Origin of the sequence: Rhodococcus sp. O3 (assembly GCF_048897285.1) — a bacterium.
Classification (GTDB): Bacteria; Actinomycetota; Actinomycetes; order Mycobacteriales; family Mycobacteriaceae; genus Rhodococcus.
In genome coordinates this window covers 1-45,669 of record NZ_JBMBTE010000040.1, presented here as the reverse complement: position 1 = coordinate 45,669, position 45,669 = coordinate 1, and the positions used below count along the sequence as shown (strand labels likewise).

The 45,669-nt window shown below is 64.6% G+C and carries 35 protein-coding genes and 1 pseudogene; 19 read left to right on the top strand and 17 right to left on the bottom strand.

Going from position 1 to position 45,669, the window contains the following annotated elements; all coding sequences use genetic code 11:
- The 7 genes from ACN675_RS13690 to ACN675_RS13660 form a co-directional block, all read right to left on the bottom strand.
- Positions 1-857: alcohol dehydrogenase catalytic domain-containing protein (locus ACN675_RS13690; RefSeq protein WP_420751359.1), on the bottom strand; the 857-nt coding region annotated here is incomplete at its 3' end.
- 37 nt (positions 858-894) lie between these two features.
- Positions 895-2,394 carry an aldehyde dehydrogenase family protein gene (locus tag ACN675_RS13685; RefSeq protein ID WP_420751358.1) on the bottom strand — a complete coding sequence of 500 codons (1,500 nt, stop codon included), beginning with the start codon at positions 2,392-2,394 and terminating at the stop codon, positions 895-897.
- Positions 2,395-2,491: 97 nt separating this feature from the next.
- Positions 2,492-4,129 carry a sigma-54-dependent Fis family transcriptional regulator gene (locus ACN675_RS13680; protein ID WP_420751357.1) on the bottom strand — a complete coding sequence of 546 codons (1,638 nt, stop codon included), beginning with the start codon at positions 4,127-4,129 and terminating at the stop codon, positions 2,492-2,494.
- The gene (locus tag ACN675_RS13675) at positions 4,129-4,332 is read right to left on the bottom strand and encodes a hypothetical protein (RefSeq protein ID WP_420751356.1); all 204 of its coding nucleotides are present in this window, start codon (positions 4,330-4,332) and stop codon (positions 4,129-4,131) included. Before ACN675_RS13675 ends, ACN675_RS13680 begins: the two co-directional genes overlap by 1 nt.
- Before the next feature lie 837 nt (positions 4,333-5,169).
- The gene (locus ACN675_RS13670; RefSeq protein WP_420751355.1) at positions 5,170-6,108 is read right to left on the bottom strand and encodes a LysR family transcriptional regulator; all 939 of its coding nucleotides are present in this window, start codon (positions 6,106-6,108) and stop codon (positions 5,170-5,172) included.
- Between the two features lie 145 nt (positions 6,109-6,253).
- Positions 6,254-6,895 (bottom strand): polysaccharide deacetylase family protein, encoded by a 642-nt coding sequence (locus ACN675_RS13665; RefSeq protein WP_420751354.1) that lies wholly within the window; start codon positions 6,893-6,895, stop codon positions 6,254-6,256.
- Between the two features lie 593 nt (positions 6,896-7,488).
- On the bottom strand, positions 7,489-7,953 hold the full coding sequence (locus ACN675_RS13660; RefSeq protein ID WP_420751353.1) for an RDD family protein: 465 nt from the start codon (positions 7,951-7,953) through the stop codon (positions 7,489-7,491).
- Positions 7,954-10,276: 2,323 nt separating this feature from the next.
- Here ACN675_RS13660 and ACN675_RS13655 point away from each other — a divergent pair.
- From ACN675_RS13655 to ACN675_RS13640, 4 genes are all read left to right on the top strand, one after another.
- Positions 10,277-11,275, top strand: a complete 999-nt coding sequence (locus ACN675_RS13655) for a polysaccharide deacetylase (protein ID WP_420751352.1) — start codon at positions 10,277-10,279, stop codon at positions 11,273-11,275.
- A 375-nt stretch (positions 11,276-11,650) separates the two neighbouring features.
- Complete coding sequence (locus ACN675_RS13650) at positions 11,651-12,247, top strand: polysaccharide deacetylase family protein (RefSeq protein WP_420751351.1); 597 nt, start codon at positions 11,651-11,653, stop codon at positions 12,245-12,247.
- Between the two features lie 65 nt (positions 12,248-12,312).
- Complete coding sequence (locus ACN675_RS13645; protein ID WP_420751350.1) at positions 12,313-12,507, top strand: WhiB family transcriptional regulator; 195 nt, start codon at positions 12,313-12,315, stop codon at positions 12,505-12,507.
- Between the two features lie 331 nt (positions 12,508-12,838).
- A complete protein-coding gene (locus ACN675_RS13640; protein ID WP_420751349.1) occupies positions 12,839-13,555 on the top strand; it encodes a hypothetical protein in 717 nt (238 codons plus the stop codon).
- An 81-nt stretch (positions 13,556-13,636) separates the two neighbouring features.
- Here ACN675_RS13640 and ACN675_RS13635 read toward each other — a convergent pair whose 3' ends face one another.
- A complete protein-coding gene (locus ACN675_RS13635; RefSeq protein ID WP_420751348.1) occupies positions 13,637-14,959 on the bottom strand; it encodes a cation:proton antiporter in 1,323 nt (440 codons plus the stop codon).
- 337 nt (positions 14,960-15,296) lie between these two features.
- Here ACN675_RS13635 and ACN675_RS13630 point away from each other — a divergent pair, with 337 nt between their 5' ends.
- Positions 15,297-16,064: an alpha/beta hydrolase family protein gene (locus ACN675_RS13630; protein WP_420751347.1), complete on the top strand. Its 768-nt coding sequence runs from the start codon at positions 15,297-15,299 to the stop codon at positions 16,062-16,064.
- 596 nt (positions 16,065-16,660) lie between these two features.
- Positions 16,661-17,782 (top strand): alkane 1-monooxygenase, encoded by a 1,122-nt coding sequence (locus ACN675_RS13625; RefSeq protein WP_420751346.1) that lies wholly within the window; start codon positions 16,661-16,663, stop codon positions 17,780-17,782.
- 679 nt (positions 17,783-18,461) lie between these two features.
- Here ACN675_RS13625 and ACN675_RS13620 read toward each other — a convergent pair.
- Positions 18,462-19,745 carry a benzoate/H(+) symporter BenE family transporter gene (locus ACN675_RS13620; RefSeq protein WP_420751345.1) on the bottom strand — a complete coding sequence of 428 codons (1,284 nt, stop codon included), beginning with the start codon at positions 19,743-19,745 and terminating at the stop codon, positions 18,462-18,464.
- 69 nt (positions 19,746-19,814) lie between these two features.
- Between ACN675_RS13620 and ACN675_RS13615 the strand changes: the two genes are divergently transcribed.
- Positions 19,815-21,200 carry a PLP-dependent aminotransferase family protein gene (locus ACN675_RS13615; protein WP_420751344.1) on the top strand — a complete coding sequence of 462 codons (1,386 nt, stop codon included), beginning with the start codon at positions 19,815-19,817 and terminating at the stop codon, positions 21,198-21,200.
- Between the two features lie 520 nt (positions 21,201-21,720).
- On the opposite strand, the gene glyA is transcribed toward ACN675_RS13615, so the two are convergent.
- The 4 genes from glyA to ACN675_RS13595 form a co-directional block, all read right to left on the bottom strand.
- The gene (glyA, locus tag ACN675_RS13610) at positions 21,721-22,992 is read right to left on the bottom strand and encodes a serine hydroxymethyltransferase (RefSeq protein WP_420751343.1); all 1,272 of its coding nucleotides are present in this window, start codon (positions 22,990-22,992) and stop codon (positions 21,721-21,723) included.
- 652 nt (positions 22,993-23,644) lie between these two features.
- Positions 23,645-24,985, bottom strand: a complete 1,341-nt coding sequence (gabT, locus tag ACN675_RS13605) for a 4-aminobutyrate--2-oxoglutarate transaminase (protein ID WP_420751342.1) — start codon at positions 24,983-24,985, stop codon at positions 23,645-23,647.
- 37 nt (positions 24,986-25,022) lie between these two features.
- Positions 25,023-26,288, bottom strand: a complete 1,266-nt coding sequence (locus ACN675_RS13600) for a pyridoxal phosphate-dependent aminotransferase (protein ID WP_420751341.1) — start codon at positions 26,286-26,288, stop codon at positions 25,023-25,025.
- A complete protein-coding gene (locus ACN675_RS13595; RefSeq protein WP_420751340.1) occupies positions 26,285-27,607 on the bottom strand; it encodes an aminotransferase class I/II-fold pyridoxal phosphate-dependent enzyme in 1,323 nt (440 codons plus the stop codon). The genes ACN675_RS13600 and ACN675_RS13595 overlap by 4 nt, the downstream gene beginning before the upstream one ends.
- A 61-nt stretch (positions 27,608-27,668) precedes the next feature.
- Between ACN675_RS13595 and ACN675_RS13590 the strand changes: the two genes are divergently transcribed.
- From ACN675_RS13590 to ACN675_RS13580, 3 genes and pseudogenes are all read left to right on the top strand, one after another.
- Positions 27,669-28,451, top strand: coding sequence for a YggS family pyridoxal phosphate-dependent enzyme (locus tag ACN675_RS13590; RefSeq protein ID WP_420751339.1), 783 nt, complete (start codon positions 27,669-27,671; stop codon positions 28,449-28,451).
- Between the two features lie 1,410 nt (positions 28,452-29,861).
- Positions 29,862-30,482, top strand: coding sequence for a helix-turn-helix domain-containing protein (locus ACN675_RS13585; RefSeq protein ID WP_420751338.1), 621 nt, complete (start codon positions 29,862-29,864; stop codon positions 30,480-30,482).
- A 132-nt stretch (positions 30,483-30,614) separates the two neighbouring features.
- Positions 30,615-31,415: pseudogene (locus tag ACN675_RS13580) on the top strand (serine hydrolase domain-containing protein).
- A 472-nt stretch (positions 31,416-31,887) separates the two neighbouring features.
- Here the strand turns inward: ACN675_RS13580 and ACN675_RS13575 are convergent.
- Positions 31,888-32,832 carry a 3-carboxyethylcatechol 2,3-dioxygenase gene (locus ACN675_RS13575; protein ID WP_420751337.1) on the bottom strand — a complete coding sequence of 315 codons (945 nt, stop codon included), beginning with the start codon at positions 32,830-32,832 and terminating at the stop codon, positions 31,888-31,890.
- An 11-nt stretch (positions 32,833-32,843) separates the two neighbouring features.
- Positions 32,844-33,827 carry a zinc-binding dehydrogenase gene (locus ACN675_RS13570; protein WP_420751336.1) on the bottom strand — a complete coding sequence of 328 codons (984 nt, stop codon included), beginning with the start codon at positions 33,825-33,827 and terminating at the stop codon, positions 32,844-32,846.
- Between the two features lie 351 nt (positions 33,828-34,178).
- Here ACN675_RS13570 and ACN675_RS13565 point away from each other — a divergent pair, with 351 nt between their 5' ends.
- The 8 genes from ACN675_RS13565 to ACN675_RS13530 are packed head-to-tail and all read left to right on the top strand — an operon-like array spanning position 34,179 to position 41,365.
- Positions 34,179-35,351, top strand: a complete 1,173-nt coding sequence (locus tag ACN675_RS13565; RefSeq protein WP_420751361.1) for an aromatic ring-hydroxylating dioxygenase subunit alpha — start codon at positions 34,179-34,181, stop codon at positions 35,349-35,351.
- Positions 35,348-35,683: a non-heme iron oxygenase ferredoxin subunit gene (locus ACN675_RS13560; RefSeq protein ID WP_420751335.1), complete on the top strand. Its 336-nt coding sequence runs from the start codon at positions 35,348-35,350 to the stop codon at positions 35,681-35,683. The genes ACN675_RS13565 and ACN675_RS13560 overlap by 4 nt, the downstream gene beginning before the upstream one ends.
- Entirely contained in the window at positions 35,683-36,906 is a 1,224-nt protein-coding gene (locus ACN675_RS13555; protein WP_420751334.1) for an NAD(P)/FAD-dependent oxidoreductase, read from the top strand. Before ACN675_RS13560 ends, ACN675_RS13555 begins: the two co-directional genes overlap by 1 nt.
- 47 nt (positions 36,907-36,953) lie before the next feature.
- Entirely contained in the window at positions 36,954-37,535 is a 582-nt protein-coding gene (locus tag ACN675_RS13550) for a 3-phenylpropionate/cinnamic acid dioxygenase subunit beta (RefSeq protein WP_420751333.1), read from the top strand.
- Positions 37,536-37,573: 38 nt separating this feature from the next.
- Positions 37,574-38,455 (top strand): alpha/beta fold hydrolase, encoded by an 882-nt coding sequence (locus ACN675_RS13545; protein WP_420751360.1) that lies wholly within the window; start codon positions 37,574-37,576, stop codon positions 38,453-38,455.
- On the top strand, positions 38,452-39,285 hold the full coding sequence (locus tag ACN675_RS13540) for an SDR family NAD(P)-dependent oxidoreductase (protein WP_420751332.1): 834 nt from the start codon (positions 38,452-38,454) through the stop codon (positions 39,283-39,285). The genes ACN675_RS13545 and ACN675_RS13540 overlap by 4 nt, the downstream gene beginning before the upstream one ends.
- A 14-nt stretch (positions 39,286-39,299) precedes the next feature.
- The gene (locus tag ACN675_RS13535) at positions 39,300-40,889 is read left to right on the top strand and encodes a long-chain-fatty-acid--CoA ligase (RefSeq protein ID WP_420751331.1); all 1,590 of its coding nucleotides are present in this window, start codon (positions 39,300-39,302) and stop codon (positions 40,887-40,889) included.
- Positions 40,886-41,365 carry a hypothetical protein gene (locus ACN675_RS13530; RefSeq protein ID WP_420751330.1) on the top strand — a complete coding sequence of 160 codons (480 nt, stop codon included), beginning with the start codon at positions 40,886-40,888 and terminating at the stop codon, positions 41,363-41,365. The genes ACN675_RS13535 and ACN675_RS13530 overlap by 4 nt, the downstream gene beginning before the upstream one ends.
- Before the next feature lie 16 nt (positions 41,366-41,381).
- Here the strand turns inward: ACN675_RS13530 and ACN675_RS13525 are convergent, their stop codons facing one another.
- On the bottom strand, positions 41,382-42,194 hold the full coding sequence (locus tag ACN675_RS13525; RefSeq protein WP_420751329.1) for an IclR family transcriptional regulator: 813 nt from the start codon (positions 42,192-42,194) through the stop codon (positions 41,382-41,384).
- Positions 42,195-42,341: 147 nt separating this feature from the next.
- Between ACN675_RS13525 and ACN675_RS13520 the strand changes: the two genes are divergently transcribed.
- Positions 42,342-42,923, top strand: coding sequence for a helix-turn-helix domain-containing protein (locus ACN675_RS13520; protein WP_420751328.1), 582 nt, complete (start codon positions 42,342-42,344; stop codon positions 42,921-42,923).
- Positions 42,924-42,980: 57 nt separating this feature from the next.
- On the opposite strand, the gene ACN675_RS13515 is transcribed toward ACN675_RS13520, so the two are convergent.
- Complete coding sequence (locus ACN675_RS13515) at positions 42,981-44,354, bottom strand: MFS transporter (RefSeq protein ID WP_420751327.1); 1,374 nt, start codon at positions 44,352-44,354, stop codon at positions 42,981-42,983.
- Positions 44,355-45,669 lie beyond the last annotated feature (1,315 nt).

Sequence of the window (45,669 nt, the reverse complement as noted above, 5' to 3'; positions counted from 1 at the left end):
AAACCCGTGATGACGACGGTGCCACCCTTACCGATCACGGCAGTCGCCGCTGCGATCACCTCCTCGTCGACCGTGCCGACCAGGACCAGCGCCTGATCCGCGCCCTGACCCCAGCTCAACTCATTGACCTTCACCGCCGCTTCTTCCGCAGTCGCGAAGGCGTGTGTGGCTCCGAACTTCAATGCTGTCTCCCGCTTGAAGGCAAGCGGATCGACCACGACCACGTACCGTGCCCCGGCCTGCACCGCGCCCTGCACGGCGTTGATGCCGAGGCCGCCGATGCCGTAGACGACGACGATGTCACCGGCCCGGACGCCGCCGGCGTACACCGCGGTTCCCCATCCCGAAGGAACACCGCAGCCGACGAGCACCGCGGTCTCGAGGGGCAGCCAGTCGTCCACCTTGACAACCGAGTGCTGCGAGATCGTCGCCCGTTCGGAGAACGTACCCAGCATGCACATGGCTCCGAATTCTGTTCCGCCGGAACGGAACCGGAAACTGCCATCAGGCATCGATCCTTCGAGGATCGTCGCGCCCATGTCGCACAGGTTCTGTCGGCCGGTGGCACAGTAGCGACAGGTTCCGCAGTTGGGTATGAAGCTGCACACGACGTGATCGCCGGGTTTGACCTTGGTGACCCCGGGCCCGACCTCCTCGATGATGCCCGAGCCTTCGTGTCCGCCGACGATGGGATAGCGAGGCGGGAGGTCACCGTCGGTCAGATGTAGGTCGGAGTGGCACAGTCCCGCCGCGGTGTACTTGATGAGCACCTCGCCGGGGCCGGGGCCATCCAGATCGAGTTCCATGATCTCGAACGGCTTTCCGGCTTCGAGTAGAACAGCAGCCTTGGTCTTCATGTGTCCTCCTGATGAGTTCGGGGTGAGGCCGGAGACGTCAGAGTGCGACGTTGACAGCCTTGGTCTGGGTGTAGAGGTCGATGGCGGCGGCGCCGAGTTCGCGGCCCCACCCGGACTGCTTGTAGCCACCGAACGGCATGGCCGTATCGAAGCCGTTGTACTGGTTGATCCAGACCGATCCGGCCTTCAGCAGGCGTGCGGTGCGGTGCGCCTTCGAGATGTCACGGGTCCAGATGCCGGCAGCCAGTCCGTAGATCGAGTCGTTGGCGGCGGTGACGATGCCGTCGTCGGCATCGAACGGAATCGCGGCGACGACCGGACCGAAGATTTCCTCCCGCACGACGCTGAAGTCCGGCTCCACGTCGACCAACACAGTCGGCTCGACGAAGTATCCAGTCTCACCCCAGCGCTTACCACCTGTCAGAGCGCGCGCGCCGTCCGCGAGTCCGTCGCGGAGATAGCCGGTGACCCGGTCGAGCTGCTCCTGCGAGACGAGCGGACCCAGCTCGGTCGTGGGGTCGAGCCCGGGACCGATCTTGACCCTGCTCGCGGCCTCTGCGACCGCCTCGGTGAAGCGCTCGAAGATGCTGTTCTCGACGTACAGGCGTGTGCCGGCGACACAGCACTGACCGTGGTTGAAGAGCCACGCATTGAGCGAACCTTGAACGGCCGCATCGAAATCGGCGTCGGCGAACACGATGTTGGGACTCTTGCCGCCGAGCTCGAGGGTGACCTTCTTGAGGTTGCCCTTGGCTGCGTCGACGATCTTCTTTCCGACCTCGGTGGAACCGGTGAAGGCGATCTTGTCGACGTCGTCGTGTGCTGACAACGCGGCACCTGCGTCACCGAAACCGGGTACGACATTGACCACGCCGGGCGGGAAGCCGGCCTCCTCGAAGATCTCGGCGAGCAGCAGTGCGGTGAGCGGCGTCTGCTCGGCCGGCTTGAGAATTACCGTGTTGCCGGCTGCGAGAGCGGGTGCGAGCTTCCACGATGCCATGAGCAGTGGGAAGTTCCACGGCACGATCAGCCCGCAGACTCCGACCGGCTCCCTCAGTGTGTACGCGTGGAACTGACCGCCCGGCGCGAACGGCATCGAGACATTGACTGTGCTGCCCTCGATCTTGGTGGCCCAGCCTGCGTAGTACCGGAAGACGTCGGCTGCCCAGGCTGTGTCGACGGCCGACGCGATCGCGGCGGACTTGCCGTTGTCGAGAGCTTCGAGTTGACCGAACTCGGCGGCCCGCTCGGTGAGCAGGTCGCCGACCCGCCAGATGAGACGCTCACGCTCGTTCGGCTTCATCGAGGCCCACGGCCCCTCGTCGAACGCACGACGCGCGGCCCGGACGGCCCGGTCGATGTCGGCGGCCTCACCGTGTGCCACGTCGGTGAGGCGCTCGCCGGTGGCAGGGTCGTATGTGACGAACGTGCGGCCGGATGCTGCATCGACGAACTCACCGTCGATGTACAGCAGCTTGGTGCCGGCGAGGAACTCGCGCACGCGCGGTGAAACCGACTGCTCGGCAACGACAGTCATGCCACAACCTCCTGGATACGATGCATATGATGCGGAACACGTTCATCGTGCTGCGTGGGAGAGTGACGGAACTGTTCAAGCTTTGGACAGCGATCGGTCACACGGTGATGTCGAGCGCCCGGATCCGGCTGTACAACGTCGTGCGGCTGATACCGAGCCGGGCAGCTGCGTGCACCTTGTTTCCGCAACTTTCCTGCAATGCCTCGATGATCGCTTCCCGCTCGGCGCGTTCGCGGCCGCCGAGGCGGGCCACCCGAGCGGGTGCACGGTAGGCCTCGGGCAGGTCCTCGATCCGGATCGGGATGCCGCCCTTGTCGGGAAGTCCCGCGAGGACCGCACGCAGCTCGACGAGATTGCCGGGCCATGTGTGTTCCGACAGCGCAGCCAAGGCGCTGGGGCCCAAACGGATATCCGAACGGCCGAGCTCGATGGCAAGCGCGGTGACGAGCGCCGGCAGTTCACGGGTTCGCTGCCGTAGGGCGGGCACTGCCACCTGTGCGCCGCAGCGGGCAAGCAGGTCCCGCACCGCAGGTCGGACAGTGTCGACGGGATCGGCGGTGAACACGAGTCTCGGTCCGTCGGCGCGCGTGGCGAGCGATCCAAGCAGCGCGAGTACCGAGTTCGGGCTGAGGTGGACGTGTTCGATCAGGACGTGCGCGGGTCCGGTCTCGACGTGCCTGAGTAGTCCGGCGGACCAGGTGCGTTCGCCCTCGGCTATCACGTGTGCGGCATCCACGGCCACGATCGGTCCCGCTGCATACTCTCGCGCGGCCCAACTCCGACCGCTGCCGACCTCGCCGATGATGGCGATTGCGCCAGTGCTGGAACGTAATTCGGCCATACGGGCGCGTATCCGGGAGGCCGCGTCCTGAGGCGTAGCCCGCCGACGCACGGGCGGGCGGCTCTCATCGACATCGAGCAGGAACAGCGCACCGCTCTCGGTGCCGGACACGCGGTTGATGTGAAGCTCGGTGTGCCCGCCCCCGGAGAGGGCAAAGTCGAGCGTCCGAGTCTCGCCGGGCGGCACGTCATCCACGAGCGCGCGCAACGCCACGTGATCACTTGGTTCGAGCAGTTCGACGGCGGCTTTGTTGGTGAGCATGACGTCCTGCCCCATTGCAGCCACGGCCACGCCACGCTGGCGGACCGCGAGCTGGAACGCGTCCATCACGCGGCGATCCGATTCGCGTGCCCCCTCGAGCAGTCGCGCCTCGATATCGCGGACTGCCCGTGCGAGGAATGGCACGAACAGGGGATTGGCCGTCTTCTCGGTCGCGGTGATGTCGAGGATGCCTTCGATTCTGCGCGTGACCGGATGCACAATCGGGTGACCGTAACAACTGAACTGCCGGAACGACTCGAGGAAATGCTCGTCGCCGTGAACAACGAGACCCTGACGCACCTCGAGGGGGGTCCCGAGCGCGTTCGTCCCGTACGTCTCCTCGGATAGCGCGACACCGGGCAGCACCCCGACATCTTCCATCGCGGACCTCATCGCGTCCGAGTCGAACACCCGCGAGACGACGCAGCAGTTGCGATCGACGAGCAGGATCCCACATTCCGTGCCTGCCAGCTGCACCCGTAAGTCATCGAGCACAGGTCGGGCGGCCTGCAGCAACCGTTCTGCCGAGTCCGCCGGGGCGAGCAGGGTCGGTTCGGGGACCTGTGCCGGATCGATGCCACTGAGCTGCGAGCGCTTCCAGGACAGTTCGATCTCCGGCCGTAAGGCGTGCATCACCGTTCCCCTTCCAGTCGTATCCGGCGATCAGCGGGAAGCGACAGCGCCCACGTCACGACCCTGCTGGTTGCGGCCGCCGGGATCTCACCGATCGGGCACGCGGACCTGGAGATCTTGTAGTCGGCGAAACGCTCGGTGCGGCACTCGCGCGTCTCGCCGCGATCGATGGGCTGTGCTTCTTCGTGCTTTCGGATCCACACGATGAGGTCCTCACCGTACTCGCTAGCGTGGGCTCACGGACCGGGGCATCGGTGACGTCCAGATGGGTGTAGAGCAACTTCTCGATCTCGCATGGGCGATGATTGTCTCGCGGATCATCTTATCTACGATGCATCCTGTCTTTGATGCGTCCAGGGTTGCGACGCAGCCGATTCGTCATCGCGACTCCTTTCCCGGCACAGGCCACGGCGCCCACGACAGGCCCCTGTCGGCGCCGACCGGCAAACGTACTCACACGAGTGTGTTCCAGGTAATATTCGCCCATCCCAGACTCGGTAACTGTTCAGATTCTGAACACCGAGAACCGCCGATGTGGGTAACGCGGCAACGGTCACAGTAGTACGACGCGAGTTCGGTGGAGCCGCGACCGCGATCGGACTGGAGGGCACCAACACCAGATGTAGGTGGGGGTGCACGGCGACGCGAGTCCGCTCAGTCGCAGGTGTGGCCTCGGCGTTGACGGTGTGGGTCGACGAGGGCTGGTGGGCAGCGCGTTCAACTGGGTCGCCACTGGCCTTGTGCGGGCTGCCGGCTCGGCCTGGCAGCCGTACATCGGTGCGGCAGAGTTAATCCTCCGCCGTCGGTGAGGATAGGCCGCAGGGCTAGCGAGAGGACTCCGGTCATGCCGCTGTCGGGGCCGCGGTATCGATGCGTCCGATCCTCGTGTGGAGGGAGTTGTCCTGTAGGTGAAAGGGGGAGGAGTGGACCGCTAACAACGCTCGGCCACGTCAGCCTTTGACACGCCCAGCCAAGCGCCGAGATGTTCGCAAACAGAGTAGTGGTCGTCGGCGACACTTTGGACCGCCGCTGTCTTTCATCTACACCTTGTCTGGACGCGTCGGGCATGCGTTTCGCCCTTCCCCGACATGCACTTCGCTGTCGAGCAATGGGTGTAGTAGCGGCGGTGTCGTGTGGCGTAGCCAAAGCGCCTGGACCGGGGCCATAGGGGGGTCCTGGATCGGTATCACCACCGCTTGGCCGTGGTGATACACCCCCGGTTCGGCAGTCACGAACGCGAAGTGGTCGTTTCCGATCACCGCAGTGGTCGGGGCGGTTCCCTGGATGTGGTTGACCACACTCTTCGGCTCGAAACCGGCGCGGCGGCACACCGCCATGAGGAAGTCTGAGTAAAAAGATTCGCCGGGTGGACCCCACAGGATCAGACTCTCACCAGCAAGATCGTGCATGGTGACCAACTCCTTCGCTGCGAGCGGATGCGCAGCAGAGACGGCTATGTTCAGTACCGTGTACGCCACGACCGCGGCAGCCACATTGCGTGGTGTGGTGGTGCCTCGCCGCAGTCCGACGGTGGCTGCCCCCTCGCGGATGGCAGGTACCAGTTCGTCGGGAAAGCACTGGCGGGCGGTGAGTGAGGCCTGGGGAAAGGCGCGCCGTATGGGCTCGGAGATGTCGAAGACTTCATCCGAGCTGATGGCAGGGGTGTGAGCGATGATGAGATGGTCGCGTTCGCATGCGGCCGCGGCGCGTGTGGCTCGTGCGAGTGCCTCTGTGGCGTCGAGGATCGGCAGGCCGCCGTCGCGAAGTACCTTGCCGGCGGGTGTCAGTGCGATCGAGCGACCATTGCGTGAAAGCAACGGCACTCGGAGGTCTCGTTCGAGTGTCTTGATCGTGCTGCTGACGGCTTGCTGTGTGAGCTGCAGTTGTTCCGCGGCCCTTGTAATGTTCAGGTGCTCGGCAACGGCCATGAACTGGCGAAGCCGGTGAGTATCCAGGTAAGCGTCCGACATATTCGTCATCACTGTCTGTCAAGGTTCCTGCTGCTGCTCAAACATCGGAAACGGCGGGCTGGGCATTTCGGTTGACGTCGAAGTCCTCGTCCTGAGAGCGGTGCCTCGACTGTGCGTCGCGGAGGATGCCCCGGGGGTGGGCAGCTTGTCGCTGTCATGGAAAGGTCGGCTGGGGTAGGTGCGTGAATCGCACTCCTTGTTCTCGTAAGCGTGGTATCGCTGTTCTGAGTCCTGCGCCGGTGCCCCCGAAAGGACGATCCATGTGCAGCAGCACGATGGCTCCGTCGGGTGCATCGGCCAACGCATCGGCGACCTGGCGGGGAGTGGCTGTAGCTCCACGGTCTGCGTTGACGGTGCACCCGGCGAGTGCAAACCCCAATTCCGTTGCGATCTCGACAGCAACGTCGTCGTAGTATCCGGTACCCGGGCGGAACCACCGTGGCTGTGTCCCGGCCAGGTCGGCAAGTGTCTGCTGGTTGTCCAGGATTTCCTTCACCACCTCATGTGCGCTTGTCGTTCCCACGACTCCGACGGCCGCACGTCCGGTAACCGACAACGGCACATGGCGAGTGCCGTGATTACCGATCTGGAACAACGGATCGGATGCGAGGATTCGTGTCAACTGTGGGTGGTCTCTGACCCACCGTTCGTTGAGGAACAGCGTCGCGGGAACGCCTTCGCGGCGAAGAGTATCGAGCAGTGCGACGTCGGCGAGAGACGCGTTCGCATCACCGCAGGCGTCGAACGTCAGCGAAATGGTCGGATACTCGTGTCCCGATGGGACGGCGGTGTGCACACCGGGCAGTTGCGTCCCCCATTCGCGCGGCACACGATTCGAAAACCGGGATCCGATTCCCGTATCGTCAACTGTTGCCCTGTTCGGGCTCGTAGCCGTAGGCGCAGCCTGAGATGGTCGGAGCTCGTGCTGGGTGGTATCCGAGCCGTTTCCACTGCAGGCGCTGCTCACCGTTGCTGCAGCAGCCCACAACATCAGATCTCGCCGCGAGAGCTCCGCCCTTGTACGCCTCTTCATGTGTGCCCTAGTGGTCGAAGGTATTTCGTTCCTCGCCAGCGCATTCTTCTGCTTCGATAGGCTGTGGCTGCAAGACGTCCGGGTCGTTGCAGGAGTGTTGTGCTGGCTTGCGGGGCTATTCGCCGGCGCCGCGGTTGGGGCTGGGGTTGGTGCAGATTGTTCCTTCGCAATCGGTGCCGGCGTTGTCGGAGTCCGGTGGGGTGACGCTCGTCGAGGTCGATGCAGTATGGCTGCTCGTCACGGGTGCGACGGTGCTGTCGTCGTTGCAGGCCGCGGTCAACGGCGTGAATGTTGCCACAGCAAATACGGGGGCCGTCCTCCGGATCATGGCCTGCCTTTCGGTGTCGTTCGGAGCGTCAGCGCCCGAAGCGCACCCAGGTGCCGCCGGCCAATCGGTCGTGAATGCCCTGCTTCGAGACATCGCTGTGTACGGTGACGGCAATGATTATCCGAAGAGCCAAGTCGACGACGCCACCGACGTAAGGGATCACGCTGCTGATCATGAACAGGTTGCGGACGGCTGCCTGCGTCATGGTGGGTTTGTCGGAGCTGGGACCGTACACACGGATCCCCAGTAGCATCTTTCCTGGAGTAGCCCCGATGAGCGTTTCACATGCGACGAAGTAGGCGAAACCAGCCAGCGCGGTAGCGGCAATGGTGCCGACGAGATCATTCCCTTTGCCCATGCTCATGAGAACCACGAACAGGACTACTCCGACGATGAGAGCGTCGATAATGCGTGCTGCGAACCGGACACCCAGACCTGCGGGTCGTGTCTCTGGCTCGCGTCGGTGTTGCGCACGCGGTTCCGGCATTGTCATCAGGTACCCCTTGTGTTGACCACTCGAACGGACGAGTTCGAATACGTGTGGCCGAATTACTCTTCCACCGATCCGTCGAACAGATGTGATTGAGCATCAAGATCGACAACGGCGACTGGACAATAGCCGATTACGGACAAATTCGGGTGATGGTAGAGGCGGGTATGTCGCACCTCGGTTTTCCATGCCATGTGGTATGGAATTCGTCTCCAGCTATTTCTGCTGGTAGATCCTGGATGGAAGCGATTCGACAAATCCTACTTGTAGAACCCACGGACTTCGTTGTTGACACCACTTTCAGGAGGACGCTGTGATGGCCTCGGTCACACCTTCGCTCTTGAAGAAGGAATTAACGCCGGTCCGAGATGGAGAAGGCGTCCAGTGGGTCGAAGCCTGCGGTGTTGTACCGACGGGCTGCATTGGGCTGCGCGGTCCGGTGGGCCCGATGTCGTGATCGGTACCGGCGTCCGCGGCCCGATAGGCGATCTTCCGTCTCGTCTCCTGAGCCGCCGCTGCGGGCAGTGCTGCGAAAGGACGCCGGCATCGCATCGATCGGTGGGGCCACACCGACGGTGGGATGGTGCTGGTGGTGTATGATTCGCCCTCCTCGAGGACTCATGGTCACCTGCTGTCGCCGTGGCACTTCCTATCCGATAGGTGTCGGACCCGCGCTCGTCCTGCACCGCAACGTGGTGTTCCATGTCCGGGGTGGGTGATCCGCGACCTTCTCGGATTCGTCGCGGTCAGCCATGGACATCGCCCCGAGCATCGTCCTGCTCACCCGCGGCGTGCGTGTGTTACCCCTGTCCCCGATCCTGTCCGCGATCGGGCTGTGGTCGTGATTGCTTCCGCGTTGGGCATCGACACACCACAATCCAGCAGCCGGCAAAGACCTGTCGACGCGCAGGCGGGTCCAGCCGTCCACGGTCGCCGCGTCACCCAGGGTGTCGCCGACGTAGTCACTGGCAACGGTGATCGCATCGGTGCGCAGCCGGCGCCCCTGCGTCGGAGGGGACGGCGATGGCGTTGGCGGTGGCGCCGTTGCTGCCGGTGACGAGGCCGCAGTCGATGTCGCGCAGCGGTGCCCGGGCAGGGAGGGCAGGGTAGGACGGGCTCGGGGCAGGGAGCGGAGCGGGGCTGGGACCAACGAGGTTGACCACAGGGGTGACCGGTGGCGTGATCGTGTCGGCTGAGGCGCTGGACGAATGCGTGATGGCAGCCGAAGGATGAGCGGTCGTCGAGGGTGCCGCGGTGCAATCGGTGCTGCTGCATCCGGTGGCCACTGTGGCGACGGCAGCGGCGGCGGTGAGGGCTGCTCGCGCACACAGGCGCATTCGGTCTCCTTGTGTTGTGGGTGTGACAGCTGGGAACCGCGTCGTCGCAGGTATCCCGCCGTGGAATCCTGTGGTCGGTCGGTGGGAACTGCGAGCGTGGGACACATGCGGAGGCGGCGACGTGGGCGGTGGACCCGCGCGACGTGTCCGGCCTCGGTGTCGACTCTGCTGCGACAGCAGCGATACTTGTGAGACTTCATCTTGACGGTAATTACCGGTGATGTCCCGTCCGGAACTTCGGTGCCGAAACCTCGGCGTCGTGAACCCGTTTTTCGCTATTCCGATGTCCATTCGCAGCGTGCCGGATTAAATCGTATCGGTCTTCGGGATCTGCTTGTCTCCCATTCGAACTCGAAATCCAGGATGCGGCACGCCTGCCATGCCGACGATCGCGAACTTCCCCATGTCAACTTCACTGAATCTCCTGCACAAGAAACTCCGTGCCCTCGACAAGTGAAATTTGTAGCAGCGTGCAAGCCTTCACGCTACCTGCGGGTTTCCGTGTTTCGCGGGCAGATCGCAGGGAGGTGTGGTGTGGAATGTCGCATTGCTCACGCTGTGTCCTGTTCTTGACCGCCCGATTCGTGGGTTAAGTTGCCCTCTGCGACCTGCCGATCCGTCAACGGCCCGCCTCGGCGCCGGCCTCAGCGAACCCCCGATCGCCGCGGATCGGCAGGTCCACCACGGAACCAAGTGCTTTGGCAAAAGTCCGTGCATCGTCCAGATGCACTGGCGCAGGGCATGAGTGTCGGTTGCGAGCGCAGGTCTGGAATCGATGGGAAGGGTATCTGGGGCATGGCAACACGGGGGATTCGAGCGACGATGGCGATTGTGTGGGCTTCCTTTCTCTGTGCCTGCACGATGGTCCGCGATGGCGGCACTGCTGCCGACAAGGATGGAACTACAAATACCCCAATGGATCTGGTACTCGGTCCGGCACAGACCGCGATACCGGAACCGGTGAAGGTGCGTGTCGAGCGAATGTTCCGATGACTCGCCCGACAGAAGGTCAGAGACCACCGCAGTTCGTGTTGTTCTCTTTCGATGGCGTTGGCCTCACGCCGAACTGGGGCATGTTCCTCGACGCCGCTGATCGCGTCGACGCCCGATTCACCGCCTGGATGACCGGTCTGCACTTCCTCACCGATGAAAACGCGCACCACTATCAGGGGCCGGGGCCTGCAGCGGGTAATGCGACGATTGCCTTCGGGGGTGACGAAAATGCGGTGCTCGAACAAATCCGGTATCTCAATCGTACCTGGCAGGCCGGCCACGAGAGGGGAACGCATTACGTCGGCCATTTCTGCAGCGGCAGCGGCTATCACGGTGACCAATGGACAAGCGCAAACTGGGCACACGAGCTCGACCAGTTCTTCTCGTTGATGACCAACGGCATCACCACCGGGCCTGATCTGTCCTTCGTTCCGGACGAGGTGCGCGGCGGCCGCACCCAATGTCTGGAGGGCGAACTCGACCAACTGATCCCGGCATGGCATCAGTACGGTATGAAGTGGGATTCGTCAATGCCCGCGTCCGAGCCCGGCATCGCCTGGCCTCGGATGATCGATGGAATCTGGGAATCCCCAATCCCCTATGTGTATTCTCCGCCGCTGGGCAAGAACCAGACCGCCCTCGACTACAATTTCTGGTACACCCTTACCGGCGCGAAGGAACAGCCACACACCGCCGAGCGGGCAGCCGAGATCACCATGGGAACCTATCGGCACACGTTCGAGGAACAGTACAACGGCAACAGGGCATCGTTGGTCATCGCGAATCACTTCAACGACTGGAACGGTAGCGCGTTCAACCCGGCTACCGCCGACTTCATGGCCGAGGTGTGCGGGCTTGTCGATACCTACTCGCCACCTACTCCGACGTCGTGGCGTGGATGGAAATCCAAGACCCGCACCTACTCGCCGCCTGGCAGAATCTGCCGGTCGGCGCCGCCGCGGCTCCGAGCATCTGAGTTCGGAGCAGTCGGATGAAGGTACTCCTATGAGCGACAGCACTCCCGCCGCGTTCCCTGCTTCCGCGCTGGACCCGTCCTGGAGAGCACACAGGGTCTCTGACCGCGCCAACATGGCGCGGCGCCGCGTACTCGCCCTCGGTGCTCTTGCCATCCCCGCTGTGGTCGCGGCCTGTGGTCACCGCAGCGCTACGGTAGCCGGCCATCCCGAACCCGCCTCCGCTGCAGACCGACCACCTGCCGCATTCCTGACCCGACCGAGTGCGGCCACCGCACAATACCGACCGCCGCCGTCGATGCGAGCAGGTACACAGGACGAGTTCCGCAGCAGTGGGGAACGGACCTTCCGGGCATCGAGTCGACACTGCCACGTCCAGCGCGCGGGACTCGAACCATGGCGTTGACCTTTGATGCTTGCAGTGGGGCCCACGGCTCGGCCCTCGACGGAGGGGTCCTTGAAGCGCTTGCTGAGTACGCGATTCCGGCGACGGTGTTTCTCAACGAACGGTGGATCAGGGCCAATCTCGCTGAGGCCGAAAAGCTTGTCGCAAATTCGATACTGCGCGTTGAGAACCACGGCTCTGCTCATGTTCCGCTCTCGGTCACCGGACGGGTCGCGTACGGGATCGCCGGCACGCTGAACGCGGCCGGTGTGATCGAGGAGATCGAATCCAACCGAGAATTCCTGCGTCGCCTCGGCGTCGAGAGCAACTGGTTCCGTGCCGGCACCGCACACTACGAGGATGTCGCCGTGTCCATCGCGCACGATCTCGGAGTCCGGATCGCCGGCTTCACGGTCAATGCCGACTTCGGTGCCACTGCCTCCGCGACAACGGTCGAGACGCAGGTGCTCACGGCACCGGATGGCGCCATTGTCCTTGCGCACATGAACCAGCCGAAATCTGGTACCGCATCGGGGCTGCGATCCGCGCTCGCCGCGCTCGTCGACAGCGGCGTGAGATTTACACATCTTGATGGGGGCATTCTGTGACTGGGTTACCCAAATCGGAGGGCGGACCATCGTCCGGACCCGATGCGGATTCGGCAGGGCAGCGCATGAGCGCGGTGTGCAGTCACTCGGCTCACTCTGCGTCGCCGACGCTGAAGGCGTTGAACTTCTGCCGACAGTGCCCGGTTGCCGCGCAATGTCTGGAATACGCACTGAGACACGACGACCGTTGGGGGCCTGTGACGGCCATGAATTACCATTGGGCAGAAGGGGATTCGAGCGATCTCGCACCCTGCTCGTGAGAGGGCCGGACACCGAGGGCACATGTGGCAGTGACGGCGCGGACCGGGGACCGGCTGCTGACCCGAACCCGTGTCCGGGACGCAACCGCTGATCGAACGAGCGCAGATGTGAGGAACTGTCATGGCACACACCACTTCGTATGCACCGTGGCCGGGACGATCCGACGTGGCCTGGGCGACCGCAGACGATGTGTTTGCCGCTCCGTGGCCGCAGCTCGGGCAATGCCCCGGCATTCCCGACGTCGACACTCCCGAGGCTTTCCGCCGGCACGTGCGCATCCCGTTTCCGGAGGGATGCCTACTGTGCGCTGTGTTGGGAGGACTCGTCGGAGTGCTGCTGCTCACCGTCGTCTTGCCGACCCCGGTTGAGGTCCAGAATCCGACGTGGGTGATCGCCATCTGGTCGGCTGCTGTACTTGCGCTGGTGATCGCACTCGTCGGGTACGTGCGTGGTGCGTCAGCGCTTCCCTTCGCGTCCCGCCGTGCCTATTCCAGGATGCGGGCTCGGCTACATCTACTCGGACGGGTGTACCCTGCACGGTCGTCCACCGGGACAGAAGCGTTTCGCATAGACGCTGGTGGCGTGTGGCAGGACACCTCAGTCGTCATCGACACCGCTCTCGCTGCCGACGACGCCGCCCGGTTGCTGAGGGCCTTCGACCTCTGGTTCACCGTCCTCGAGAACGACGCCCTCGCTTGTCGCGCCGCCCAGCTCCGCTTCGGTTCCGCCACAATCGTCACGAGCGAGGAGATCTTCGGTCCGGGCGCGGTGGGCGGATACCTTGTACTGGACCAGTACTCCGGCACCATCGGCTGGCGCTTGCTTGTTGCCGGCCGCCCGCTGAATCCTCTGGTCGGCCCGTATCGCGGGGGCGAAATCTTCGCTGTCGCGGATCCCAGGGCTCCGGAGGAACCTCAGTCCTGCTCCATTTCCCACGCCGATGACTCCGGTCATCTCCTTGAACGTGTGGCAACAGCTGTGGCGCTGTCTGCAGCGGTCGGCGGCATGTTGTGGTTCGGCTGGGTGATCACCTCCGGTCCATGGTGAGGCCGTCGTCACAGCATCATCGTGATCTGGCACCTGCCTCCGGATGGATTGCCGGTGCACCGACCACGGTGCGCGGACGCCTCAGGATTGCGGTGTGGCGGAGACCTCTCGAGAGTGGCGTCTTCCGACTCGATCGACTGTGAAGCCGTGGAAGGCGATGCTGCCGAGGACGGTGGCGGCCATGACATAGAGCACAAGCGACGCGTCGTCGATATCGTCGATGCCTCGCCACGCCAGGAGCCCGAATACGATCGACGCAGTGCCTCGCGGCCCGAGCAGCGAGATGGCGCGTCGGTCGGGAGCCGGCAGATCGGACCCGAGGAGCGAGAAGCGAACCGGGATGATCCGGAGGGCCGTCAACGCCACCGCTGCATACACGAACACCTCCCCTCCGGGTACACCCAGCTCGAACAGGTAGGACACGGTGGCCCCGAACAGGAACCACATCGCCATACTGCTCAAGATGGCGAGGTCCTCCGCCAACTCCAACTCGGACTCGTCGAGTGTGCCGCCGCCGATCGTGGTCCGTGTTGCGTGGTAGGCGATACCACTGACGAACGCGGCGATGAATCCGTTCGCCGACAACCCGCTAGCGGCGGCATAGGCCAGAAGCGTCAGAAGTACCACGCCGATGCGGACACACCGCAGTGTGGTGAGGGCACGGCTGGTCGCCGATCGTGCCAGCCAGGCTCCTCCGAATCCGCCGGCAGCACCGACGACACCAGCGGTCATCGACGACTGGAAGCCGTGCACAATCGCTTCACCAGTGCCTTCCCTGGCGTGATTTTCTCCCAGCGTCGCGAGGGCAACCACGAACACCGGCGCGACGATGTCGTCGTTGTAACCGCTCTCGACGTTCAGGGTTCGACGTACTCGCTCCGGCAGTCGACTATCGTGTAGTAGACCCGATGCCGGTGCGAGATCGGTCGGTACGACCACGCATGCGACCACGACGAGCACGGCTATCGAGGTGGACGGCAACAGAACTGTTCCGAGCACCACGGCGCCGAGCAGCGTGAGGGGTAACGCCACAGCCGGCAGTCGCGCGGACACAGCGCGCTCCCCGCCGAAGAGTCCGCCACGAACCTCGGTGGCATCGACGAACAAGAGCAGCGCCAGGATCAGCTCGACCGCATGCTCGGTGGCTGATTCATCCAGGAGGTCGGCCAAGTCTTCGTGCATCAGTCTCGATACGACGATCCCGACCGTGACCATCACCAATGGAGCGGTTAGTCGAATCCGTGCGATCACCCGCGACCCGAGTGCGCACAGTAGACCCACGCACGAGCCCACACGACGAACGCGTCCACCGCATCTCGCTTGAAGCAATTTCGCCGAGTGATCGGACATGTCGATCTTGACGGGCTGCGCCACAATCCGCACGCGTGTGTACCCGATGCTCACATAAATCGATGTACCGGGGATTGTACGAGTCCTCGCATTTTCGACGGAACGGGAAGCCGGTGGAGTCCAATGCGGGGATTTCAACAAATTCCGCTTGTTGTCACCGCGGTTCCGCTTGTTTTTCTCCTCACCTCGGTTGGGCATATTGTGCAGGATTGCAACAGGAACGGCGTCGGTAGATTTCCGCGCTTCGACAACAAAGGTGTGCCGAATGAAGTCGACCCGATCGATAGGTCCGAGAACCGTCGTGCTTCTGACAGCTGCGGTCCTCACTGCCGGCTGCTCGGAGTCGCATAGCGGCGGTGCTGAGGCCGCGCGCGTCATGGCGCCTGAAGTAATGCGTGTCTCTTACGGCGAGGGCGCCGACAACTTCGGGATCCTGCACCTGCCCGGTGGTGAGGGACCGCACCCGGTGGTGGTCATGGTGCACGGTGGGGGCTGGCTCGAAGAACACGATCTGTCGTATTTCGAGCCGCTCTCACAATCGCTCGCAGACGAAGGCGTAGCGGTCTGGAACATCGAGTACCGTCGCGTCGACGGCGCCGGAGGATGGCCTGCGACTCTCGCCGATGTTGACGACGCCACCGAAGCGCTTGCGGTATCGGTGCAGGAGGCGGCCGGCGGCCGCCTCGACCTGGGCCGGGTGCACCTCGCAGGACACTCCGCAGGCGGACATCTCGCTGCTTGGATAGCCGGACGCCATACCCTGCCCCCGGACGCCCCGGGCACGCAACCGCAGATTCGTCCGGTGAGCGCGACCATCATGGCGGGGGTGTTCGACCTGTCGCTCGCAGCCACGGCCGGACACGACAAATTCGTGCGCGGGTTGCTCGGCGGCATGCCCGAGGACCATCCCGACCGCTACGCCATCGCTTCGCCGATCGAGCATCTCCCCGTTGGTCTGGCGGTGACAGCTGTGCACGGGACTGCCGATCGGACAGTGGATCCGGTGCAGTCACGCAAGTACATCGAAGCATCGCAGGCCGCTGGTGATCCGGCCGAACTGCGCCTGCTCGACGGTGTCGGTCATGGCGACTTCGGAAACGTCGACTCGCCTGCGTGGGGTGCCGCGAAGCGGATCATCTTGGACCACGTGGGCGGTTGAGAACGTTCGCGGCCAACCGCTAGTGATCCCGCCGATGGCGCGGGCCATGGACTCCGGGCATCCGACGAAGGCACGATATGAGCAGTGATGAAACAGCCGATGATCCCACGTCATCCAGAACGATGCCGGCGGAACGGAATACAAGGAGATCAGCGGGATCCGCGAGGATCGTGGCGGGCGGGGGTGCTGCAATGGGGAGCACCGGTGGATTCATCCGGCGGCCCCGCTGGCCGCGCCGGTCTACGTGACGCTGGTTGTAACCGGTGTGGTGCCGAATGGGCTGTGGTGTCGTATCTTCACGTCTTCGGTGTGCGGGATGAGTTTCACGCCGAGCCCGCCACGGGATTGCGGTACGAATACCGAGAGTCTTCGGGGGCAGGAGACGGTCCAGGCAGTAATTCCTATCCCTGGCATTCGTTCGAAACGACGTCCCCAATGATGTTGGTTCCAGTTGCGCCATTTCTCGGTGACTGTGGTCAGGGCCTTTTCACCCTCATCGCCGCCGGGGTCCATTCGGATATTCCATGCGGTATCGGGTAGGGTACGAATTATTGGTAGTTTCGTCGGCGGGGGCGTAGAAGAGTTTCGGAAGAAGTGTGCTCGTGCAGTGGAGAGACCCCAATCGATACCTGTGGCTGTGTGCACTGCTCATACCGCTGAGTCCGTTCCTCGCCTGGGTGCTCGTCCGTTGGCTGAATCTTGGATTGTTCTGGGCGGCAGGAGCGCTGGTCATAGCAGTGCTGGTTCCGGTAGTGGACAGACTTGCCGGTGCGGACAAGACCAACTTGCCGGAGGAAGCGTTGCGCGTCCTGGAGCATGATCGCTATTACCGATGGTGCACGTACGCATATCTTCCGTTGCAGTACGCCGGTATGGTGTTCGCGTGCTGGATGTGGACCACTGCGCCGATGGGTCCCCTCGAGCGGTTCGCGCTGGCCGCTACCGTTGGCGTGGTCGGCGGGGTGGGAATCAATGCCGCCCACGAGTTGGGGCATAAACGCACCGATCTCGAACGCAACCTGGCCAAGATCGCTCTTGCGCAGTCCGGTTACGGTCATTTCTTCGTCGAGCACAATCACGGTCATCATCTGCGGGTGGCAACTCCCGATGATCCCGCTTCGGCCAGGTTTGGCGAATCCTACTGGCGCTTTCTACCCCGCTCGGTGCTCGGTGGTCTGCGTTCGGGGTGGCGACATGAACGGGTACGACTGGCTCGCCGCGGCCGATCGTGGTGGAGTGTGCGTCACAACACCCTTCTTCAAGGATGGGCCTTGACGTTGATCCTGTTCATCTCGTTGATAGCTGGGTTCGGCTGGGCGGTCGCTCCGTGGCTCGCCGTTCAAGCGGTGATGGCCGTGATGTTCCTCGAAGCCGCCAACTATCTCGAGCATTACGGATTGCTCCGCGACATCCGCCCCGACGGATCCTTCGAGCGGGTCGCTCCGCGGCACAGCTGGAACAGTGATCACCGGTGCAGCAACGTGTTTCTGTACCATCTGCAACGACACAGCGATCACCATGCCAATCCGCTTCGGCGCTATCAGACTCTGCGTTCGATGAGCGAAGCTCCGCAGTTGCCCGCTGGCTATGCGGTGATGATTTTGTTGGCCCTCGTGCCACCCTTGTGGCGCGCTGTTATGGACAAGCGGTTGCTCGCCCATTACGGCCACGACCTGACTCGTGTACATACACTGCCGGGAAGCTGCCGGAACCGATGATATGAATACGGACAGATGAATCGCGGCAGATGCCGACGCCGGCGACCGATGCCCGGCACCGTCATCTCGGCGTGATCATCGATGCGCTCGGTGCCGAGACCGGTGGAGACGTGTCATTGTCCGACGAAGGCGTTGTCGCGTATGGAGGCGAGAAAGTCTGTGCAGCAGGCGCAAGGACATCGAACTCGTCAGCGATGTAGTCCGAGCGTGCCGGTCGTGTGGAGTCGATACCTGGACAGCATTCCTCGCTGCGTCGTGAGCTTCTCGCCCGGAGCTCCTGTCGTGAAGGGCAGAAGGTCCACGCCAGCGCGACTGTCAACACCGAACACGCACATTGCCGATGGTGCAGTAGGTCTGTGCGGTGACGGAGGCGGGCAGCGTCTGCATCCGCGGCAGGTACCGGTTGATGTCGCGTCGAGCGGGCGACGACGGCGATCGCGGCGACCGATACCGGTACGTGGTCAGCGACAACGCCCTGCCGAGGACCAATAGCAGGAGAGGCGGGGCAGCGGCATCGAGAATCCCCACCCTGTAATCCTGTGTGTGACAGCTCCTACGAACACCAGAACGATGAGGATGAGCTCGAGCATGCTTCACGGTCCCTGCTGTCCGGTGCGGCGACGACCCGTTCGGATCGTCGCCGCACCTTCGGGAACCGGCTGTGCAGCGCGTCGCGCTCTCAGTGGATCCCTTCTCCGGCAAGCGGATCCGGTCGGGTATCGGGGTCCACGGTGCACCTGGTGTTTGCGGTGTGGACGGGATGACGTTTCATCGTGGGCAAGCCCAGAATGGCGTACACGGCACTGCCCGCGAGTAGCCCCCAGAACGCGCTGCCCACGCTGACGAGGACGATGCCTGACATGGTGACCGCGAGTGTTGTGAGGGCCGAAACCCCGGTTCGGGTGTCGCCGCCCGTTGCTCCCTTCAACGCGGTGAGTGTCGATGCGAGGAGTGCAACTGCCGCGAGTGTCGTGATTGTCTCGGACGGTATCGACTGGAAGCCTGCGACGAGGAAGCTTCCGAAGATGCCCACGAGTACGTATGCGGTACCCGCGGAAAGCCCTGCTATGTAACGGCGATTCCGGTCCCGATGCGACTCGGGGCCGACAGCGATCGCCGCTGTGATGGCCGCGATGTTGATGCCGTGATTGCCGGCCGGGGCAAGTAGGGCGGAAACCGTCGAGATGGATCCGACGAGAAGTCGATCGTTGGGGACGTAGCCTTCTGAGCGAAGCAGCGCGAGCCCAGGTGCGTTCTGTGAGGCCATCGTGACGATGAACAGTGGAAGCCCGATGCTGATCAACGCGATGACGCTGAAGGTCGGCATCGTGAAAAGCGGTCCTGTAATCGTCAGCCCGACACTCATCGTCTTGAAGGCGCCGGTGACGGCCGCGGCTGCCACTCCCGCGATCAGCGCCGCCAGCACGGCGTACCGGTCGAAGTACCGCTTGCCGACGAAGTAGGTGACGATCACGCTCCCAGCCAGCACCGGAGCCGCCTGGAACGCGGAACCGGCCGAGATGACGAAGGGCAGGAGGATGCCGGCCAGCAGGGCTTGCAGTACCGGGGTGGGCACGCGATCGAGTAGCCTCCCGAACCACCCCGTGTATCCGACGACCGCCGCCGCGATCGAGGCCACGAGGAACGCGCCGACGGCGTCGGAGAAGCTGAACCCGCCCAGCGACGCGATCAGGAGGGCGGCACCCGGCGTCGACCAAGCCACGATGATCGGCATTCGCGTGAACAGGCTCAATACGATGCTGCAGACGCCGTTGCCGATGGACACGGCCCACACCCAGGAGGCGGTCTGCGCTTCGTTCAATCCGGCTGCGCGGGTTGCTTCCAGCACGATGAGGAAGGGGCCGGAATAGTTCACTAGTGCCGAGATCACCCCGGCGACGAGCGCAGACGCAGAAACGTCCTCGAGTACCGAGCGCAAGCCACTCATGCGACGTTCTTCCATGGGAAGTCCACACCGGACAACGGGGGTAACGTAGTTGACAACGAGACAGTAACGTTATCCAATATCTTCATGGTCAACGATAACAGACCGGCGGAGGTTGCCGCGATCCTCCGGAAGCGGGCGGCTTCGATGCGTGTGGGTGAGAAGCTGCCCCCGGTTCGTCAGCTCTCACGTGAGTTTCAGGCCAGCGCCGCAACGGTTTCCCAGGCGCTCGCACAGCTACAAGCGCTTGGATTGGTCAAAGCGGAACCGGGCCGAGGAACCTTCGTCCTCGGCCGAGATCGGGGTCCGGAACCCGACTATTCGTGGCAATCGCAATCGCTCGGTCACGCACGGGTCGACGCGCGCAGGACCTCCCGGCTCGGAGCTTACGGAACCGCCGACGACATTCAGCTGTCGTGGGGATATCTCGCCCCCGAGTTGCAGCCGCTCGAAGACCTCAGATCCTTGGGTGCTCGCGCAGCGCGAAGCTCGCGGGCGTGGACGATGGCTCCCACCGCCGGCTTTCAGGATCTGCGCAGAGTCTTCTCCGAAGAGTTCCACACCGATCCGAACGATGTTCTGATCGTTCCCGGTGGACAGCAGGCGCTCGTCTACGTGCTGCGCACCCTCACCGGTCCCGGCGCGACGCTGATCACGGAGAGCCCCAGCTATCCTGGCGCGATGGTCGCCGCCCAAGCGGCCGGTCTCGAACTCGTCGCTGTGCCTGCGGACGGCGACGGCATCCGGCCCGACAAACTTGCCGACGCCCTCGAACGCACACACGCTACGGTGATCTATCTCCAACCCTGCTATGCCAATCCGACCGGTGCGGTGCTCAGCGGTCCTCGTCGCGAAGAGGTGCTCCGGCTCGCCGCCCGCCACGGGGCATTCATCGTCGAAGACGACTGGGCCCGGCACTTGGGTATCGACGTCCCTGCGCCTGCGCCGCTGTTCACCCAGGATCCTGACGGGCATGTGGTCTCTATCGCCACCTTGAGCAAATCGGCTGCGCCCGGCCTGCGGGTCGCGGCGATTGCTGCGCGGGGACCGGCCGGTGAACGGCTCCGGGCAGCACGCATCGCCGAGGACATGTGTGTTCCCCCGCTGGTTCAGGAGGTTGCGTTAGGCCTACTCACTTCCACGGCCTGGCCGCGGCACCTCAAGAGAATCCGGTCGCACCTGGCGGAGCGTCGCGACGTGATGCTGGGGGAAATCGCTGCGACGCTCCCGGAGGTGCGAGTTCCGCACACCCCTCGGGGCGGCATCCACCTCTGGGTCAAGCTACCGGAGGGCACCGATACGACGGCGTTGACGGCCGCGGCTCAGGACGCCGCCGTTCTGATCGGGGACGGCAGTCATTTCTACTACGACGAGCCGCCCGCTGCCTATATCCGCCTCTCATATGCCGCCGCCTCGGTCCCGCAGATCAGCGAAGGCATCCGTCGGATCGCGCGGCTCATGGAGAGTTCATGAGCGTGACGTGGCGCGGGCGTGCCGGTCTCATCGATTTGAGTTCCGGGAACGCATCTGACGCGTGTACGACGATCGAGGGCACACGAGCCGGTGATGGTGAGGACACCTCCAGGTCATCGAGGGGTGGACTCGACGCGACGGATCCCGGCGATCGTCTCCGGCATCGCACCGATGGATCGGCGTGCCGATGTTCTGTGCGGCGTCCTGTCCACGAACGTCGCGGACGACGCCGCTCAGATCGCTGCCCGGAACCCGAGAATGTGCCGCGTCACACGTTGCCGGCAGCAGCTGCACCGAGGAGACGCGCGCGGCGCTTCCTTCCGGGGGCACTCGAAGGCCGTTGAGTACCCATCCTCGCGAGCCCGGTCCCTGCGGGTCCGGGGGCGATCCGAACAGTCTCGGTCGACCACGAGTCGGCTACCGAGCTGGGCAGTGGCGGACGTGCCGGCACCCGTTGGATCCGGGCTGTCCGTGGCCTCCCTGCCGGACCGGCAGGGGGCAGGAAGGCCAACTCACGCCACTACCGCAGCAGTCCCGGGTAGAGGGGGTGCTTCTCTGCGAGTGCCCTTGTGCGGGCTTGCAGGGAGGGAATGTCCGGGTTCGGTCTAAGGGCTTGGGCGACGATGTCGGCTGCCTCGATGAAATCGAGTGTTCCGAATCCTCTGGTTGCGAGGGCCGGGGTGCCGAGTCGAACACCCGAGGTTACCAAGGGCGGCCGGGGATCGAAGGGAATGCTGTTGCGGTTGACGGTAATACCGACTTCGTGGAGGACTCGCTCGGCGGTGACGCCATCGATTTCGGAAGTACGAAGATCCACCAGGATGAGGTGGACGTCGGTCCCTCCGGTAAGTACGTCGATACCGCTCGCTCGGACATCCGGGGCAAGGAGTCGATCAGCCACGATACGAGCACCTTCCAAGGTTCGGCGCTGTCTGTCTGCGAAGGGTTCTGTACCGGCGAGCAGGAACGCGGTGGCTTTCGCAGCGACGATATGCATGAGTGGCCCGCCTTGTTGGCCGGGAAAGACATTCCGGTTCAGGATCTTGGCGTAGGTGTCATCCTTGCTGAGGATGAATCCTCCCCGCGGTCCGCCGAGAGTCTTGTGGCTGGTGGAAGAGACGATATCGGCCACGGGCACAGGATTCGGGTGGAGGCCGGCAGCCACCAGCCCAGCGAAGTGGGCCATGTCCACCCACAAGAGCGCACCGATCTCATCAGCGATCTCGCGGAATGCATGGAAGTCGAGATGCCTGGGGTAGGCGGACCATCCGGCGATTATGACCTTCGGTCGGTGTGCGCGAGCAAGATCGCGTACCTGATCCATCTCGATGAGGGACGAGTTTCGACCAAGCCCGTAGGTGACGACGTTGTAGAGCTTACCGGAGAAGTTCAGTGGCATCCCGTGGGTCAGATGTCCGCCGTGATCGAGCCGGAGCCCGAGGATCGTGTCCCCGGGCTGTGCAACGGCGGACAATACAGCGGCGTTGGCGGTCGCGCCCGAGTGGGGTTGAACGTTTGCATACTTCGCTCCGAAGAGCGCCTTTGCACGTTCGATCGCGAGTTCTTCGGCCCTGTCGACAGGCTCGCAGCCGGCGTAGTAGCGGCGGCCCGGGTATCCCTCGGCGTACTTGTTTGTCAGCACGCTACCCGCCGATTCCAGCACCGATACCGGAGCGAAGTTCTCGGAGGCGATCATCTCCAGATACGATCGTTCACGATCGAGCTCGTCGTCGAGAACGGCTCTGATTGCGGGGTCGAGGTGAGCCAACGACGCGTTGAGGTGGTCACTCATATGGTCCTTCTTCCGTTGTTGCACAAGTTGTTCACCCCGAGCCGGGATTGTGTCTGGCGACAGGTCTCGCGCCTTCGTGCTTCGGATCGATGCGTGCTCGGGTATTCAGTGCGCGTTCCGGGCGGAGCCCAGCAGGAACCGCCCTCCGCGACCGGTGAACATCGCGCATCGGTTCGGGAATCAGGATGTCCCCGTCCTCGCGGAGTTCCGTGCAGCACCGGAAAGAGTTTCGCAAAACTCGGGAACGGTAACGATGCCGACGAATCGATAATAACGTTATCTATGGCGCTCACGTATGATGGTAACAGTCAGGGGAGACGCGTTCACGATTGGTCTACTGGGTTCGGGCGAACCCAGCGGCGGAGTCGGGAACTGGTGCCTCCGGGCAGGGCAATCCGCCGATGCAGCGGTGCTCGGCGACGTCGGTTGTATCGCGCGTCGCACGAACGAATGTGCTGTCCACACTCATGTGCGATAGATCTTGTTCAACAACGTATCTGGACGTATGGGTGTCGGCGCCCGTGCATGCGGTGCGGTGCCATATCGAGGTAGGGCAGGATGCGACCCGCATCCGCGGAGTTCGCCGCTACTCGGCTGTTCGGCCACCCACCGTGCTGTGTCGCCTTCTGGACCGGTGGTCCGCGCCGCGCGCTCACGTGTGCAGGCTCAGTGCGTCTTCGATCACGGTGAGTGCGTACTCGAGGAGATCGTCGGTCACATCGAGGGTCGGCAGGAACCTGATGACGTTGCCGTCGCTGCCCGCGGTGATCAGGACCACGCCGCGCCGGGCCGCGTACTCGCTGATTGCAGAGGCGCTGCCGGGCAGTGGGTGAGTCGTCCCCGCCTGGGTCAATTCGAAAGCGATCATCGCACCGTGCCCTCGGATGTCGCCGATGACGGGATGGCGTTCGGCGATCCGACGCAGGCCGTCGGTGAGGGTGGTTCCGATTCGGCGAGCGGCGGCGAACTGCTCCTCGTCTTCCAGGAGGTCGAGGACGGCGTGCGCGGCGGCGATCGACACGGGGTTTCCACCGAATGTGCCGCCGAGGCCGCCAGGCGCCGCGGCATCCATGATCTCCGCGCGTCCTGTGACCCCGGCCAATGGGAGGCCGGCGGCGATCTGTTTGGCGGTGAGCACGACGTCGGGAACGATGCCGAAGAGATCGCTGGCGAACCAGGTGCCGGTCCGTCCAAGCCCGCACTGGATTTCATCGGCGACGAGGATGACGCCGTTTCGGTTGGTCCATTCCTGGAGGGCCGGTAGGTATCCTTCTGCAGGCACGATGAATCCGCCCTCACCCTGGATGGGTTCGACGACGAGAGCCGCGAGGTCCGCGGAGCCGACGCGTTCTTCCAGGTATGTGATCGTCCGATCGGCAGCTTGCTGTCCGGTGAGCCCGTCCCGGAACGGATAGGAGTTCGGCACTCTGTGGATGTCCGGCGCGAACGGCCCGAAGCCGGTCGCGTACGGGACCGCCCGGTGGTTCATCGCGAGAGTCAGATTGGTGCGGCCGTGGAACCCGTGGTCCAAGGACGCAACTGCTCGCCGGCCTGTGTACGCCCGGGCGATTTTCACGGCGTTCTCGACCGCTTCGGCGCCGGAGTTGACGAACATGGTCTTCTTCGCGTGCGATCCGGGGGTCTTTTGGGACAGGCGTTCGGCGAGGCGCACGTATCCCTCGTAGGGCGTGATGCCGAACAGCGTGTGGGTAACCCGGTTCAGTTGCGCAGTTGCCGCAGCGATGATGCTCTGCTGGTGGTGGCCGACCATGTTGACGCCGGCGCCACAACCCAAGTCCAGAAACCTGTTTCCATCGACGTCGATGAGCCATGGACCTTCGGCGTGATCGATGTAGATCGGCAGCGTGCTCCCGATTCCGCGCGGCACTGCCTGGTCTTTTCGGCTGTGGAGCTCTCGGCTTTTCGGCCCTGGAACCTCGGTGACCAGCGCAGGTCCTGTTGAGGTGAATGCGGTCGGAAGAGTCTCGGTCATGCGCGTTCTTTCGTCTCGCTTGGCTTCTTTGGAGTTCTCACATCGCTCGCCGGTGCGGGTGTTGCCGGTAGCCGACGAGGAACCGGGCGAACCGTTCCATGGCGTCGGCGAGTACCGGTGGGCGGGGGAGGAAGGCGATGCGTAGGTGATCTGGGCGTGCCCAGTTGAACGCGCGCCCATGAACGAGGAGGACGTGCTCGGCCTCGAGGAAGTCGAGCACGAGTTGTTCGTCGTCGACGATGTCATGGACGTGGGGGTCGATGCGCGGGAAGGCGTACAGACCGCCTCCGGGCTCGTGGCAGGTCACTCCCGGAATCTCCTGCAGGAGTCGGACAGTCAGCGCGCGTTGTTCGTAGAGTCTTCCTCCCGGAATCCGGAGCGTGGCGATCGTGTCGTCGTGCCGCAACGCCGCGGCGATCGCGTGTTGTGCGGGAACGGAGGCACACATGCGCATCGAGGCCAGTAAGCGAAGTCCTGTGAGGTACCCGTCATCGGGATCGAACCCGGTTGCGACAACCCATCCGGCTCGGTAGCCGGCGACGCGTGAGGTCTTGGACAGTCCCGAGAAGGTGATGCAGGGGTGGGTGGGCGCGACCTGGGCAGTGCTGACGTGGACGTGCCCGGGGTAGACGATCCGGTCGTAGATCTCGTCGGAGAGCAGAAGGAGACCGTGCCGATCCGCGACGGCGGCGATGGCGTCGAGCGTGCGTCGCGAGTACACCGCTCCGGTGGGATTGTTGGGGTTGATGACGACGATCGCCCTGGTGCGGGACGTCACCAAGAGCTCCAGTTCCTCTGTGTCGGGTTCCCATCCGGCGGTTTCGTCGCACCGGTAGTGTCGGGGTACTCCACCGGCGAGCACCGTCGACGCCGTCCACAACGGGTAGTCCGGAGACGGGATGAGCACTTCGTCACCGGGTTCGAGGAGGGCTTGGAGGGTGAGGGTTACCAGTTCCGAGACGCCGTTGCCGATCAGAATATCGTCGATACCCGCAACAGGAAACCCGGGCCGGGCAGCGTAGTGGTCCTGGATCGCTTCTCGGGCGGAGCCGAGCCCTTGTGACTCGGAGTAACCGTGCGCATGTGGAAGAGAGTCCCGGAGCGCCGCGAGCACGACCTCGGGTGCCTCGAACCCGAATGGGGCAGGGTTGCCGATGTTCAGGCGCAGGACCTCCTGTCCCCGCCGTTCCAACTCGGCGGCGCGTTCGTGTACCGGTCCCCGCAGGTCGTAGAGGACTCCGTCCAGCCTCGACGACGAACTCACGGTCAGGGGGCTTGCGGGCGGCGTCTTCTGCGTTGTCACAGTCCTGCTCCTGTCGTATGTGCGGCTGCGGTGGCCTTGGCGAGAGCATCGGCCAGCACTTCGGCGGCGCCCGTGTCGAGTTCGTGGACCGTCAGTCGAAGGCGTTCGGCACCTGACTCGGTACCGAGCGCGAAGCTGTCTCCGGTGCGGACAATCCAGCCGCGACGCATCAGTTGCCCGGCGACGGCGTACGAGTCGGTACCGGCGTTCACCCAGACATTGAGTCCATCTCCGCTGGTGGCGGTGATTTCGCGGTCGCGCAGAAGTTCGACGAAGTGTGTGTTTTTCTGGTGGTAGTGAACGGCGGTGGCGTGGATGCGTTCCTGTACTTCCTCGTCGGTGAGGAGCGCGTGCACGATGCGCTGGAGAAGGTGGCTTACCCACTTCGTTCCGCCACTGATCTGTGTGGCGAACCGCTCCGCGGTACCAGGGTCGCTCGCCACCAGTGCGACACGTAAGTCGGGACCGAGGAATTTCGATACCGACCGCACCAGGGCCCACCGCTGATGGGCGCGCGAGATGATGCTGTGGTAACGGACCTGGGAGAGGAGGGAGAAGTGGTCGTCCTCGATGATCAGCACGTGCGGATGGTCGGCAAGCGCGGCCTGCAATTCTGCCGCGCGTGACGGGGTGAGGCTCACTCCGGTGGGATTGTGCGCGCGGGGTGTGCATACGACGGCGCGGGCGCCGGCCTCCAGCGCCGAATGCAATCCGTCGGCGGTCATCCCCTCGTTGTCGACCGGGACGGGAACAGGCCGGTAGCCCGCCCGCCGCACAGCGTTGATGCTGGTGAGGAAGCAGGGATCCTCCAAAGCGACCGCATCACCCTGGCTGAGTGCCTGGGAGAGCAGCTTCTCGATCGCATCGACAGCGCCGCTGGTGACCGTCAGGCCGAACTCTCGCGGTTGATCGGCGGCGAACTGCGACATTGCCCATGTGCCAAGCCCCGGGTCGATTGTGGGCTCGCCATACAGCACCGGCGGCCGAGATCGCAGGTGCACTGCCGAGGGATCGGGCAGAAGGTTGCGGTCCGGATTCCCGTGGCTGACATCACGCAGAACCGTGTCCGGCGCAAAGCCTTCCTCGACGAACGTCGGGGGCGGAGCGATCGACGTACCCGCGCCCCGATTGGTGATCGCGACACCGGCGATGGCTAGTTGACGATAGGCAGCGACTACGGTGTTGCGATTCACCCCGAGCGACTTCGCTAGCTCGCGAACCGGGGGTAGTCCGTCTCCGGCGCGCAGCGAACCGGTGTCCACCAACAGGCGTATGCTGCCGGCGATCTCGGCTGCTGTTCTGCCTTCGATTCGCTTCACTTCGAATGTCCTTACGTTGCAACGGTCGTCGATATAGTCTAGACCATGTAATATTTGGCCTATGTCAAATGTATCCGATGCATCGAGTGGTCCGGGGTACCCGCGGGCGGAAACGGTCGACGACTTTGCGCGCAACATCGCCTCGGTGCGGGCCCGCATCGAAGCCTCTGCTGCTCGATCGGGTCGCGACGCGTCCGATATCCGTCTGTTGCCGGTGAGCAAGACCGTCGACGAGGACAGGATCCGTCTGGCGGTACAGGCGGGATGCCGTGAACTCGGTGAGAACAAGGTGCAGGAAGCCAAGCGCAAGCATGGGAATCTTGCGGACCTCGATGTTCGATGGTCGGTCATCGGGCATCTGCAAACCAACAAAGCGCGGGATGTCGCCTCGTTCGCGAGCGAATTCCAGGCGTTGGACAGCCTGCGTGTGGCCGAGGTGCTGGACCGCCGTCTCCAGGCGGTAGGGCGTTCCCTCGACGTCTATGTGCAGGTCAACACCTCGGCGGAAGAGTCCAAGTACGGCCTGGAACCAGCCGATGTACCGAGTTTCCTCACCGCCCTACCGCGGTACACGGCGCTGAGGGTGCGAGGACTCATGACACTGGCACTCTTCACCGCCGACACGTCCCGGGTCCGCGGGTGCTTTCGGCTTCTGCGCACTGTCCGTGACCGCGCCCGTGACGCCGATCCGGCTCTCATCGGTCCGGGGGAGTTGTCGATGGGCATGTCCGGCGACTACGAAATTGCCATCGAGGAAGGAGCGGACTGTGTTCGTGTGGGCCAGGCCATCTTCGGCGCTCGTGCCACTGCGAACGACCACTATTGGCCCACTGCGAAGGAATGATCAGTGAGTACTGATCGGGCGACCTGCATCGTCGCCGCCGGTACGAACACCCGGACTCGGCCGCGATTGTCGTCCTGCGGATCAGGTCGCGACCGGGCTACGGCTCGGCCGGCCTCGACGTGGCCGTCCCCGAGCACGAGACCTCCGATCGGCGATGTGCCACAGTACCCACCCCTGCTTCTGTGCATCTCGTCGCGAACCGCATTCGGCACCTCGCAGCCCTCGCCGCGAGGGAGATGGTGAACCGGCCCCGCGGGTTGTCCCTGCAGAAGACCTGCGCCTCGAGTGTCGGCTCTTCCATTCCTTGCTCGTGTTCGAGGACCAGAAGGACGGAGCGGAGGAATTCCTGGAAAAGCACCGGCGGAGGATCCGAAACCGATGACTCTGTACGGCGGGAACTACCGCACGAGCCCGAGCGATCCGGCGACGTCGTGGGCCCGTTCCGCAGCGTGCCCCGATGGGATTCTCGAACCTGACCGGACGTTCGCCACCCTGCGGGTGACGGAATCTGCCGTGGGCTGCCGACGGCGTCCTCAACACATGTGCCACCGGTCTCGACCGGCACTTCGCGGAGGGCGTCAGTGCACGATTCACCTGTCATCGCTACGGCACGACGCGACATCTACCGCGAACTCGTCAGACCTGACGGATTCGGGCTCTTCGGTGCCCGGTGGCTGTCCACTCTTCAAATCGAACCCGGGACCAAGACCTCTCAGTGCCCGCGGCCGAGAAGTACATCAAATATCCTGTCGTGCAATAGAGGTCTGGCGGATCTCGTCCTGACGATTGCGACCTGAGACACCTTGCGCTGCCGTCGATCGGCATGATGCGGGCGTCGTACAGCGACTCGGACACAGAGGATCTGTTGGTCGCCTTCGGGTTCCGCGGAACTGGGTACTTCTCTGTCGTTTGAGTGCGGGACGACCCGGGCCCGGAACATACTTCCAGCGGATCTTCCTCGCAGATCTCGGAAAGTCATGGAGGATCGTCGAGTGAGGCAGACCGCGACTAGTGTTCCCCTACGGTCCATTGCATGTCTCGGAGACATGCTCTCGGGATTCGACCCCCGGACCATGGCCGAACGTGCCGTGCCCGGTTGAGGACTGGGACGAGATCCGACAGTTCACCGACATCTCGTACATGCCTTTCACGGTCCGTCCTACCGAGCGCACCATACCCGCCTCACTGATGTACTCGGCGCAGATCGGGGACATCACCCTGACCCATTTCAGCTACGGCGTTCCTGTACCCCTCGGGGATTTCGCGCCGGATGCGGGACGTATCCTGGTGCTCACCACGCTCCGGGGAGGAACTCGCCACTGGGTGAATCGCCGCGACACAGTGGAACTCGGTGCGGGCAGTCGTTCGTCGCGGACTGCACTCGCACCGGATACCGCCTCGAGGCGGACGGTGGGCACCCTGCAACTGAACCTGACCATCCCACACGACCTGGTCGCCGATTTCGTGCTCCGGTGGTCCGGACGTCCGGCCGACGATCGATTGTGGACCCACAAGTGTGAGATCGGTGGTGTGGGGACTCCGTGGCCCTCACTGATGCAGTACGCGGTAGCGACGCTTGCGTCCACGGGTCAGGCGCCGACCGGTCCGCTCGCAATGAACCTGCAGGAACTGATCGTGACCCACCTGGTCACCGACTGGGTCCGCAGCGCCGGGATCAGTCTTGCCTCCGACGCCCCGCGCTGTGGCCCCGGATATGTACGGCGCGCTGCGGCATACATCGACACGCATGCACAATCACTTCCGACGGTCGCTGAGGTTGCCCGTGCGGCAGGGGTGAGTGTCCGTACATTGTCTGGCGGATTCCGTGAGTATCTAGACACGACACCGCGGGAGATGCTGCGCGATCGCCGTCTCGAGGGGATTCGGCGGGAGTTGCTTACCAATCCTTCGGCGACAGTCGTATCGGTCGCCGGCGCGTGGGGCTACGTGAACATGGGGGTCTTCGCCGCGGCTTACCGTCGCCGGTTCCGAGAGAACCCATCGGACACCCTACGTCGCGGTGCTGAGTAGCTTCTGCGGATGATCTCGCCGCTCACAGACGGTTGTTGCCGATCGAAGATGTGGCGGGCGCCGCGGCGCTTCTAGCGTGAGTTGGACATCACAGGCTACGTCCGGACGGGACGTTCCGACGAAGGGATCGACATGCTCACGCGCGAATCGCTCGACGCCACCCTGCTGCCCATTCTCGACTCGGTCACTGCCGGTGACGCCGCCGGCCGAGTGCCGGGTGTGGCCGCTGCGGTTACCGACCGGAAGGCCACCGTGTTCGAGGCGGCGGCCGGGTCGAGGTCGTTGTCCACCGGGGCACCGGTAACCACGGACACGGTGCTCGCGATGTTCTCGACAACGAAGGCGGTCACAGGCACCGCGGCGCTGCAGTGTGTGGAGGACGGTTTGGTCGATCTCGACGCGCCGACGGCCACCTACGTTCCCGAACTCGGCGAGGTCGCGGTGATCGAGGGTTTCGATGCCTGGGAAACCCGCTCTTGCGGGCACCCGAACGGCCGATCACGACCCGAATGTTGCTCCTGCACACCGCCGCATTCGGCTACTCGTTCTTCGTGGTTGAACGAGGGTGACGGTCCGGGTGGCCGGGTGCTGAAGTCGGCGACGGTGCGCGACGCGGTCGTGGACGGCCTGGACGGCCGGAAGATCACCTCGTTCCGTGCGGTGGAACCGGAGTACACCAACGCTGCGGAGTTCTTTCCAGGACAGACGAAATCGTGGGCCATGACCTTCATGGTCAACGACGAGCCGGCGCCGACCGGGCGCCCCGCCGGAGCGCTTGGTTGGGCAGGGCTGGCCAACCTGTACTACTGGATGGACCGGTCGAACGGGGTCGCCGGAATCTGGGGCACGCAGATCCTGCCGTTTGCAGACGCGGTCTCCCTCGGTGGCTACCTCAACTTCGAGACGGAGGTCTACCGGATGCTGAGAAGCTGATATGCGAGACGCGAAATTGTTTGATCTGGAGTGTTTTACGAGAACCGTTGCGCGACTGATCTGTGTGGGGTCGTCGTCGGATTCGGTGCTGGCGAGCCAGGTCGAGGACTCTGTCCGAGAGATGGCCACGACCTGATCACCTCGTACATGCTCGCCGCCGCTTCGGCCGACGGGGGCATCCGGCATGTCGCAGACATGGCATACCGTTTCTGCCGGAGTTCTCCGGTTATCCGGCATCGCACGACTACCGTGGCACGGCGTGCGGCGAGCTGGCGGACTGCTGGCCCCGGCGTCGTCCGGGCATACGCGGGTGGCCCGATGCTCGACCACCGCGCAGCCACCGCCTGATCGCCCTCGGATCACCGTCCCGCGCTCGGGCCCCACACACCACAGGTTCCGTTCCCCGTCGGTGTCGGCGGGGACGGAACCTGTCGTATTGCGCCCCGAAACGGGACTGGCCGCGGCGCGGGGATCACTGATGGCGCGGGACCGCCGTGGTGACAGAGAAGCCGGCGATCCATTCCGGGACCGGCTCGTAGAACCGGGATTTCATCGTGTAGGGTCCGGTAGCCGCGAGCGAGGCGTAGGCGGCGATCCAAGTCCGCACCTCGTGCGAAGATCCGCCACCTTCTGTGCTCATCCACTCGACGGTCCATCGGTCGACGTCGGCGAGCGAGCCGCTCTCGAAGGTATCGAGCACCCGGTTGTCCCAGGTGGGGTTGAGAGGGATCATCGTGGTCGATCCGGCGGCGTAGTCGCGTCCTGCCTGGATCACCCGCTCCTCGCCCCTCGCTCGCTGTTCGGGGGTGGGCAGATGACCTTCGATGAGGGCGTCCGCGACTCGCGGGGGAGCACCGTCGAGGATCGGGACCGGTGGGTCGTGGGAGAGGCCGCCCGAGGCGAGGAACAGTACCCGCTTGTCCAGTGCAGCCGCGGCTTCGCCAACGGCGGTGCCTAGTGCGCGGATCCGGCTGACGGGGCCGAGCGGGGTGGCGACCCCGTTCACGAAGATCGGCACCACCGGCACGCGGTCGACGCCGCCGAACAGCACCTCGAGGGGCTGTACGAAACCGTGGTCGACGATCATCCGGGCGGAGACGGTCAGGTCGATGCCACGATCGAGGACGCCCTGAGCGAGGATCTTGGCGGCGGTGGCATCGACCGAGAGCGGTCCAGCCTGCGAGCCGAAGTCGCCGACGGCACGGGCCTCGGTGGCGAGGCAGAAAGGGGGCATTTCCTTGTAGAAGAACCCATTATAGTGGTCCGGCGCGTAGAGAACGACGAGTTCGGGGTCGAAGTCGCGGACGAACGCGCGAGCGCCTTCGACGGCGGTGTCGACGCGGGCGAGGACCCCTGGGGCCGGGTCGTTCTTGCCGATCAGGGGTGAGTGGGAGAGGGCGACGAGGGCCGTGGTCATGGGTGAGTTCCTCATTGCTTCTCGGGGCTCGGATGGATGACCAATTTTCCGGTCAGGGTTCCGTCGATCATGTGCTGGAAACCCTTGTGAATCTCGGAGAGCGGCAGGGTACGGTCGATGACGGGACGCACGCCGGTCGCGTCCATCATCTTGAGCATCGCGACCAGTTCGCTGCGGGTACAACCGGTGGAGCCGAGAATACGCTGCTGCAGGTAGAAGATCCGATTCAGATCCGCAGGCGGGTTGGCGCCGCTGGTGGCGCCGGCGATGACGATGGTGCCGCCGGGCCGCAGGCACTTCATCGAGTGCGCCCAGGTGGCCTCGCCGACGGTCTCGATGACGACGTCGACGCGTTCCGGAAGACGTTCACCGGTCCCGACCGCGGATCGCGCACCCCACGACACTGCCTCGGCTCGTTTGGCTTCGCTGCGGCTGGTGGCATAGACGACGGCGCCGGCTGCAGCGGCCAGTTTGATCGCGGCCGACGCGACGCCGCCCCCGGCGCCCTGGACCAGCACGCGGTCCCCGGCGGTTACTCCGGCCTGCGTGAACAGCATTCGGTACGCGGTGGTCCACGCGACGGGAAGGCACGCGGCTTCGTCGAAGGTCAGCCAGTCCGGCTTGGGGATAAGGTTGCGGGTTGGCACGGTGAGGTATTCGGCGAAGGCACCGTTGTGCTGTTCGGACAGCAGTGCCCGGTTCGGGTCGAGGGTCTCGTCTCCCATTCCGGCGTCCGCATCGGCGATGACCGGGTAGATGATCACGGGATTGCCGTCCTCATCGTAGCCCGCAGCATCGCAACCGAGAATGATCGGCAGGTGCTCGGGTGGATGGCCGACACCGCGAAGTGTCCACAGGTCGTGCATGTTGAGCGAGGACGCTGCCACGCGGACAACGGACCAGCCGGGTTTCGGTTCGGGCTTCGGGACGTCTCCGAGGACGAGACCGGACAGTGGGTCGGTGGCGCTCTGGGAGACTGCGGTTGCGGCGAGCATAGGCACGATGCTCGCCAGCGGCGCAGCCCAACGTCGAGTGCGCGTGCCACAGTACGGAACGCATTGGACAGCTGTTCCGTTGTAGGCAACAACTTTTGGAATTCGGTCTCCGAACCGGCTTGTCTGGTCGACATGACTTCCACCATCCGACCCACGGCTGAGCCCGGGGCGTGCGGCGGCGCCTGCGAACTCCCGAGCGGTTCCGCGACAGCGACTCCGCGAGGGTCTTTGCGGCGTCCAGCAGCCATGACCCGGAACATCGACGTCTCTGGTCTCGTCGACGCCGAGGGCGGTCTGCTCGACCGCGCCGTCTTCACCGACGAGCAGCTCTACCAGCAGGAGATGCGCCGCATCTTCGCTCCCAGTTGGCTGTTCCTCGCCCACACCGACCAGTTCCACAAGCCTGGCGATTTCTTCACCACCTACATGGGTGAGGACCCGATCATCGTCACGATGGACAAGAGCCGTAGGATCCGCGCCTACTTGAACTCGTGTCGACACCGTGGAGCGCGTGTGTGCCGGGCCGACTTCGGTGCCACCCGCAACTTCACCTGCTCCTACCACGGGTGGGCCTTCGACCTCGAGGGGAAGCTGATCAGCGTCCCCAACAAGGAGGGCTACCCGGAGTCGTTCGACGCCAGGGACTGGGGACTTGTCGAAGTTCCGAACATCGAGACCTACCACGGGTTGATCTTCGGCACCTGGAATCCGGAACCGTTGTCGCTGCGGGAATCACTCGGCGACATGGCCTGGTACATGGACGCCATGCTCGACCACGACGACGAGGGCACAGTTGTCGTCGGCGGTGTGCACAAGTGGGTGCTCGACGGAAACTGGAAGCTGTCGGCGGAACAGTTTGCCACCGACTGGTACCACGTCAACATGAGCCACGCGTCGGCGCTGACGGTGCTGGCGCCGAAGGGCAAAGCGCCCAAGGACGAAATCGTGCACCGCACCGGCCGTCAGTATGCCGACCCCAACGGACACGGCGCCGGGTTCCCGGTGCACCCGAAGAACCGTTTCGACGCCCACATGGTGCACGACTGGATGGACTACGACGCGCTGCGCGAACGCCTCGGAGAGGCCCGTGTGGAGGGCCCGCTCACAAACGGTCACGCGACGGTATTCCCGAATTTTTCCTACCTGCCGGTCAACGGCTCCATCCGCATCTGGCACCCGAAGGGGCCGGACCGGATGGAGGTCTGGGCCTGGACCATCGTCGACAAGTCCATGCCGGAAGAGGTCCGAGAAGCCCAGCGCCTGTACAACCTGCGCACATTCGGCCCCAGCGGCATTTTCGAGCAGGACGACGGAGAGAACTGGAGCGAGGTGCAGACCATCTCTCGCGGTTTCATCACCAACGGTGTCGCACTGAACTACCAGATGGGCATGGGATCGGAGCGCGAGGACGGCCGGCACCCCGGCACGACCAGTGAACTCTACAGCGACGCCGCCGGCCGCGCGTTCTACGCCCGGTGGCGCGACCTGATGAACACGCCCGCCTGGCACGAGGAGACACGATGACCACGGGAATCCGCGTCGCGACACTTGACGACATCCCAGAGGGCGAGGGCATCGCCATAGACAAGAGCATCACGGGGACTGCTGACCACATCGCGTTGTTGCGCGACGACGACGGCAGTGTCTGGGCGCTCGACGACACCTGCACACATGCCGACGCCTCCCTCGCCGAAGGATGGGTCGAGGACGGACACGTCGAGTGCCCTCTGCACTCGAGCAGGTTCTGCTTGAAAACTGGCGCAGTGGACGGACTTCCGGCAACCAAGGATGCCTGCCCGCATCGCGTCGAGGTGCGTGACGGCGAGGTCTTCCTGTTCCCGAACGAGGCTCCCTGATGTCGGCCGAGGTCAACCGAATCGTGGTCGTCGGCGGCGGCATCGCCGGTGTCAGTACTGTCGGCGCCCTCCGCTCCGGTGGCTACTCCGGTGACCTGACCCTCGTCGACGCCGGCGAGTTCCCCTACGACCGGCCGCCGCTCTCCAAAGACTATCTGTCCGGCGCGAAGGATCTGAAGCAGATCGCGCTCCGACCAGGCGAATGGTACGACGACAACAGGATTCGGCTGCGCACCGGCACCGTGGTCGCAGCGCTGCGATCCACGGAGGGAGCCGTCGAACTAGCGGACGGCACCCTGGTGCCCGCGGACCGCGTCGTCCTCGCCACCGGCGGGAACGCCGCTCGGCCGCCGATTCCCGGCGTCGACAGCCGCCGGGTGCATGTGCTGCGAACGAGCGAGGATGCGGACCGGGTCGCTGCGGCCCTGCTTCCCGACGCCCGCGTCCTGGTCGTCGGAGCGGGCCTGATCGGGGCCGAGGTGGCCTCTACTGCAGTCGATCTCGGTTGTGATGTGGTGCTGGTCGATCCGGTCGCAGCCCCGATCGCTGCCGCGGTCGGACACGACGTCGCAGCCTGGCTGCACGGCCTGCACGCCGACCGCGGTGTCACCACCCTCGCCGCCGCCGTCGAGTCCTTCACCGACACCGGCTCGGGTGTGGACGTGGTCATCACCGGAGAGGCGGAACCCCGATCGTTCGACGTGGTGATCCTCGGAGTCGGAATGGTTCCGGAAACTGACCTCGCGCAAGCGGCAGGCCTCGAGGTCGACCGTGGCATCGTCGTCGACCCGCGGCAGGTAACCTCCAATCCGGCCGTGCTCGCGGTCGGTGATCCCACCAGGATCCGCCGAGGCGGTATCCTCGCGCCACGCGTCGAGCACTGGGATGCAGCCCAGAATGACGGGCGCCGGGCCGCGGCCGCGATCCTCGGGGCCCCGGCACCCGAGGTGACCGCCCCCTGGTTTTGGACCGACCGCCACCACCGCCACATCGAGGGAGTGGGCCGCATGTCCGACGCCGACACCACCGTCTTCCGGGGTGAACTGGGTGCGGATTCGTTCTCCGTGTTCGGTCTCCTGGACAGCGTGGTCGTCGGTGCCGTCGCGGCCGACGACTCGAACGCCGTCCGCGCGGCACGCCGGATGATCGACCGCTCGCTCGCCGTCGACCCGCAGCTGCTCGCCGATACTGCCGCCGACCTCCGAAAGTTGCTGCGGGGCTGAGCTAATCGGGCTCCAGCAGCTGCGCCCCGTAGAAGGGACCGAACACAATGAGTACCACCACCGAATCAGCACCGCACACCGAACCACGTGCGGGTCAGCGTGCGGACCGCGACACCCATTTCGAGGTCGAACAGTTCTACTACGAGGAGGCCGAGCTCCTCGACGACGGACGCTTCACCGACTGGCTCGACCTGCTGGCCGACGACCTCGACTACTGGATGCCGACCCGCACCAACCGGCTGCGCCGCCAGCAGGCCCTGTCGATCGCGGCCCGCGGCGAGGCCGCGCTCTACGACGAGACCAAGGACAGTCTCGCCTGGCGGATCCGCCGCTTCGATTCCGGGATGGCGTGGGCGGAGGACCCGCCGTCGCGGACTCGCCACCTCGTCACCAATGTCGTAGCCCGGCACGTCGACCCCGCCGAACATGCCGGCTTCACCGCCGGCGACCTCGTTGTGCGGTCGGCGTTCCTCGTTTACCGCAACCGTCTCGAACGCGAGGAGAACATCTTCGCCGGCGGCCGCACCGACGTGCTGCGCCGCACCGACACCGGACTGAAGGTCGCGCGCCGCACCATCCTGCTCGACCAGAACATCCTGCAGGCGAAGAACATCTCCACCTTCTTCTGACCACCGACAGCCGGACCGGCTCGATCCACACCGATGGGATTTCAGTGACTTCCGCGACCACCACCGACGTCGAACTTCGCCACCACCGCGTGCAGACCTCTCTCGGAGAGATAGCCATCGCCGAGGTACCCGGCGACGGACCTGTCCTCGTGATGCTTCACGGCGGGGGACCCGGCGCCTCCGGCGTGAGCAACTACCACCAGAATCTGGCCGCGCTGTCGAAGCGCTTTCGGATCCTGCTGCCCGACCAGCCCGGCTTCGGCGACAGTTTCCGGCCCACCGAAACCGACCTCGAGGAACGGTCCATCACCCAGATCACCGTGGACGCCCTCTTCCAGGCCCTCGATGGCCTCGGAATCAAATCGTTCCATCTCCTGGGCAACAGCCTCGGGGGCGCCGCCGCCATTGCCATGGCCCAAACGCAGCGTGACCGCGTCATCGGACTCGTGCTGATGGCGCCTGGCGGCGGCTGGTTGCCCGTCGGTCCCACCCCCACCGAGGGGCAGAAGGAGATGTTCAAGTACTTCAACGGCGGCGGTCCGAGCGAGAAGAAGATGGCGTCGTTCATCCGGTCGATGGTGTTCGACCACAAGCAGTTCGGTGAGGACGTCGTCCGGGCACGGTACGAGGCTTCCCTCGACGAGAGCCACATCGCGTTCTACCACCTCTACAACGCTGCCTTCGCGAAGCGGCACGGCATGGACCCTCTGTGGAAGGATCTGCACAAGATCAAGGCCCCGACGCTGCTGCTGTGGGGCCGGGACGACCGCACCATCACCCTCGAGGGTGCCCAGATCATGCTCAAGCAGATCCCGAACGTGCAAATGCACGTCTTCGGCAGGTGCGGGCACTGGGTGCAGCTCGAACGCGCCGCCGAGTTCGAACGCCTGGTGACCGACTTCCTGGGAGACCTCGCATGAGCGGCTGGCTCGAGGGGTACTCCGCGCTGATCACCGGCGGCGGAACGGGAATCGGACGCGCGGTCGCCGAACGCTATCTCGCCGAGGGAGCCTCGGTGACCATCTTGGGCCGCAATCTCGACCAGCTCGAGAAGGTGGTCGCCGACTCGACTGACCCGTCACGCATGCATGCCGTGGCGGCGGATGTCCGCGACTCCGAACAGTTGCACGCCGCCGTAGCCGAGAGCGTCGCCCGTTTCGGCAAACTCGACACTCTCGTCGCCAATGCTGGTGTGTGGGACTACCAACGCCAGCTGACGCGGCTGTCCGGAGCGGAACTCGCCGCGACCTTCGACGAGGTGTTCGCAGTCAACGTCAAGGGGTACTTCCTCGCTGCGGAGGCGGCGTGGCGGGAGCTGGTCAAGACCCGCGGCAGTATCGTGATGACCCTGTCGAACGCCTCCTTCTACGTCAACGGCGGTGGGCCGGTGTACACGGCGAGCAAGCACGCCTGCCTTGGGCTGATGCGTGAACTCGCATACGAACTCGCGCCGAAGGTGCGGGTCAACGGGGTGGCGTGCGGTGGGATGAACACCGACCTGCGCGGTCCCGAGTCGCTGTCGATGAACGAGAGGTCCATCTCGGCGTCGTTCGCCAAACGAGGTCCGGACACACCGCGTCCTCCGATCCCGCTCCACGATTCGAGTACCGACCCCGGGGACTTCACCGGACCGTACGTCCTCCTCGCGTCCCGCGACCAGAGCGGGCCGATCACAGGTGAAGCGATCTCGATCGACGGGGGTATGGGAGTTCGCGGATTCAGTTCCGACGCCGGTGGCGACCACCTCTGAGCCGGAAGGTTGACATGACATTCGGACATCCTGCCAACTCGGGTTTCGCCGTCGACGTGAACCCCGCGGCTGCCGTCCAGCGCCACGCCGGCTGGAACGGTGCCGCCGTGGCACTGCGGTACGCGGACGCGGATCTGACCTACGCAGACCTCGAGGACCGGACCGGCCGACTCGCGGCGGTGCTCGCGAACGGCGGCGTCGGGCCCGGCGATCGGGTGGCGTACGTAGGCCTCAACAGCCCTGCCTTCCTGACAACCCTGCTGGCCAGCCTGCGGATCGGCGCAGTGTTCGTGCCGGTGAACTTCCGGCTGGCGGAGCCTGAGCTGAGGACCGTGCTCGACCGAAGCGGATCCGTCGCCCTGATCGCCGAACCCGGGCACCGGGACGTGGTCGACGCCGTCCGTGATGCGGTCGCGGTCAAGCGGTACCTACTTGTCGATGATGATCCCGCAGTGCCGGTCGCCGGTGACGCCGACGGGTGGGAACTGTGGTCGCCGGCGCTCGCCGAGGCAGCACCGACCAACCAGGTCGTCGCCGGACGGTTCGACGATCCCGCCATCCTGATGTTCACCTCCGGAACGACCGGCATCCCCAAGGGTGTCGTGCTGACCTACGGGAACATCTGGTGGAACTCGGTCAACGTGGACACACGGCTCGACGCCCGCCGCGGAGACGTCACCTACGCCTCAGCGCCACTGTTCCATGTCGGGGCGCTGAACAGCTTCGTCGTCCGGACGATCGTACGAGGCGGCACGGTGGTGCTGCGTCGGACATTCGACCCCGCGGAATTCCTCGCAGATCTCGTTCATTACCAGGTCAATTCGATGTTCGTGGTGCCCGCCATGCTGGCGGGACTGAGTCGAGTGCCCGGAGTGTTCGAGGCAGACCTGTCACACCTGCGGTCAATCGTCGTTGCCGGCGCTCCGGTGCCGCCGGCGCTGATCCGCGAATTCGCCGACCACGGGATCTGGCTGCAGCAGGCTTGGGGACTGACCGAGACCGCCCCGTTCGCCACTCATCTGCCCGTCGAGCGCACTCTCGACAAGATCGGTTCGGCCGGTATCCCTATGCCCTACACCCAGGTTCGGGTGGTCGACGCGGTCTCGAACCTCCCGGTCGCCCCTGGCGTCAGTGGCGAGATCGTAGTGCGCGGCCCCAATGTCACACCGGGGTATTGGGAGAATCCGGAGGCGACAGCGTCGGCGTTCGACGAGGAAGGCTGGTTCCACTCCGGTGACATCGGCTATTTCGATGACGAGGGTTACCTGTTCATCGTCGATCGGCTCAAGGACATGGTCATCAGCGGTGGCGAGAACGTCTATCCCGCCGAGGTCGAACGTGTCCTGGCGAACATGCCCGGTGTCGCCGATGTCGCCGTTGTCGGTGTTCCTGACGAGAAATGGGGTGAGATCGTCGTCGCCGTCGTCTCGCTCGACGACGACGTCGAGATCACCCTCGAGGACGTGCGAGAGTTCGCCGCTCTGCAGCTGGCCAGATACAAGCTTCCTCAGCGGCTGCGGATCATCGACCGCGTGCCCCGCAATGCTTCTGGGAAGCTCGAGAAGGTGGCGATCCGAACATTTCTGCAGGACGGTGAACGGTGACTGCGCGGTTTCCGCGTCCGCGCTTCTCGCAGCCGTGGTCCAGCAAGGTCGTCGCCTGGTCCGATTCGGGAGTCAGGGTTGTCCTGCGTCGCGACCGCGAACCAGGGGCGACGGTCGAGTTGGTGCGTTGCGTGACCGGACGACTGCGCCTCGCATATCCCGTTGCGGCCCGCGACATCGAGGTTCGGGTACTCGACGTGGCCACTTCCGAAGACCTGACCGCTGTATTGAGGGCGGCGGGTCCCGCCGCCCGGGAGGCGGATCCGCAGTGCCGCAAGGTCGTGTTCGCGGTGGACCGCAGCGAGCCGGGTTGCGGCCCGCTGAGCTACCTGGACGCGATCGAGGCCGCGGAAGCGGCCGGGTTCCGCTACGTCGTCGATGTCGACCTCGCCGATGCCGAGCTGAGTCTGCTGGTCGCAGAACCTGAGTGGGCCACTGCAGTGGACATCGACCTCGACCACGTGCCTGGGACCTGACCGACTCGGTCAGCGGTCAGCCGGCAAGCACGTGGGGGCCGAGTGCAGGTGCCGGTTGCTTGCGTCCGGTGGGCAGGGCTCGTGCCGCATCGCTGGCCACGCGGCGAAGCGTAGCGGCGTGGGTTCGTATGTCGAGGCGGCCGGTGGGCCCGGATACCGACAGTGCCGCCACGGGACGTCCGGACGGGCCGATGACCGGCACCGCAACGCAGCTCAGACCACGCTGGACCTCCCCGTTTTCTACCGCGACTCCGAGTCGCCGGGTCGATGCGAGCTCGGCGGCCAGGGCCACCGGCTCGATGATGGTGTGATCGGTGTAGCGGCGCAGTGCCCCGGCCAGCGTTGCATCGATGGCGTCGGGGTCGTACGCGAGCATCGCCTTGCCGACCGCAGTGCAGTGGGCGGGGATACGATGCCCGATCCGCGCCGGCGAGGGGAGCTGGCGGTGCCCGTACAGTTTGGCCAGGTACACCACGTCCGTGCCGTAGAGCGCGGCCAGGTGGACAGTTTCCTGCGTCTTCGCGTACAGGTCGGTGAGGAAGGGGATCAGCAGGTCCCGCAGTTCTTCCTGACCCGGCGCGTACATGGTCCGGCCCAGTTCGTGCAGCCGCGTGCCGAGTCGGTAGTTCGTTCCCACCCGCTCGACCACCTTGTTGCGTTCGAGCACCGCCAGAACCCGATGCGTGGTCGACTTGCTCAGACCGGCGCGACGTGCGAGTTCGCTGACGCCGACGCCTGTGATGCCCTCCTCGCCGAAACAGGCCAGGAGGCTGACGGCCTTGTCGATGGCCGCCCGATCGTCGCGCGCACTCGCTGTGGTCATGGTCATGTCCGGCCACCTCGTTGGATGATCTGCCCACGGTTCGCCGCAAGCGACTACTTCAGTGGACGAACTGGAACCTTTACGTGACAATCATCGCGGCGGCTTCGAATGTCCGTCAAGATAGACAAAGCTAACTTATAAGTGACGGTGGAGATGTCTGACACCAATCAACTCGTGGCCCGCAACGTGCGCCGCTACCGGCAGGAACGGGGCCTGTCACTGGCGGAACTCGCCCGCCGGTCCGGGCTTTCCAAGCAGACCCTGTCGAAGGTTGAGCAGGGCGTCGGGAACCCCACCGTCGAGACTCTCGCACTGCTTGGAGCGGCGCTCGACATACCGGCACGGCGTCTGCTCACCGAATGGGGTTCCCCCGTCTTCGTCCAGCGCCGGGACGAGGACGTGTGGACCACAGACGAGGGCCGGTCCGAGCGGATCTTCGACGAGGTCTACGGCTCCGGTTACGTACGGAATCATCTTCTGCGGCTCGAACGCGGCGCCACCGCGTCGGGACCCGATGCGACCGAACCGCCGGGCACCCTGCATCACGTGTACGTCATCAGTGGCCGGCTGCGGACCGGGCCGCTGACCGATCCGGTGATGCTCGAGGGCGGCGACTTCGTCCGCTTTCCCGGTGACGTTCCCTACGTCTACGAGTGCTTGAGCGACGAAGTCACCGCGCACGTCGTGACCACCCTTCCCCAGTTGCGTCAGTTCGGTCCGACCATCACCCAATGACGCGTGCGGTCCGGGGGAGACGCGAACTCCACCCGGACCGCACGAACCCGGTTGCCGTCAACCCTTGGTGACGAGGTCGTCGATGCCCTCCTCCCGGCGGTCGGTCCGTCGCGCAGTGTGGTTCAGGGTCTCCTTCGAGAGGTAAACGGCCAGGGCCGAGACCGCGATGAGCCCGACGAAGTACCACGCGATGTTGCCGGTTCCGCCCCCGTTGTCGAGGCGGACCAGCCAGTTCGCCATGAGCGGGGCCGTACCCGCACCCAGAACGGAACCGAGCTGGAAGGTGAGCGAGACGCCGGTGTAGCGATCCCGGGTGTCGAACTTCTCGGCGAGGAACGCTCCGATCGGGCCGTACATGGAGGCCTGGATGATCGGGTTACCGACCACGAAACCCAGCGCGACGAGCCAATAGCTGTCGGAGTTGAACAACATGAACATGGGGAACACGAGCAGCACCGAGATCGCCGCACCCGCAAGCATCACCGGGCGTCGGCCGTAGCGGTCGGACAGCCATGCGAAGAACGGGATGGCGAAGATGTGCAGGAAGCTGGAGAAGGTCAGCATGTACAGCGCGTCCTGACGTGGTACGACGCCCTGCGCAGCCACGTAGGGGACCACCCATACCGCCAGCAGTGCCTGCATGAACAGCGGTCCCGCCGCGGCAAGGATGCCGTAGAGGCTCGAGAGCGGATACCGCTTGAGCACCCGCACGATCGGGACACCGGTGTGCACCTCCCCGGCGGCACGCGCCTCGGCGAAGGCGGGAGACTCGGTGACGCGGTACCGCAGGTACAGGCCAATGACCACCAGCGCGGCGGACATCAGGAACGGCACCCGCCAGCCCCAGCTGAGGAAGGCCTCGTCCGGCAACCCGGCGAACAGACCGAGGATCAACGTCGCGAGCACGGAACCGGTGGGACCGCCGGTGACTGCGATCGACGCGGCGAAACCGCGGTTCCCGTCCTGGACGTGTTCGGCGGCCATCAGAGTGGCGCCTGCCCACTCACCACCGACTGCGAGACCCTGAATGATGCGCAGTCCCACCAGGATCAGTGGCGCAGCGACTCCGATCGTCTCGTACGTCGGCATGAGGCCGATGCACACCGAGACCAGCCCCATCATCATCAACGTGATGAAGAGCATGTTCTTCCGGCCCACTTTGTCTCCGAAGTGACCGAACAGGATGCCACCGATCGGGCGCGAAACATACCCCGCGAGCAGAATGACGAACGACAGTGTGGCTCCGAGGCTTGGGTCCATCGACTCCGGGAAGAAGAGCTTTGGGAAGACCAACCCGGCCGCCGCCCCGTACAGCAGGAAGTCGTAGTACTCGACCGTCGATCCGAGGAAGCTGGACACGAGCGCCCGGCGTGAATCCTTCGGCGAGACAGGATCACTCGCCGTCGCCCCCTCCGCGGAACGATGCTCCATAGGTACTCCTTCTGTGGCCGCGACGAGTCGCGGGATCCGAGATTCCGCATCGAGCGTGAAGGGTGTCCCGGATCACACCAACGGACCGTTCCGTACTGCGGAACGGTCGATGAGGCAGGGATACCCAGCCTCCGGCGCAATGGCGCGATCCGGTAGGTGCTGAACGAACCTCCGCCGAAGCTCCATCCAGTAATGGGTCCCGGTGGACCGGCCGCACCGACCCAGACAACGAACTCGGGAGGCCGGTTCGCCGCGACGAAGGCGATCACCGATCTCTACCCGCACGGATCTACGTGGTCGATCTGCGCGCCCAACGCACGCGCGGCGTTCGAGTATCCGTTGTCGGCTGTGATCGAGTCGATGACGTTGTTCGTCGGCGACTGCACCACAGGCGCGCATGTGGAGTCTACGACGACCAAGGCAACGGCGTCGTCAACTATGATCCGCACCGGGATCGGCGAACGTTGTCGGTCGGTGCCGTCGGCTCCCGGATGGTGCGAGGTCCGGGTGGGCCGAATCGGCGGGTATGCGAGCGTGTTTGAGCCTGTGGTCGCCTGGGTCCGGCGCTCCGATCGCGGTCGACGGCGGCTTTCGGTGACGTTTCATTTGTGCAGTTCGAGCAACCCGACGGACCGAAGCTTCGCGAGCCGCATCTCGTGTAGCTCGCTGCGGCTCTACCCCAGCCTCGGTCCACCACCGCAACCCGCGCCAGGTCGTACCACTGCACCCGATCTTTCGCTGCCGGCACATTACGCCAGGCGATATTGGTGCGCAACGAACCTGACGCCGGCCAGTGCGACCCGGTCATCGACCGTTTCCCACCTCGAGAACTGGTACCGAACGGCAGCTCTCCCGGAACAAGCAGGTGCCGGGCGGGACGGCATGGGGGCCACGCCCTCGGGCGGAGTGGAGATTGAACCCGCGGACCGCACATTGAGGAGGTCGCGGGGCGCTGGACCCCGGCATCCCGGGGCCGCCTCACAGCCAGCTCGTACTCTGCAGAGAATTCGTCGATAGAAGAGTCTCCTCGCGTCTGCGATCATACTGGGGGCCTTCATCTTTGAACGATTCATCGCCGCCCCGGTCTTCCGAGACCGCGGTCCCCATCGCTTCCCGGAGAGGGGAAATCGGCCGACGGCTCGAGATCCTGGGCCGGCGCCGTGGCCGTCGAGAAAGGCCCCTTCCGGAATCGTGCCATTGCACCACTGTCACCCTGTGAGTCGGCGAAAGCCACTGGGTGAGAGGCGAAACCGAAGAGCCCGAATTCTATAATCTTGATCATCTCGCGGTCGACGAAACTGTCGCGCCTGCCGCA

Excerpts from the sequence above, each read along its gene's own strand:
- ACN675_RS13685 (WP_420751358.1), bottom strand. The coding sequence starts at position 2,394 with ATGACTGTCGTTGCCGAGCAGTCGGTTTCACCGCGCGTGCGCGAGTTC.
- ACN675_RS13680 (WP_420751357.1), bottom strand. The coding sequence starts at position 4,129 with ATGCACGCCTTACGGCCGGAGATCGAACTGTCCTGGAAGCGCTCGCAG.
- ACN675_RS13670 (WP_420751355.1), bottom strand. The coding sequence starts at position 6,108 with ATGACGAATATGTCGGACGCTTACCTGGATACTCACCGGCTTCGCCAG.
- ACN675_RS13660 (WP_420751353.1), bottom strand. The coding sequence starts at position 7,953 with ATGACAATGCCGGAACCGCGTGCGCAACACCGACGCGAGCCAGAGACA.
- ACN675_RS13655 (WP_420751352.1), top strand. The coding sequence starts at position 10,277 with ATGACTCGCCCGACAGAAGGTCAGAGACCACCGCAGTTCGTGTTGTTC.
- ACN675_RS13650 (WP_420751351.1), top strand. The coding sequence starts at position 11,651 with ATGGCGTTGACCTTTGATGCTTGCAGTGGGGCCCACGGCTCGGCCCTC.
- ACN675_RS13645 (WP_420751350.1), top strand. The coding sequence starts at position 12,313 with ATGAGCGCGGTGTGCAGTCACTCGGCTCACTCTGCGTCGCCGACGCTG.
- ACN675_RS13630 (WP_420751347.1), top strand. The coding sequence starts at position 15,297 with ATGCGTGTCTCTTACGGCGAGGGCGCCGACAACTTCGGGATCCTGCAC.
- ACN675_RS13620 (WP_420751345.1), bottom strand. The coding sequence starts at position 19,745 with ATGGAAGAACGTCGCATGAGTGGCTTGCGCTCGGTACTCGAGGACGTT.
- ACN675_RS13615 (WP_420751344.1), top strand. The coding sequence starts at position 19,815 with ATGGTCAACGATAACAGACCGGCGGAGGTTGCCGCGATCCTCCGGAAG.
- glyA (WP_420751343.1), bottom strand. The coding sequence starts at position 22,992 with ATGAGTGACCACCTCAACGCGTCGTTGGCTCACCTCGACCCCGCAATC.
- gabT (WP_420751342.1), bottom strand. The coding sequence starts at position 24,985 with ATGACCGAGACTCTTCCGACCGCATTCACCTCAACAGGACCTGCGCTG.
- ACN675_RS13590 (WP_420751339.1), top strand. The coding sequence starts at position 27,669 with ATGTCAAATGTATCCGATGCATCGAGTGGTCCGGGGTACCCGCGGGCG.
- ACN675_RS13575 (WP_420751337.1), bottom strand. The coding sequence starts at position 32,832 with ATGACCACGGCCCTCGTCGCCCTCTCCCACTCACCCCTGATCGGCAAG.
- ACN675_RS13570 (WP_420751336.1), bottom strand. The coding sequence starts at position 33,827 with ATGCTCGCCGCAACCGCAGTCTCCCAGAGCGCCACCGACCCACTGTCC.
- ACN675_RS13560 (WP_420751335.1), top strand. The coding sequence starts at position 35,348 with ATGACCACGGGAATCCGCGTCGCGACACTTGACGACATCCCAGAGGGC.
- ACN675_RS13555 (WP_420751334.1), top strand. The coding sequence starts at position 35,683 with ATGTCGGCCGAGGTCAACCGAATCGTGGTCGTCGGCGGCGGCATCGCC.
- ACN675_RS13550 (WP_420751333.1), top strand. The coding sequence starts at position 36,954 with ATGAGTACCACCACCGAATCAGCACCGCACACCGAACCACGTGCGGGT.
- ACN675_RS13540 (WP_420751332.1), top strand. The coding sequence starts at position 38,452 with ATGAGCGGCTGGCTCGAGGGGTACTCCGCGCTGATCACCGGCGGCGGA.
- ACN675_RS13535 (WP_420751331.1), top strand. The coding sequence starts at position 39,300 with ATGACATTCGGACATCCTGCCAACTCGGGTTTCGCCGTCGACGTGAAC.
- ACN675_RS13525 (WP_420751329.1), bottom strand. The coding sequence starts at position 42,194 with ATGACCATGACCACAGCGAGTGCGCGCGACGATCGGGCGGCCATCGAC.
- ACN675_RS13520 (WP_420751328.1), top strand. The coding sequence starts at position 42,342 with ATGTCTGACACCAATCAACTCGTGGCCCGCAACGTGCGCCGCTACCGG.
- ACN675_RS13515 (WP_420751327.1), bottom strand. The coding sequence starts at position 44,354 with ATGGAGCATCGTTCCGCGGAGGGGGCGACGGCGAGTGATCCTGTCTCG.